Origin of the sequence: Nocardia cyriacigeorgica (genome assembly GCF_010858045.1) — a bacterium.
GTDB classification, from domain to species: Bacteria; Actinomycetota; Actinomycetes; order Mycobacteriales; family Mycobacteriaceae; genus Nocardia; species Nocardia cyriacigeorgica_E.
On the sequence record NZ_JAAGVC010000028.1, the window covers coordinates 1 to 57,329 of the forward strand.

The following is a 57,329-nucleotide window of genomic DNA, read 5'->3' on the forward strand; positions in this document are numbered from 1 at the left end:
GGCGCGCACCGAACGGTGCCGGTCCTCGGCGCGGGAGCCGCCCGAGAGCATGCGCAGCTGATCGGAGAGTCCGGCTTCGAGACCGTCCAGGCCGAGGGTGGTCCAGCGGGCGGCGGCCAGCTCGATCGCCAGTGCCACACCGTCCAACCGTTCGCAGAACGCCGAAACCTGGTCGCGCAGTGCGTTGTTCGGCGGCCAGCCGCTGGCCGCCGCCCGATCCATGAACAGCTCCACCGCATCCGAATCGCCCGCACCGGCCAGCGACATCGGCGCCACCGGATACACCCGCTCGAACGGAACCATCAGCCGGGCGCGGCTCGTCGCCAGCACCGTCATCCGGGGGCATGCCGCGAGGAGGCGCTCGATGAACGGCGCGACCCCGTCCAGGACGTGCTCGCAATTATCGAGAATCAGCAGCGCCTGCCGGTCGGCGAGCGCGGCGAGCACCGACTCGTCCATGCCGCGGCCGGGCTGCTCACCGAGACCGAGCGCGAACGCGACCGTTCCGGCGACGACGCAGATATCGGGGCTGGTGATCGGCACCAGATCGACAAACCACACACCGTCGGGAAAGGCGGCGGCCGCATCGGCGGCGACGGCCAGCGCGAGCCGGGTCTTACCCACCCCGCCGGGGCCGACGGCGCTCACCTGCCGGTGCTCGGTGATCAGCTCGCTCAGCTCGGCGCGCTCACGGGCCCGGCCGATGAACGAGGTCAGCGGCGTGGGCAGGGCCGGGGCCGGCTGCGGTTGCGCGGCGGCCGCCGGCGGCGCGGCGTGCTGGGCCAGCGCTCGCCGATCCGGCACCTCCAGCTTGCGCAGCAGCGAGGACACATGGCTTTCTACCGTGCGCACCGAGATGAACAAGCGCGCACCGATCTCGGCATTGCTCAGATGCTGCCCCACCAGCGAGAGCACCTCGGCTTCGCGCGCCGAGATCTCCATCGTCGCCGCCATGACTCCCATCCTGCTCGTGATCGCGTGATCATACTTCGCGGTCCGATACGGGCTCGGTACGCAGACGTCCGTGCAGCCACGCAGACGCTGCGTGCGCGCGATCCGTGGTCGGTTCCGTGGTCGCCACGGATGTGGTGGGTGCCCCTCCGGCGAGAAGCTGTGCACACAGCCGGTTCAACGCAACAGGCACACCGGGCCCGCCGGGCCCCACGACCACAGGAGTGATCATGACCAGCACCGCCGCCATCCAGTCCGTCATCCTCGAAGCCACCGACGCCGCGGCCACCGAAGCCTTCTACGACGCCGCGTTCGGTCTCGGCGACAAGCTGCGGGTGCGCGGCTCGCAGGCCCTGACCAGCGGGTTCCGTGGTTACGTGTTGTCGCTGGTGGTCTCGCAGCCGAGCACGGTGGACAGCCTCATCGGCTCGGCCGTCGACGCAGGCGCGACCATCGTGAAGGCCGCCAAGAAGAGCTTCTGGGGCTACGGCGGCGTCGTCCAGGCGCCGGACGGTTCGATCTGGAAGATCGCGACCTCGGCGAAGAAGGACACCGGGCCCGCCACCAGGGAGATCGACGAATTCGTGGTGCTGCTCGGCGTCGACAACGTCAAGGCGACCAAACAGTTCTACGTCGAGCAGGGGCTGAGCGTGGGCAAGAGCTTCGGCAGCAAGTACGTCGAGTTCGAGGCGCCGTCGTCAGCGGTGAAGCTGGCGCTCTACGGCCGCAAGGCCGCCGCCAAGGACGCCGGTGTGCCGGCCGAGGGCAGCGGCTCGCACCGCATCGCCTTCGCCGCGGACATCGCGCCCTGCACCGATCCGGACGGGTTCGTGTGGGAGGCGGCGGCCAGCCTCAGCCCGTCTGCCTGACCCATCCAGCACGTTTCGAGTTCGAGGAGTGACCATGACCAGCTCGACCACCCAGGGAATCAAGACCGTCCTGCACCCGGTGACGGACCTGGAAGCCGCCAAGCAGCTCTACACCGCCCTGCTCGGCGTCGCGCCGCAGACCGACTCGCCCTACTACGTGGGCTTCGACGCCGAGGGCCAGCACATCGGGCTGGTACCCGACGGCGGACCCCAGAAGATGACCTCGCCGGTGGCGTACTGGCACGTGGACGATATCGACACCAAGCTCGGCGAGCTCGTCGCAGCGGGGGCGACGGTCAAGGAGCCGGCGCGCGAGGTGGGTGGGGGACGGGTGGTCGCCAGCGTCACCGACGTCGACGGCAACGTCCTCGGGCTCATCCAGGACCGCTGAATACTCGCTCACCGCCGGACGACGAGGGGTTCGCCCGGCGGTGAGCACGCGGGTCCGCTGTCGAAGGTGACGAGAGCAACGTCCGGGGACCCATCACATTGCCGCGGTGTGTTTCGTCCATCCAGCGACCACACCCGCATCCCGCCGGAGGAACGATGTCCATCGCAACGGCCAGCACTCTGATCGTCACCGCCCTCGCCACCTTCGTGGCCGCCGCCTCCGATCTCGCGAGAAACCGGTGGACGCTCGACAACATGACCAAGTACGGAGTGCCGCACTCCTGGATCGTCCCGCTGGGTCTGGTGAAACTCGCCGGGGCGCTCGGACTGCTCGCGGGCCTGGCGATCCCCGCGCTCGGCGCAGCCGCCGCGGCGGGCCTGGTGTTGTACTTCATCGGAGCGGTGGCCACGCTCGCCCGCGCACGCGGTTATTCCGATCTGGTGTACCCGGGTTTCTATCTCGTGCTCGCCACCGCATCGTTGGTGCTGACGCTCGTCGCGACCGGCAGCTAGCCGGCCCACCAGTAGGTCAAGACGGGACCTCGGTGGTCTCCGGTCGCACCATTGTGACCAGAATGTCGTGCAGGGCCTTGGCCTGCCTGCCCGCGTGGCGGTCGTGCAACACGACGTCGGTGAAGGCATCGATCAAGGCCTGGGCCGGATTCAACGGACTGAACGCGAGATCCGGTCCGCCGCGCAGCGACTCGGTGACCAGGAGCCGCTGGGCTTCCTGGCGGGCGCGAAAGTCGCCTGCGGCGTCGAGCGCGCAGCCGTACGCCCGGACCACTGCTGTATACACCGTGCGATCGGCAATGCGCCGCCTACGCAGCCACTTTCGGGATCGAGGGGCCGCCGCCGGCCGCGGCACCAGCGCGGTGCTGTCGACGATCAGCCAGAGCGGCGAGGGGTCCGTACGCGGCAGCGCGGCCGCACCGAGCGTGCGCGGCGGGGCGGTACCGGCCGGGTGGCGAATCTCGATGCCCTGCAAGGTGATCGGATACCGGGCGAGCATATCGCCGACCGCTTCGGCGAACTCGCGCAGGCTAGAGGGATCGAGCGGTGCATCGTCGAAGCCGATCAGCGTCAGCCCACGCTGCGCCGCCAGCTCGGCAAGAGGGTTCCGCAGGCCGGAGCCGGACGGATCGGGAGTCGGGGGTGGTGGGCTCGTCGCTGGGTGGGCGGTCCGTTGCATGGCAGCCGGGTGCGCGGTTGGCGGTTGGGCGGGATTCGCCTGCGCCACAGGGGGTGCAGCGCTCGCCGGGTGGTTATCTGCACCGGGCGGGTCCGCCGGGCGCGCAGCCGGCGCCGGGGCGGCCGCTACCTGCGGTCTTCCCACGGTGGGCACGCGAAGGGATCGCAGCGCTTCCGGCAGGGCGTCGAGCGCGGACGGGCTGGACGCTGCCCGCCCTGAGCTGGTGGACCTCGGGTGGGGCGCCGTGCCCGGAGCGTCACCGCTGCCGGTTGGGTGGTCTCCGCTGGGTGGAGCGCCTTGGCTGGTGGTCGGTACGCCGGGGGTGTCGCTGCTGTCGGTTGGGTGGTCTCCGCTGGGTGGAGTCCCTTGGCTGGTGGTCGGTCCGCCGGGGGTGTCGCTGCTGCCGGTTGGGTGGTCTCCGCTGGGTGGAGCGCCTTGGCTCGTGGTCGGTTCGGTCGGGAAGTCGCCGCTGCCGAACGCGCCGTCCCAGCTGCGCGAGAGCCCTTGGCTCCGGGGCGATCCGACTGGATCCGCAGGTGTCCTCAGGGTGCGGGTGTGGCCGTTCTGGTCATCCGCGGCAGCGCCCGGCGCGAAAGGCGAGGTCGGCGGTGGTGGCGCGGGCTGGGAGGCGTCGTCGGTCGCGGTCGGCCCGGCGTCGGTGGCTACGGCGTTGGGGTCGTGTGGCTCGGAAGCCGTCGGCTGATCGCGTTGTGGAATGCTGCCGTCTGGTTGGGTGGCAGTGGGTCGGTCGTTGCCCGGTTGGGCGGCAGTGGGTCGGTCGTTGCCCGGTTGGGTAGTAGTGGGTCGAGAATTGGCCAGTGAAGCATCGGTGGGCATAGGTGCCGGTCGCGCCACTGGAGCCGGGTGGGTCTCGGCCTGCGGTCGGCCTACTGTGGGCACGCGGAGGTAACGCAGGGGCTCCGGCAGGGCATCGAGCCCGGACGTTGTCCGCCCGGCGCGAGGGGACGTGGGTTGTGGCGCCCCATTCGAGCCCCCTTCGCTCGGCGACGCGCCGATCTCGCCGGGGGTGACCCCACGGTCGGGGGTCGATTCGCTGTGCGGGACGGGTGTCGGCTGCCTCCGAGGGCCGGCGGAGTTCTGGCCGCCTGCGGGAGTGTCGGGCGCGATGGCAGATATCGGAGGCGGCGGTGCGGGCCGGCGCTCGCGGTGGGGCGCTGTGTCGTCCGACCCGTCGCCAGGGGCGGCGGTACTGCGTGCCCGGCGCTCGGCTGCGATGGCTGCTGGGGCATCGGCATTCTGCGGCCGCGGCCCATTGGTGCGGGTGCTGCCGGGATGCCGTCCCGCGCCGGGGTCGGGGCTAGGCAATGCGACGGTGGCTTGCGGCGCGGGTGTGGCGGCCTCGACGGTCGAGGGGAGCGAGGCAGCCGCGCGCGTGCTGTCCGCCCGGAGTGCGGGCGGAGCTGCTGTCCGATATCCGGCGCGTCCGGCTTCTGGCGCAGCGGATCTTCGCTTGGACCAGGGGGTCGGACCCGGCGCACGGCCCGCCGGTTGCCCGGTGGTGGGCGCGGCGGCGCCCACGATCGGATCCGCCGTCGAGGCACCGGCGACCTCGACGACGCTCGCCGACTGCGCTTCGGCGGCTGCGATGGCGGCCTTCAGCTCGGCCACGGTGTCGGTGGCTTCGGCGATCACGCGTTCCAAGCGGGCCACCGTGGCGCGCATTTCGGCGAGGTCGATGGGTGACGGCCGGCTCATCGCGCTGTCCTGCTCGCCATGACCGCCTATCGGGTGAGGCCGGGTGTGCTGACCGGTAACCACATCCGATCGCCGCGGGCGCGGCGACGGACTATGACGTATCCAGTTTCCCACTCGGGGCGCAGGGATTCCCGCAGATGGGGAGCGCCCGCTTGCGTCCGGTAGGGAGTGGACCGTGTTTTGCGGGGTTCAGGTGTGGAAGGCTGGCACTGTGAATCGATTGGCCACCGCGACTTCGCCGTATCTGCGTCAGCACGCCGACAATCCGGTGCACTGGCGGGAATGGGATGCCGAGGCGCTGGCGGAGGCGGCGGCGCGGGATGTGCCGATCCTGCTGTCCATCGGGTACGCCTCCTGCCACTGGTGCCATGTGATGGCGCACGAGTCGTTCGCCGATCCGGAGACGGCGGCGCTGATGAACGACAACTACGTCTGCATCAAGGTCGATCGCGAGGAGCGGCCCGACCTGGACGCCGTCTACATGAACGCCACGGTCGCCATGACGGGCCAGGGTGGTTGGCCGATGACCTGCTTCCTCACCCCGGCCGGCGAACCGTTCTACTGCGGCACCTACTACCCGAAGGTGCCGCGCGGTGGGATGCCGTCGTTCCAGCAGTTGCTCACCGCGGTCGCCGACACCTGGCGCAACCGGCGCGACGAGGTGAATCTGGCCTCCTCACAAGTGGTGGAGGCGCTGCGCGGGCAGGCCGGCGGGCTGCCCGACACCGAGCTGACCATCACGACCGAACTGCTCGATCACGCGGTCGCGGCGGTGCTGCGCGACGTCGACGAGCAGCACGGCGGCTTCGGCGGCGCACCGAAATTCCCGCCGTCGGCCCTGATGGAAGGGCTGCTGCGCAGCTGGGAACGCACCGGCGACGACACGATCCTCGACGTGCTGCGCCGCACCGGCGCGGCGATGGCGCGCGGCGGCATCTATGACCAGATCCGCGGCGGATTCGCGCGGTATTCGGTCGACGCCGCGTGGGTGGTACCGCATTTCGAGAAGATGCTCTACGACAACGCCCAGCTGCTGCGCGCCTACGCCCACCTGGCTCGACGGGTGCCCGACGACGATCTGCCGCACCGCGTCACCGGTGAGATCGTGGAATTCCTGTGCGACGACCTCGGCACCGAGCACGGCGGTTTCGCCTCCGCCCTCGACGCCGACACCCACATCGCGCCCGGAGAGCCGGGCATCGAGGGGGCGACGTACGTGTGGTCGCCCGCCGAGCTGGTCGCCGCGCTCGGCCCCATCGACGGCGCGTGGGCGGCCGAGGTCTTCGGCGTCACCACCGCTGGCACCTTCGAACAGGGCACCTCGGTGCTCACCCGCTACACCGACCCGGACGACACCGCCCGATTCGAGCGGATCCGCTCGGCCCTGCGTACCGAACGAGCCCGCAGGCCGCAACCGGATCGCGACGACAAGGTGGTCACCGCTTGGAACGGCATGGCGATCACCGCGCTCGTCGAAGCCGCCACCGCGCAAGACCGGGACGACTGGCTGGCAGCTGCGGCGCGCTGCGCCCGGTATTTGCTGGCCGAACACGTCGTCGGCGACCGGGTGCTGCGTGCCTCGCTCGGCGGTCAGGCAGGCGCTGCGCCCGGCGTGCTGGAGGATTACGCCTGGCTCGCCACCGGCCTGCTCGCGCTGCACCAGGCCACCGGTGAGCGCGAATGGCTCGAGCACGCGCAGCGGCTGCTCGACGCGGCCATCGAGCACTTCGCCGATCCCGACGCTCCCGGCAGCTGGTTCGACACCGCCGATGACGCCGAAACACTCGTCGCACGCCCGCGCGACCCGATCGACGGCGCCACGCCGGCCGGCGCCTCCTCGCTGGCGGAGGCGCTGCTCACCGCATCGGCCTGTAGCGCCACCGACCGGGCCGTCCGCTACCGCGACCTCGCCGACCGCACCCTCGAGCGCGGGACAGTGGTGCTGGCGAAGGCCCCGCGCTCGGCCGGCCAATGGCTGACCGTGGCCGAGGCGGCGTTGCACGGGCCGATCGCGATCGCCATCGCAACCAACGACCGCGCCCTCGATCAGCGCGCCGAGCAGTCGGAAGCGGTGAGTACCCGCACCGTAGTTCGCGACGGCGGTGCGGGGACATCCGGCCAGTCGGACCTCGCTGCCGCCGAGCTGCGGAGAGCTGCCCGTTCCACCGCACCCGGCGGTGCGATCATCCTTGCCGCCGAACCGGATTCGGTACCGCTGCTCGCCGATCGCCCCACCGTGGGCGACGCGGCCGCGGCATACGTCTGCCGCGGGTCGGTCTGCGATCTACCGGTCACCACCGCCGAAGCGCTTCGGGAGTCGTTGAGCCGCTGATGGTCCGGCCCGGGCGGGGCCCGAACCGTCGGCCGTGGGCGATGCGGTCGCGGGCGGGCGTCCCGCCGGGGCGTCGATTGGGTGTCGGGATTTCGCCGCCGTGGTGATGAGCGTGATGGTCAGCGGCCGAAGCTGTGCCCGGTGGTCGAGGCTGTGCGCCGGTGCCGTGCGGTCACCGTGCCTGGGTTCGCCGCTGTTGCTCCCGCGCCCGATGATCGGCCGTCCACAACGGTTGCAGCATGTGCCAATCCGCCGGGTGCTCGGCGATTGCGGTGGCGAAGGAGTCGGCCAGCGCCTGAGTGGTCGACTGCACCCCGCCGGTGGTGTCGAGCGGTGCGCCGACGCTGAACCCCCAGCCGTCGGTGGTGAACCAGCAGTGCACCGGTAGCAGCGGCGCGCCGGTGTCGATCGCGAGGCGGGCCGGGCCCGCGGGCATCTGGGCCGGTTCGCCGAAGAAGGTGACCGGCACACCCCTGCCGGACAGGTCGCGCTCGCCGAGCAGGCACACCACGCGCCCCTGCCGGATCCGCTCGGTCAGCTGCGCGAACGGCGGCGTCGCACCGCCGGTGAGCGGGATGATCTCGAAACCGAGACCCTCACGGAAGCGCACGAACCTTCGGAACAGCGATTCCGGCTTCAGCCGCTCGGCGACCACGGTCGGCGCACCGATCCGCTGCACCACCCACAGCCCCGCCAGATCCCAGTTGCCGCTGTGCGGTAGCGCCAGCACCGCGCCGCTACCGCTGTCGACCGCGGCGCGCACGTGCTCGAGCCCGGTGGCCGAGGATTCGATGATGTCGGCCACCGCAACCGGATCCATGGACGGTAGCCGGAAGGCTTCGCACCAATAGCGCGCGTAGGAGCGCATGCTCGCGCGCATCAGTTCGTCGGGCACCTGCTCCGGCGCGGTGCCGAGCACCCGAGCCAGGTTGCGCCGCAACTGATCAGGGCCGCCGTCGCGGACCGCGCGATCGGCGGCACGGTCGAACATGCCGCGCGCCCACCGTTGCGGCAGCGCCCGCACCAGCCCCCAGCCCGCCGCGTACCCGAGGTCCACGGCCGTGGCTTTGAGATTCATCGATCACCGCCGGCTGTGCCGCCGGCCTCATCACTGGGTGCGGAGCCGGAACCCGCGCTGCTGAACACCGGCGGGACGGCGGCGCTGTCCTCGGCCGAGGCGGAGGTGGGTGTGGTTTCGTCGAGATGACTGAACAGGCTCGACGGCGAAGATTTTCGATTCATCCCTGAAGTGTCCTCTCGGTAGGTGAACCGTGGGCGTCCGGCTGTCGTTTTGCCCAGTTTTCCGGCCCGATTGGGCGGGTCCGGCGGCCTGAACACACGGGCCGGGTCCGCGTCTGGGGCCTGTCGGCCGGGCCCGGCTCCCGTTTCAGCCGGGGCCGACGGCCGGCCGCCGGTCGGGGTCGGGCGTGCGGCGCGACGGGTCGACGGGGGCTGCGGCATCGTCTGCGCCCGGGCCGGGGGCAGGCGTTTCGTCCTGCGGCAGATCGGTCCACGAGGGTGTCGGGTCGCTCATACCGCGCAGCGGCAGTTCACCATAGGGCTCCCATTTGGCGCGCTCGTGCGGCGCGGCCGCCTCGATGACCGACTCGCTCACCAGGATTCGCCGATGCACGGCCTTGGCGGCGGTGGTGAGTCGTGCGGCCTCGTTGACGGCGTCCCCGATGACGGTGAACTCGAGCCGGGTGTCGGTGCCCACGTCACCGGCGAACACCTGGCCGCGTCCCACTCCGATGCCGATATCGAGTTCGCCGGTGGCCAGCACCTCGTCGCGGATGCGGCGGGCCGCGCGCAGCGCCGGGGTGGCGTTGTCGCGCAGTGCGATCGGCGCACCGAAGATGCACAGCGCGGCATCGCCCTCGAACTTGTTGACCAGTCCGTTGTTGTCCTCGGTCGCGGCGACCACGATGGACAGCAGCCGGTTGAGCTTGGCCACGAACTCCTGCGGCGGCAGGCCGGTGGAGATCTCCACCGAGCCGGTCACGTCGACGAACAACGCCGACACCACGCGCACATCGCCGGTCAGGTCCACCCCGCCGGCCAGCGCCCGCTCGGCCACCTCGTCGCCGACGTGCCTGCCGAACACATCGCGCATCCTGGTCCGCTCCCGCAGCGCGGCGGCCAGTTGATTCACCGAATGCTCCAGCCTGCCGATCTCGCTGGCGCTGTTCACCGACACCCGGACGTCGAGATCGCCGTGGGTGATTCGGTCCAGGGCCAGCCGCAGCTTGCGCATCGGGGCGGCCACCGCGCGGGCCAGCGTCGCGGTGGCGAGCGCGCCGACGATGATGCCGAGCGCGGCCACGTAGATGCCGGTGCGAATGCGGTCGGACGGCCCGGACACCGGATCGGCCAGCACCACGATCAACATCGACAGCGGCATCGCCCCCGACACCGCCCAGGTGAGCACCACCCGGACGAAGACCGTGGAACTCCAGTGCATGGTCGCCCCGAGCACCCCGGCCACGATCGGAATGGTCGGGCGGATCAGCCGGTCCACGATCAAGAAGGTGAGCCCGGCCGATTCCAGGCCGCCGATGACGAACATCGACGCCATCACCGCCAGATCGTCCTGCTCGGTCACCCTGGCCAGCACGATCGCGGCGATGATCACCCCTGGCAGCCATAGCGCCAGGGCGCGGGTGGTGATGGCGATCGGCAGCCGCAGCAGCCGCCTGGCCTCGTCCGGCGTGGGTTTGCGGGTCTGGTCGAGCCAGGCGAAATAGACGGTGCGGTCGCGGATGGCCAAGGCGATGCCGACCAGGAAACCAATGGCCGGGTAGATCGCGACGACGGCGAGCGCGCGCAGGATGTCGGGTCCGAGCCGGTCGAAGAACCCGCCAAGCCACAGCTGGGTGACGATGACGGCGAGACCACTGAGATTGCAGGTGATCACCACCGCGGCCAGGCCCCAGCGCGCCCGGAGCGCCCAGACCACCAGACGGGCGATCATGGCGTGCGCTCGGGCTGCGCGATGCTCATTGCGGCAGCGACTGACACGAACGAGCAGCATAGAACGCCGGAGGCGGTCAGCGCAGCAGCACCAGCCAAACCGCAACGTAGTGCGCAAGGGCCGCGAGCACCGTCGCGGCGTGGAAGAACTCGTGGTGACCGAACACCTCCGGCCACGGATTCGGCCATTTGGTGGCGTAGAGGATGGCGCCGCCGCTGTAGATGAGGCCGCCGATCAGCAGCAGGATCAGCGGGGCGAGGCCGACATTGTCGTAGAGCTCGCCCGCCACCGGCACGATCGCCCAGCCGAGCAGCAGATACAGCGGAACGCCGACCCAGCGCGGCGCGGTCGGCCACAGCAGTTTCAACGCGACGCCGGCCAGCGCGCCGGCCCACACCACGATCAGCAGCGTGCGGCCGGTGGCGCCGGGCAGGCCGAGCAGCGCGAACGGGGTGTAGCTACCGGCGATGAACAGGAAGATCATCGAATGGTCGGCGCGTTTCATGCGGATGCGGGCGCGCACCGTCTGCCAGGTGACGCGGTGATACACCGCGCTGACGCCGAACAACAGGCACACGGTGAGGCCGTAGACCAGCGTCGACCACACCGCCGTCGCCGACACCGTGCTCGCCGCTCCGACCAGGGCGATGACCGCGATCGCCGCGATCCCCACGGCCCAGGTGTGGATCCAGCCGCGCATGCTCGGTTTGACCAGTGCGGCGAGCGCCTCGGCGGGATTGATGGCGTCGTCGGCGGCGTCGTCGGCCGCGGTGCTGTCGTGCAGGCGGGGCGTGCCGGTGGCATCGACCGGGTCGGTCACGAACTACCTCCTGAGTTAACTCGCGAGTAACCTACGGAACCGTAGGTTGCCGGTCCGATCGTCACTGTACCGGGAAACGCGGCCGATGCCGCCGACAACGTGACGAGGCGTACTGTTGGACGCCGTGGAGTTTCCGAGTCGGGTGCGTGGCTTTCCGTATCGCGTCTACGAGGCCCGGCTGGCCAAGCAGCTGGCAGGCAAGCAGCATCCCCGCCACGTTGCGGTGATGTGCGACGGCAATCGGCGCTGGGCCAGGGAAAACGGCTTCACCGACGTCAGCCACGGGCACCGGGTGGGTGCGCTCAAGATCGCCGAACTGGTGGGCTGGTGCGAGGCCGCGGGCATCGAGATGGTCACCGTCTACCTGCTGTCCACCGAGAACCTGCGCCGCGATCCCGAAGAGCTGGAGACGCTGTTCGAAGTGATCACCGACGTGGTCGAGGAACTGTCGGCGCCGGACCAGAACTGGAGTGTGCGACTGGTCGGCTCGCTCGACGGATTCCCCGAGCTGATCGCCAAGCGCCTGCGCACCGCCGCCGAACGCACCAGCGGGCGTAACGGGGTGCACGTCAACGTGGCCGTCGGCTACGGCGGCAGGCAGGAGATCACCGACGCGGTGCGCTCGCTGGTCCGCCAGGAGATCGCGGCGGGGGAGACCGGCGAGGATCTGGTGCAGTCGATCACCGTCAACGCCATCGGCCAGCACCTCTACACCTCCGGCCAGCCCGACCCGGATCTCGTCATCCGCACCTCCGGTGAGCAACGGTTGTCCGGGTTTCTGCTGTGGCAGAGCGCGTATTCGGAGATCTGGTTCACCGAGGCGTACTGGCCGGAGTTCCGGCGGGTGGATTTCCTGCGGGCACTGCGTGATTTCGCGGCGCGGCACCGGCGATTCGGAGTCTGAGCAGCGCCGGTTCCGCGCTGCGGCACCGCTCACAATTTCCGCAACCGCAGCCGATTGATCGTGTGGTCGGAGTCTTTGCGTAACACCAGCGTCGCGCGCGGGCGGGTGGGCAGGATGTTCTCCACCAGATTCGGCCGGTTGGTCGAGTTCCAGATGTCCTTGGCCGCCGCCGTCGCCTCCTCGTCGGTGAAGCGTGCGTAATGGTGGAAATGCGCCTTCGGATCGGCGAACCCGGTCTTGCGCAGGCTGAGAAACCTTTGCACATACCAGTTCTCGATGTCCTCGATGCGGGCGTCGACATAGATGGAGAAGTCGAACAGATCCGACACCATCAACCGCGGCCCGGTCTGCAGGACATTGAGGCCCTCGACGATGAGGATGTCGGGTTGACGCACGCAATGGAACTCGCCGGGCACGATGTCGTAGGAGATATGCGAATACATCGGCGCGCACACTTCCGGCGCACCGGATTTCACCTCGGTGACGAAACGCAGCAGTTTGCGGCGGTCGTAGCTCTCCGGGAATCCCTTGCGATGCATGATGCCGCGGCGGGTGAGTTCGGCAGTGGGGTAGAGGAACCCGTCGGTTGTGACCAAATCCACTCGCGGATGGTGATCCCAGCGCGCCAGCAAGGCCTGCAGCACGCGCGCGGTGGTGGATTTACCCACCGCGACACTGCCAGCCACACCGATCACGAATGGCACCTGCTGGTCCGGGTGCTTTTCCCCGAGGAAGGTCGCGGTGGCCGCGAACAGCCGCTGACGTGCGGCGACCTGCAAATGAATGAGCCGGGCGAGCGGAAGATAGACCTCGGCGACCTCTTCCAGATCGATCTGTTCACCGAGACCGCGCAGGCCGCGTAGTTCTTCCTCGGTGAGCACCAGTGGAGTCGATTTCCGCAGTGTGCGCCACTGTTTCCGATCGAATTCCACATAGGGACTCGGCTCGCTCATCCGTGCCACTTACCCGACGCTCCATTCCGGCAAACACGCACACATATCGCACCGGCGCTGTGAGATTCGGACTATCTGTGGCCGCATGGCTGAATTCTGCGCCTCGCCGCCGCACACCGGGAAAAGGGGGTCACCTACCGGCCGGTAACTCTCGGCGTCGCGCTGGTGGACCGGCTATCGTCGGCTGCCATGGAAGCGCATCCGCTCGTGACCGATTACCTGCGGCTCGGCCTGGCCTTCGACCGGCTCGAAGCGGGTTTCGTCGACGCGTTCACCGGCGATCCCGCACTGCGCCGGGAGGTCGAGAACGCGCCCGCGCCGCAGCCGCGCGAACTCGCGCGACGAGCCGCGGCCCTGCGCGCCGAACTGCCGGGGGCGGGGCTGGCGCCCGAACGTACCGAGTTCCTCGATGTGCACCTGCGCGCACTGGAATGCTCGGCGCGCAAGTTCGCCGGTGACGACATCGGTTTCATCGACGAGGTACGCGCCTACTTCGATGTCGACATCGCGCCCGGCGATGAGGCCGACTACCGCGACGCACACCGCAAGATGGACGAGGTGCTGGCCGGCGACGGACCGCTGGCCGAACGCGTCGCCGCGCACCGCCAAGCCGACGAGATCCCGCCGGAGCGGCTGGCCGCCTGCGTGGAGGCGTTCTCCAGCGCGCTGCGCGAGCTGGTGCGTGAGCGCTATCCGCTGCCCGACCATGAGCACGTCACCTACGAGATCGTCGGCGACAAGCCGTGGTCCGGCTTCAACTACTACCTCGGCAATTTCCACTCCACGGTCGCGATCAACTCCGACCTGCGCCAGCACATGGCCAACCTGCCACGGCTCATCGCGCACGAGGCCTACCCGGGCCATCACACCGAGCACTGCCGCAAGGAGGCCGGGCTGGTGGCCGCCGGGCAGGCCGAGCAGACGCTGTTCCTGGTCAACACCCCGCAGTGCCTGATGGCCGAGGGTCTGGCGGATCTGGCGCTGGAGGCCATCGTCGGGCCGGGCTGGGGCCGCTGGGCGCAGGAGATCTACGCCGATCTCGGCCTGCGCTTCGATGGCGAACGCGCCGAACGGCTGTCGCAGGCCTCGGCGCAGCTGCTCGGGGTGCGCCAGGACGCGGCGCTGCTGCTGCACGATCGCGGCCGCGACGCCGACGAGGTGGCCGAGTTCCTGCAACGCTGGAACCTGACGACGCCGGAACGGGCTCGCCAGTCACTGCGCTTCCTGTCCTCGCCGCTGTGGCGGGCCTACATCAGCACCTACGTCGAGGGCTACCGGCTGCTCGGCGGCTGGCTGGACGGCGCAGCGGGCGCCGATGAGCGCGCCGACCGGTTCCGCCGGTTGCTCGACGAACCGCTCACGCCGGGGGCGGTGCGGGCGATGCAGCCGGCCTGAACTGCCGAAGTTGCGCGCCCACGGCCGGGCATGCGGTGATCTGCCGAACCACCGAGCGCACGTCGCTGGGCCCGCCTGATCCGGCCAGGCGCCATCAGATCGAAGGCGGCCGGGCGGAGTTCCGATGAAACCGGTCCCGATGTTCCGCGGCGGAATCGGCGCGGAAGGGCGCGCGATGTGCTATCAGACCCCGTGCCCGTCCGGGCCGCGGGAGCCAATAGACTGTCCGGGTGACGCAGACGACCGCTTCTGTCAATACCCAGTCTCTCGGTGAACTCGATCCCGAGGTCGCTGCCGCGATGGCAGGAGAGCTCGCCCGCGAGCGCGACACCCTCGAGATGATCGCCTCGGAGAACTTCGTGCCGCGCGCGGTTCTGCAGGCGCAGGGCAGCGTGCTCACCAACAAGTACGCCGAGGGCTACCCGGGCCGTCGCTACTACGGCGGCTGCGAGCACGTCGACGTCGTGGAGAACCTGGCCCGCGAACGCGCCAAGGAACTGTTCGGCGCCGAGTTCGCCAACGTCCAGCCGCATTCGGGCGCCCAGGCCAACGCCGCGGTGCTGATGTCGCTGATGAACCCCGGCGAGAAGCTGCTCGGGCTGGACCTGGCCCACGGCGGCCATCTCACCCACGGCATGCGGTTGAACTTCTCCGGCAAGCTGTACGAGGTCCACTCCTACGGCGTCAGCAAGGAAGATCACCGCGTCGACATGGACGAGGTGCGCAAGATCGCCCTGGAGGCGCGGCCGAAGGTGATCGTCGCGGGCTGGTCGGCCTACCCGCGGCATCAGGATTTCGCTGCCTTCCGGGAGATCGCCGATGAGGTCGGCGCCTACCTGTGGGTCGATATGGCGCACTTCGCCGGTCTGGTCGCGGCCGGGCTGCACCCCTCGCCGGTGCCCTACGCCGACGTGGTCTCCTCCACCGTGCACAAGACCCTCGGCGGTCCGCGCTCCGGCCTGATCCTGGCCAAGCAGGAGTTCGCCAAGAAGCTCAACAGCTCGGTGTTCCCGGGCCAGCAGGGCGGGCCGCTGATGCATGCCATCGCCGCCAAGGCCGTCGCGTTCAAGATCGCGGCCACCGCCGAGTTCGCCGAGCGGCAGCAGCGCACCCTGTCCGGCGCCAAGATCCTGGCCGAGCGCCTGAGTGCCGCCGACGTCGCGGGCAAGGGCATCAGCGTGCTCACCGGCGGCACCGACGTGCACCTGGTGCTGGTGGACCTGCGCAACTCCCAGCTCGACGGTCAGCAGGGCGAGGATCTGCTGCACGAGATCGGTATCACGGTCAACCGCAACGCCGTTCCGTTCGATCCGCGCCCGCCGATGGTCACCTCCGGTCTGCGCATCGGCACCGCCGCCCTGGCCACCCGTGGCTTCGGCGATACCGAGTTCACGGAGGTCGCCGACATCATCGGCACCGCGCTGGCCGGTGGTTCGGATGTCGAGACGCTGCGCGGCCGGGTCCGCAAGCTGGCCAACGACCTGCCGCTGTACCAGGGTCTCGAGGACTGGCGCCTGCTGGGCTGAGATCCCGCCACGTTTTCCGGACGCCGCGCCCGCGATCGGCACCTGCCGAATCGTGGGCGCGGCGCCGTTTCCGGGCGGCGATGTGCCCACGGGTTCCTGCGCCCGCGCGGACCATCGGGTGCTCATCCCGCTCGTGGCCCGGGCGCGTCCGATCGACCGCATCCGCACTACCGCTCGGCCGAATCCGCACCGGCGGCGACCAGGGCCGGGTAATCGCGCAGTTCGATATCGTTGGCGCCCTTGTCGCCGAGCTTCACCATCAGCCCGAACAGCGGCGAGTTCAGGAACCAGTCGCGCGCCCGGATGCCGAAGGCGGTCTTGGGGGCCAGGAAGCGGCCAGGATTGCTGGAACCCGCGATCTTGTTGTAGCGCCGCATGATCTCGTCGTAGCGCGGGAAGGCCGCGGTGTGATCGCCGCCGGCGACGGCGAGTTCGCCCGCGAGCACATAGGCGCCGACGACGGCGAGCCCGGTCCCGAACCCCGCGAGGGTGTTGCCGTAGCCGGCGTCACCGACCAGCGCGATCCGCCCGCGCACACACGAGGTCATCTCGACCACGCTCAGCGAATCCAGGTAGACGTTCGCCGCCTCGTCCAGTTCGGCGAGCATCCGCGGCACCTCCCAGCCGACGCCGGCGAAGGCCTGCTTCAGGATCCGGCGCTGCGCCTGCTCGTCGTCGCGGGCGTAATCGAGTTCGGGGGAGGCGAACATGTACATCTGCTCGGCCTTCGGTCCGCCGCTGACAGCGAGTTTGCCCGGCGCGTTATGGGCGTAGGCGACCTCGCGGCGCGGCTCGCCGGTGCGCCGGGACCCGGTGCCCGAATTGGCGAGGGCGTAGTAGTAGCCGCGGTGACGGACGTAGTCGCGTTCGGGTCCGAAGGTGAGCGCGCGGACCCGTGAGTGCACACCGTCGGCCCCGAAGACCAGATCGAAGGTGCGGGCCGGTGCGTGTTCGAACTCCACCCGCACACCGTCGGCGGTCTCGGTGAGTGCGCTGATCGAATCGCCGAAGAGGTAGGTGCACCGCTGACTGGTGCGCTCGTACATGAGCTCGGCCAGATCGCCGCGCAGAATCTCGAGGTCACCGCCGGTGAAATCGCCGGAGATGACCGAGCGACGCTTGCCCGCCGCGTCCACCAGCACCATGTCGGCGCCGCCGGTGCGGCGTGCACGCACGGCGTCGAGCAGGCCCATGCGCTCGAGCACCGTCAGATGGGTGGCGCCCTTGAAATCGACGGCCTGGCCGCCGGGGCGCAGCTCGGCAGCGCGTTCGACCACGGTGACGTCGAAACCGTAGCGATCCAGCCAGTAGGCGAGGGCCGGCCCGGCGATGCTCGCGCCGGAGATGAGGACGGTCTTGTTACGCATGATGGCTCCTTCAACGAATAGCGTCCATCGGAAACTGTTTCCTGCGGACGCGGATTAGCGTATGGTAGACACAGTTTCTGGTCAACTCCTTTCCGGAAAGGACATCGCGATGCCGGCTCCGACCGTGGTCGAACTGCTCTGGGGTACCGGGCGGCAGGCCAAGCGCGGCCCGAAACCGTCGCTGTCGCTGGAGGCCATCGTCGGCGCGGCCATCGAACTGGCCGACGCCGAAGGGATGGCGGGGGTCTCCATGCAGCGGGTCGCCGAACGGCTCGGCTACACGAAGATGTCGCTGTACCGCTATGTTCCGGGCAAGGCCGAACTGGCGGCGTTGATGCTCGAGCAGGCCCTCGGCGCACCCCCGGATATCGCTGCGGCCCAGGCGCTTTCCGAGGAGGCGCCGTGGCGGGCCGGGCTACGCCGCTGGACCGAGGAGATCTTCCGGCGTTACCGGGCGCACCCGTGGTCGCTGGAGTTGTCCGCCGGGATCCGGCCGATGGGGCCGAACGAACTCGGCTGGCTCGAGGCCGCCCTATCGGTGATGGCCGGAATCGGCCTGACCGGCCCGGAGCGGCTGGACACCGTCGTCGTGCTCAACGGTCATGTGCGCAGCCTCGCCCTGCAGAACGGTGGCACCGCCGCCGACGGGATGGAGGAGCAGTTGATGCGGCAGATGGCGGAGGTGATGGAGGCGGCGGGAGACCGATATCCCGCGGTCGCCGCGGCCATGGGTGAGCAAGCGGGCGGCGCGTCGGCGCGCGACGACGCCTTGAACTTCGGCATCGACCGCATCCTCGACGGACTGCAAGCGCTCATCGACCGCCGAGCGGATCGGGTTTCCGGCCACGAGAGTCGGCCGAGCCGCCGTCCGGATCGAACGCGGCCTTCGTGACGAGCCTGCCCCTCACGTCCCGGGCAGCTGAATGCCCTTCTCCGCGGCCAGCTTGGTCAGCTTCTCCATCTCGTCGATCGCCACCGCGACATAAGCGTGCGGGCCGTCGTCGTCGCGGCGCAGCAGGTATTCGTAGTCGCCGTCGGTGAGCAGCTCGTCGGCGTCGTCGTAGAAATGCCAGCGCACGTGCACACGGGCGATGCTCGCCGTCAGATCGACGTGGTCGAGCAGCGTGTGGCCGACGCGCGCCAGGCCGAGCTGCTGGTAGAAGGGATAGGCCTGGGACAGCGCCTGTGCCAGCTCCGCGCGCGAATGCAGCGCGCCGACGAAGCCGTCGCTGACGATGGTGGCGGGCATGCCCCACAGCGCGGCCGACCGTTCGGCATCGTAGGCCGACAGCGCGGCCTGATACTCATCCAGAAACGACTCGATCTCATCCCGAGTGGTCATAGCCCCAACGTATCGCCGGCGGGCCGAATCCGGAGGCGGAATGGGCCGCCTCCGGCGCGGGCACCGCCTACCCTCGATCCATGAGCGAAATCGAGCTGGAGCAGGACTCGATCACCACGGTGCGCGAATTCTTCGCCGCGCTGGAAATCGGCGCGGTGAGCGAGGCGCTGGAACTGCTGCATCCCGACATCGTCTGGAAGAACACCTCGCTACCGGATGTGCGTGGCGAACGCCGGGTGGCGCAGGTGCTGGGGGGGCTGAGCCGGGATCAGTTCGGTTTCGCCGCCGTCATGCACCACATCGCCGCCGACGGCCCTATCGTGCTCACCGACCGCACCGACATCTTGCGCTTCGGTCCGGTGCGGATCTCCTTCTGGGTGGCGGGTACCTTCGAACTGCGCGACGGGCGAATCATCCTGTGGCACGACCACTTCAGCTGGGAGAACTTCCTGCGCGGAGTGGTCGCGGGGGTGTTCAAGGCCGTGTTCTCGCGCGGTTGAGACAGGGCACCGGGCGGGGTGTGGCGCCGGCGAAATCACCTCGTAGCGCCGCTGCCGAGGGCGAGGAAGCCGGTGCCCGGCGAGCGGCCGGCTTCGACAGCCTGTCAGCCGAGGCCGGTTCCCGCCGCGGCCAGCGCCCGAACGCCCGGGCTGGTGGAGCGCCGGACGAAGGCGCACTCGGCCAGCCGGTCGACGTCACCGAGGGTCAGGGTGAGCGTCACCGACGGCTCGAGCCGGTAAGGCCTGCTCTCGATGATCGAGCCGAGCACCCGCCGCAGCCGCGACAGTTCCGCCCGCACGGCCACCGCATGATCGGGATCGCCGTAGAGGGCGTGACTCAGATCGGCGACCGACATCCCGCGCCGCCCACGCAGATGCAGCAGCAGCAGGATCTCCGCGTGCCGCACCGATAATGAACTGCGCCAATCGGATTCGCCGCCCACCGCGCTGACGACCGGCGTACCGGACAGGTCGAGGTTCATCCGGATCCCGGCGTGCGCACCCGCCCCGAGCGGCCGCACCAGCCAACCGCCGCGCAACGGCTCCGCCGAGCAGACGCCGAGCCCCGGGACCTGCACCGCGCGTTCGGCATTCGGGATGGCGATGCGCTGCGGAGTGGCGATGCCGGTGGCGTGGGCCACCCAGCCGTGCTCGTCTACCAGCAGGGCGGGACCGTTCAGCGTGGACAGTGTGGGCATCGCGGTGCTGCGCAACCGTTCCAGCCGATCCTGCTGCAGCCGCGCGATCTGGCCCTCCGCCAGCCGTGCGCCCGCGCCGACCAGTGCGGTGAGTGCGGGATGCAGGGTCAGCGCGGGCCCGCTGACGTCGACCACACCCAGCAGTTCGCCGGTGCGCGGATCATGAATCGGCGCCGCTGTGCAGTACCACGGATGCTGGGACTGCTCGAAATGCTCACCCGAGAACAGTTGCACCGGACTGGCTTCGGCGAGTGCGGTGCCGATGGCATTGGTGCCGACCACCGATTCGGTCCAGGTGGCGCCCTCCTGGAAACCCAGACCATCGGCACGGTTGCGGACCCGCGGTGAGCCGGCGCGCCACAACACCACGCCGTCGGCATCGGTGACCACCATGATCAGCTGCGACGCATCCGCGACCCCGGCGATCACCTGCATCAACTCAGTGATCACGCCCGCCAGCGGCGACATCCGGCGGCGTCGCTCGACCTCGTCGAGCCCGAGCACGGTGCGGGCATTGGGTTGGTCGGGTACCAGCCCCGCGGCCAGGACGCGCGACCACGAGCGCGCCACCAGGGTGCGCGGCCGCAACGGCGAACGTCCGCCGCTGATCACCGCGTCGTGCATGCGCACCAGGTCGCGGGCGTACCGGGGCAGGTCCGTCCCCGGTTCGATCGCGCCGAATTCGCCCACGACATCCATCCTGATCTGCTCGGTGCGCGCGGCCGGGCGAGGCTCGCGCGCCTCGCCGCGTGCGCACACCGATGTTGCAACGCCTTGCAACGATTGTGACACCGGATCCGGTGACGTGTGCTGTAGCTCACAGATCCGCTGGAGAAGGAGAATCCGATGACCCGGACACTGGAGCCGACGCCCGATACGCAGACACCGCAGCAGCGGGTGGATGCCTGGCTGCGGGACTTCGAGATGGCGCTGGCGGACCGCGATGTGGAGGCCGCGGCCGCGATGTTCGCCCTCGACGGTTTCTGGCGCGACCTGGTGGCCTTCACCTGGAACATCAAGACCCTCGAGGGCCGCGAGGATATCGCCGACATGCTGCGCGCGCGGCTGAACGGCACCGATCCGGGCAACTTCCACACCACCGAAGAGCCCACCGAGGACGGTGGGGTGATCACGGCGTGGATCGGCTTCGAGACCGCCGCCGGCCGCGCGGTCGGGCATTTGCGGCTCAAGGATGAAGGCGCGTGGACGCTGCTCACCAGCCTGCGCGAACTCAAAGGGCACGAGGAGAGCAAGGGCCCGCGCCGGCCGCGTGGTGTGGTGCACGGCGCCGACCCGGACCGGGTGACCTGGTCCGAGCGCCGCGCCGAGGAGGAACGTGAACTCGGCCGCAGCCGTCAGCCCTATGTGCTGGTTGTCGGCGGTGGGCAGGGCGGGATCGCGCTGGGCGCGCGGTTACGTCAGCTCGGGGTGCCCGCGCTCGTCGTCGACAAGCACGAACGTCCCGGCGACCAGTGGCGCAAACGGTACAAGTCGCTGTGCCTGCACGATCCGGTCTGGTACGACCACCTGCCGTATCTGCCGTTCCCGGACAACTGGCCGGTGTTCACCCCCAAGGACAAGATCGGCGACTGGCTCGAGATGTACACCCGGGTGATGGAGGTGCCGTACTGGTCGAAGACCACCTGCACCTCGGCCACCTACGACGAGATCGCGGGTGAATGGGAAGTCGACGTCCTGCGCGACGGCGAGGCCATCGAACTGCGGCCGACCCAGCTGGTGCTCGCCACCGGCATGTCGGGTAAGCCGAACATCCCGAGTTTCCCTGGGATGGACCGTTTCCGGGGCGAACAGCATCATTCGAGCAAGCATCCGGGCCCGGACGCCTACGCGGGCAAGCGCGCGGTGGTCATCGGCTCCAACAACTCCGCCCACGACATCTGCGCGGCGCTGTGGGAGGTGGGCGCCGAGGTGACGATGGTGCAGCGCAGCTCGACCCACATCGTGCGCTCGGATTCGCTGATGGAGCTCGGCCTCGGCGATCTGTACTCCGAACGCGCCCTCGCGGCGGGCATGACCACCGACAAGGCCGATCTGACCTTCGCCTCGCTGCCGTACCGGATCATGCCGCAGTTCCAGATCCCGGTGTACCAGGCCATCCGGGAGCGCGACGCCGAGTTCTACGACCGGCTCGAACGCGCCGGTTTCCAACTCGACTGGGGCGACGACGGTTCGGGCCTGTTCATGAAGTATCTGCGCCGCGGCTCCGGGTACTACATCGACGTCGGCGCCTCGGAATTGATCGCCGACGGCAAGATCGCACTGGCCCATGGCGAGGTCCGCGAGCTCACCGAGGACGCCGTCGTCCTCGAGGACGGCACCGAACTGCCCGCCGATCTGGTCGTCTACGCCACCGGCTACGGCTCGATGAACGGCTGGGCCGCCGATCTGATCGGCCAGGACGTCGCCGACAAGGTGGGCAAATGCTGGGGCTATGGTTCCGGCACCACCAAGGACCCGGGCCCGTGGGAAGGCGAGCTGCGCAATATGTGGAAGCCGACCAGGCAGGAGGGGCTGTGGTTCCACGGCGGCAACCTGCACCAATCCCGGCACTACTCGCTGTATCTGGCGCTGCAACTCAAAGCGCGCTACGAGGGCATCCCGACACCGGTCTATGGGATGGGCCCGGTGCACCATCTGAGCTGATTTTCCATCGACTGCCGCACCGATCCCCGGATCGGTGCGGCATGATGGAAGTAGTCGAAGATGTGACCAGGAAGACATAGATGGCGGCACACAGCACGCTCGCCGAGCAGCGGGCCGCGCTGGAAAAGGAATGGTCCCGCTGGGTTCCCGGCAGGTCGCATCCCGTGCTGCCCCGAGTCGCCGGATCCGGTCTGCGCAGCGAGGTCGCGCAATCCTGGATGCGTTCGGTGCGCACCGTCGACCCGGCCACCGCGAGCGCACCCGCCGTGGATTCCGCCGACGTCGGTGCCCGCTGGGCCGAGTCCCCGCTACGCGAACCGGTCACCCAGCTCGCCGACCAGCTGCACAATGTCGCCCACGACGCCGGCTATGTCGCCGCGGTCACCGACGAGAGCGGCACCATCCTGTGGTCCTTCGGCGGGCCGGTGATGCGCCGCCGCGCCGAACAGGTCAATTTCGCGCCCGGTGGTCGCTGGGACGAAGAACATATGGGCACCAACGCACTGTCGCTGGCCATGCAGACCGGCAAACCCAGCACCGTGTTCTCCGCCGAACATCTGGTCGCGGCCCTGCACGGCTGGGTGTGTTACTGCGCGCCGATCCACGCCCCCGACGGGCGCAGGCTCGGCGTGCTCGATCTCTCCTCGACGTGGGACCGTTCGCATCCGCTGGCCATGTCGACGGTGCAGTCGCTGGTCACCGCGGTGGAGGCGCGGCTGCACGCGGCGGCCGCCACCCGGCCGGGCGTCCGGCTGACCTGCCTCGGCGGCTCCCGCCTGATGCGCGACGGACACCCGGTGCGGTTGCGGCCGCGCCAACTTGAGATCCTCACCCTGCTCGCGCTCGAACCCGACGGCTTCACCCCGGAACGATTGCACTACGCCATCTACGGCGACCGGCCCGCCACCTCGAGCACGCTCAAGGCCGATGTCTCACACCTGCGCCGGGCCACCGGCGGTGAGATCGCCAACCGCGTCTACCAGCTCACCACCCCGCTGTCCTGCGACGCCGTGGATCTGCTCGGCGCACTCGAAGCCGGTGACACGGCCACCGCGGTGCGGATGTATCGCGGGCCGCTGCTGCCCGGTTCGCAGACGCCGGGGATCGTGGAGTGGCGCGATCACCTCGAGGTCGCGGTGCGCACGGCGGTGCTGTCCGACGACGAGCCCGACAACGCGCTGCGCTACGGCGAGCGGGCGCCCGACGATATCGAGATCCACGAGCACGCACTGCGATTGCTGCCGCCCAACGATGGGCGCCGGGCCGTCGCCGCGGCCAGGCTGCATACCGCCCTCCGTTCCTGATCCACCCCGGATGACCTGCGGGTTCGGCGTGTCACCTCGGTAGTCAACCTTCTGCCAACCCAAGATCGCGATAGTGGTCTGCGTCACGAACGGTTGCTCGTGCTATCCGCCGACTCGATGAGGAGCATGCGACATGACCTACGCGAAACCAGGTGCCGAGGGCAGCATCGTCAGCTACGCCGCCCGCTACGACAATTTCATCGGCGGCGACTGGACGGCTCCGGTCGAGGGGCAGTACTTCGAGAATCCGTCACCGGTGGACGGGCAGACCTTCACCGAGGTAGCGCGCTCGACCGCCGCCGACGTCGAACTGGCCCTCGATGCCGCGCACACCGCCGCCGACGGCTGGGGCGCCACCTCCGTCGCCGAACGCGCCAATATCCTCAACAAGATCGCCGATCGGATCGAGGAGAATCTCGAAGCCCTCGCGGTCGCCGAGACCTGGGAGAACGGCAAACCGGTCCGCGAAACCAAGGCCGCCGACCTGCCGCTGGCCATCGACCACTTCCGCTACTTCGCCGGCGCCATCCGCGCCCAGGAGGGCGGGATCAGCGAAATCGACGGCGACACCATCGCCTACCACTTCCACGAACCGCTGGGCGTGGTCGGTCAGATCATCCCGTGGAACTTCCCGATCCTGATGGCCACCTGGAAGCTGGCGCCCGCGCTGGCGGCGGGTAACGCGGTGGTGCTCAAGCCCGCCGAGCAGACCCCGGCCTCGATCCTGAAGGTGGTCGAGCTGATCGCGGATCTGCTGCCGCCGGGAGTTCTCAACGTGGTCAACGGTTTCGGTGTGGAAACCGGCAAGCCGCTGGCGTCGAGCCCGCGGGTGGCCAAGGTGGCGTTCACCGGTGAGACCACCACCGGACGGCTCATCATGCAGTACGCCAGCGAGAACATCATCCCGGTGACGCTGGAGCTCGGCGGCAAGAGCCCCAACATCTTCCTGCCCGACATCATGGCCGCCGACGACGAGTTCCTGGACAAGGCCGTCGAGGGTTTCGTGATGTTCGCGCTGAACCAGGGCGAGGTGTGCACCTGTCCCTCGCGTGCGCTGATCCACTCCTCGATCTATGACGAGTTCATGGCGCGGTGCGTGGAACGCACCAAGGCCATCGTCAGCGGCAACCCGCTCGACGACGCCACCATGATCGGCGCGCAGGCCAGCAACGACCAGTACGAGAAGATCCTGTCCTACATCGACATCGGCCGTCAGGAAGGCGCCGAGGTGCTCACCGGCGGCGGGCCGCGCAAGGTCGAGGAGTTCCCCGGCGGCTATTACATCGAGCCGACGGTGTTCAAGGGCAGCAACGATATGCGGATCTTCCAGGAGGAGATCTTCGGCCCGGTCGTCTCGGTGACCACCTTCGACTCCACCGATGAGGCGTTGAAGCTGGCCAACGACACCCTCTACGGTCTCGGCGCGGGCGTGTGGACCCGGGATATGAACACCGCCTACCGGCTCGGTCGCGGGATCAAGGCGGGCCGGGTGTGGACCAACTGCTACCACGCCTACCCGGCGCACGCGGCGTTCGGCGGATACAAGAAGTCCGGCATCGGGCGCGAGAACCACTCGATGATGCTCGATCACTACCAGCAGACCAAGAACCTGCTGGTCAGCTACGCGCCGAATAAGCTCGGATTCTTCTGATGGCCGAGGACGTGACCCGCGTCGAGATCACCGAACAGGCCGAGCAGCTGCTCGAGGGTCTGATCCGGCGGCACGGCGCGGTCATGTTCCACCAGTCCGGCGGATGCTGCGACGGCAGCTCGCCGATGTGTTACCCGCGCGGGGAGTTCCGTGTGGGTGCCTCGGATGTGCTGCTCGGGACGGTCGCCGCGGATACGCCGTTCTGGATGAGCGCCGATCAGTACGAGTACTGGAAGCACACCCACCTCACCGTGGATGTGGTTCCCGGCCGTGGCAGCGGATTCTCGTTGGAAGCGCCCGAAGGCGTGCGCTTCCTCATCCGCTCCCGGCTGCTCACCGATGACGAGTTCACCCGGCTCGAGGCCGCGCCTGCGCCCCGCACCGGCGCCGAACTCGAATAGCCCTGCGCGGCAGTGGGGTTCGCCCGCCCCGCCCGCGCATCGGAAAGATCTGCCCACCGGCTGTGCCGCGCCGGTGGGCAGATCTGCTTTCTGTCGCAGCCGTTCAGTACGGGATCGGCGCGTTTGCCTGCGCCCACGCCTTCTCGGCATCGCTGCCTGCCTGCGGTGGGAACTGGCCGGCGATCTTCCACAGATCGCGCGGGGATTCGTAGGTGTGGAATTCCCAGTGCAAGCCGCGGTCGCGGGTGTAGGGGACCATGATCGAATCGAGTCTGTCGGTGGAGCGGCGACGCATATCGGGATCGTCCAGATGACGGGCGAGGTGTTCCACCACGATCCGGACGGTGTCGGCCGCCGGTTTACCGCCGACATAGAAGTCCGGTTCGGCGGTTTCCTTGAACAGCACGACCACGTAGAACGCCGGCAGGCCGAAGCTGGTGTACAGGTCGGTGATGTCCCGGGCGAAATCCTGTTTGTCCTTGTCGGAGTAGGTGTTCGCGGGGTGATAGATGTGCCACAGCGGCATGGCTGGTCCTTTCGGGTTCGGCGGTCTCAGCGGCCGATGGCCACGGCGAGATCTTCGACGGGGCCGGACAGCGCTGCCTTCATCCGGCGCGAGACCTCATCGACGAGCACTTCGATCTCACCTTTCTCGACGCCGTCGAAAACCGCCGCCGCCACTGCGGCGGGGGCGATCTTGTCGACCGGGAGATGGGCGACCATCTCGGTATCGGCGAAGCCCAGATGCACCCCGACGACCTGGGTGCGCTGTGCGGCGAGCTCGAGCCGCAGGGAGTTGGTCATCGACCAGAACGCGGCCTTCGAGGCGCCATAGGCCGCGGCGCCGGAGCCCCACGACAGCACCGAATGGATATCGACCAGCGCGCCACCACCGTGGGCCGCCAGAATCGGCGCGAAGGCCTGCGCGACCCGGAGTGGGCCGAACACATTCGTATCGAAAGTGGCCTGCACATCGGTTATTTCGGCTGTCAGCAGGGGTGCGGGGAGTAGCGCGCCCGCATTGTTGACGACGATGTCGACATCTCCCGCAGCGAGCGCCGCAGCGGTGACGGAATCGGGATCGGTCACATCCAGCGCGAGCGGTACCACGCGCGGATCGTCGCTCGGAGCCGGTGTCCGGGCCGTCGCGTAGACCTTCGCGGCCCCGCGCCGCAGCAGTTCGTCCACGAACGCGCGCCCGAGTCCGCGCTGCCCGCCGGTCACCAGCGCGACCGAGCCTTCGATTCTGGTCATCTTCGCCTCTTTCGAGTCATCCCCGCCGATCCGGACGTCCCTGGTCGGCTCGGGGAGGGAGCGTCACCACTCGACCGATTTAGATTATGATCATCATCTATACGGATGCGCAAGACTGTCCTGACCGACCGCGCCCTCCGTGCGCGCCGACCGATGGAAAGGAGCCGATGTGCCGCGAGCATCCCGCGAACAGGCGCAAGCGCACCGCAGGCAGGTCCTCGACGCGGCCGCCGCGCAGGTCCGCGAACATGGGGCGGCCGCGATGACCGTCCCCGAGCTGATGGCCGCCGCCGGACTGACCCACGGCGGTTTCTACCGGCACTTCCGGTCCAAGGAAGACCTGGTCACGCAGGCCTGCACGGCTGCGTACGCGGAGAAGATCGACGAAATGGACCGTATCCGCGCCGCGAGCGCGGACGGCGCGGCGGCCCGGCGCACCTTCATCCAGCGCTATCTGTCCACCGCCCACCGCGACACCCCCGCCAACGGGTGCGGCATCGCGGCGACCGCGGCCGACGTCGCCAGAGCGCCCGCCGACAGTCCGCTGCGCCAGGCCTACCTCGACGGCATCCAGAACATGATCGGCAAACTCGCCGAGTTCGACGACCGCTCGACCACCGACCCGGACCTGCTGGTCGAACTGTCGACCATGGCCGGAGCGCTGATGCTTGCGCGCGCCACCGGCGACGCCGAGCTCTCCCGCCGGATCCTCGAAGCCGCGCGCGATCACCTGGTCGGCGACCCCGAGTAGCGGCCGGTGCCGCGCCCTTTTCGGCCCGGTCGAAAAAATTCTCCGAAATTCTTCGCCGGGGATGTCGAGAATGTAGGGCGGGCTCCGTCCCAGGGGTACGAGCAGCCGATAACGGCTCGCTCGACGGCACCGACACAGGAGCGCATCGATGGAACAGCACCAGATCACCGACATTCTCGAACGCCCGCTCAGCCGGGAGCTGCTCGCTCGCGATCTGACCAGGCTGGCCTACGTGGCACTCGACGGCACCCCGCGCAATATCCCGATCGGGTTCACCTGGAACGGCACGCAGGTCGTGCTGTGCACCACCACGAACGCTCCGAAACTGCCCGCCCTGCGGCGCAACCCGCAGGTGGCGCTGACCATCGACACCGAGGTGCATCCGCCCAAGCTGCTGCTGATCCGGGGCCGGGCCGAGCTGGACGAGGTCGAGGGCATCCCGGAGGAGTATCTGCAGATGAACGGCAGCTACCAGATGACTCCGGAGCAGCGGACGGTGTGGGAAGCCGAGGTGCGTTCGCTCTACGAGCGGATGGTCCGCATCGTCATCACCCCGACCTGGGTGAAGCTCATCGACTTCGAGACCACCCTGCCCTCGCCGGTCGAGGAGTTGATCCGGCAACGCGACGAACGTCAGCGCGCCTGACCCCAGACCGACATCCCGAGGAGAAGACAATGGCCAAGTACCTGCTGCTCAAGCACTACCGCGGCGCCCCGGCGCCCACCAACGACGTGCCGATGGACCAGTGGACCCCGGACGAAGTCACCGCCCACATTCAGTACATGGAAGATTTCGCCGCCCGGCTCCGATCCACCGGCGAATACGTCGACAGTCAGGCGCTCGCACCCCAGGGCACCTTCGTCCGCTCCGACGGCGAGGGCCGCCCGCCGGTCACCGACGGTCCCTTCGCCGAGACCAAGGACCTGATCGCCGGCTGGATGATGATCGACGTCGACACCTACGAGCGCGCTCTCGAGCTGGCGGCGGAACTGTCGGCGGCGCCCGGCGCCGGCGGCAAGCCGATCCAGGAATGGCTCGAGCTGCGGCCGTTGTTCGCCGCGGCGCCCACCGTCACCGAGTGAACGAGTCGCTGCTGCGGGAGCTGGTGCCCGCGGTGATCGGCGTCCTCGTCCGGCGCGGAGCGGATTTCGGCTCGGCCGAGGACGCCGTGCAGGAGGCGTTGATCCGCGCGCTGGAGAGCTGGCCGCAGGACCCACCGCGCGATCCGAAGGGCTGGCTGGTCGCCGCGGCGTGGCGCAAGTTCCTCGACGCCGCCCGCGCCGAATCCGCGCGGCGGGGAAGGGAACTCGCGGTCGAGTCGGAGCCGCCGCGCGGGCCGGTGCCCGATGCCGACGACTCGCTGTGGCTGTATTTCCTGTGCGCGCACCCGTCGTTGTCGCCGAGTTCGGCCGTCGCGTTGACGTTGCGCGCGGTCGGCGGCCTGACCACCAGGCAGATCGCGAACGCGTATCTGGTGCCCGAAGCGACCATGGCGCAACGGATCAGCCGCGCCAAACGGCGCATCGCCGAGCTGCCGTTGGACCGGCCGGGCGATCCGGCGACCGTGCTGCGGGTGCTGTACCTGGTCTTCAACGAGGGCTACAGCGGTGAACTCGACCTGGCGGCCGAAGCGATCCGCCTCACCCGTCAGCTGGCGGCCACGACCGACGACCCGGAAGTCGCCGGCCTGCTCGCGCTGATGCTGCTGCACCAGGCCCGCCGGGCCTCACGCACCGGGCCGGGCGGGCGGCTGATCCCGCTGGCCGAGCAGGACCGGACCCGTTGGGACACCGGCCTTATCGCCGAAGGCGTGGCGATCCTGCAGGCGGCGCTGGCCCGCGACCGGCTCGGTGAATACCAAGCGCAAGCCGCGATCGCCGCCCTGCACGCGGATGCCCCGAGCGCCGCCGAGACCGACTGGGTGCAGATCGTGGAGTGGTACGACGAGTTGCTGAAGCTCACCGGCAGCCCGGTGGTGCGGCTCAACCGCGCGGTCGCGGTCGGCGAGGCCGACGGAGCGCGCGCCGGGCTTGCGGAATTGCAGCAGGTGGATCCGGACCTGCCCCGCTACCGCGCGGTTCGCGCCTATCTGCTCGAGCGGGCCGGCGATCTCGAGCAGGCCGCCGAGCTGTACGCGGCAGCCGCCCTGGTGGCCTCCAGCGCGCCCGAGCGCGACCATCTGACCCGCGAGGCGGCGCGGGTGCGGCAGTCGCTGCGCTCGTAACCCCGCAGCGCTGGGCGGGTGTGTCCGCTCGACCGTCTCCGTGCCGACTTCGCTGGCGGCCGGTCCCCGGCGTCGTTGGCGGGGCGGGAAAGTTCGGTGGTCTTCCACACGGGCGGGTCGAGTGTTCAGTTATCGATGGCCCATCGTGTGGACGTCGACATCGAGTATCGACCGGGAGGGTTGGCGCCAGGTTGGGTGCGTCCCGGTGAGTGGTATGCGAGCCGCGCGCAGGTCAGGAATGCTTGGCGAGGTAATCGAGGTAGAACGGGCGCAGCGCCTCGGCCAGCTCGCCGTCGCCTGCGTGCACGTAGTCATCGATCAACGGCAGCACCCAGGTGATGTCTGCTTCGCTCTCGCCTGCCTTGCCCGCGGTGGCCTCGGCGGCGGGGATGCGGGTGAGCAGGTTCCACAAGAATTTGATGTCGCCGCGGCGCACGGCCAGCTTGACCGCGCGGTCGTGCAGTTCCTTGGACGACAGCTGCTGGAGATCGTCGGTACCGGCCATAACGCGACTCTAATCCGCCGGCGCGGGAGTGGGGACCCGCGTGTCGAATCCGGCGATCGAGCAACCAGCCCGCAGCCGGCCGCCGAGATCGTGCCGAGGGCGGCGCCACCACCGGAAACGCAGTCTGACCAGCGGTGATAGCTGCCATCGGCGGTGCGTTAACGACGAATTCACCGACACGCCTGCCGTTCCCCGAGCGCGCAACCACCGACAGCCGGTAGCGTCGTGGATGCGAGTCGCGTCGTTGTGGCTCGCGCGGGAGGTCCTGACCGTGACTGAGCCATTCAGTACGAGGGGGCCGGCACCCGGCCCTCGTGGCATCTGACGCCAGCGTCGGATCCCTCAGGACGGACCGGTCCAGCGAGATTGTCTGATGCGGGTGCCGCGCAGACACAAAGGAGCCCACCGTGACTACAACACGCTCCGTTTCCGCCCCATCGGCGAACTCTCGCACCGTGAAGAAAGGCACCAAAACCTTTGTCGTCGACACCTCGGTTCTGCTATCGGATCCCTGGTCGGTCACCCGTTTCGGCGAGCACCACGTGGTGCTCCCGCTGGTGGTGATCAGCGAACTCGAAGGCAAACGGCATCACCATGAGCTCGGCTGGTTCGCCCGTGAGGCGTTGCGCATGCTCGACGATCTGCGGGTGCAGCACGGCAGGCTCGACGAGCCGCTGCCGATCGGCACCGAGGGCGGAACGCTACAGGTGGAGCTGAACCACACCGACCCGACGGTGCTGCCGGTCGGATTCCGCACCGACACCAACGATTCCCGCATCCTGGCCTGCGCGCTCAATCTCGCCGCCGACGGCCACTCCGTGGTGCTGGTTTCGAAGGACATCCCGTTGCGGGTCAAGGCGAGTTCGGTGGGTTTGCGGGCCGATGAGTACCACGCACAGGATGTGGTCACCTCGGGCTGGACCGGCATGGTGGAACTCGATGTCACCACCGACCGGGTGGACGAGCTCTACAGCGAAGGCTCCATCGACCTCGACGAGGCGCGGGAACTGCCCTGCCACACCGGGATCCGGCTGCTCGGTTCCAGCTCCAGCGCACTCGGCCGGGTCACGCCGGACAAGCGGGTGCAGCTGGTGCGTGAGCGTGAGGCGTTCGGCTTGCACGGGCGCTCGGCCGAACAGCGCATCGCCCTGGACCTGCTGCTGGACGAGAGCGTCGGGATCGTCTCGCTCGGTGGGCGAGCGGGCACCGGCAAGTCGGCGCTGGCGCTGACGGCCGGACTGGAAGCGGTGCTGGAGCGGCGCACCCAGCGCAAGGTGGTGGTGTTCCGTCCGCTGTACGCGGTCGGCGGCCAGGATCTGGGCTATCTGCCCGGCACCGAGAGCGAGAAGATGGGGCCGTGGGCCCAGGCCGTCTTCGACACTCTCGACGGGCTGGCCAGCCGCGAGGTCATGGAGGAGGTGCTCAGCCGCGACATGCTGGAAGTGTTGCCGCTCACCCACATTCGTGGGCGCTCGCTGCACGATTCGTTCGTGATCGTCGACGAGGCGCAATCGCTGGAACGCAATGTGCTGCTGACGGTGCTGAGCCGGCTCGGCACCGGGTCGCGGGTGGTGCTCACCCACGACGTCGCCCAGCGCGACAATCTGCGCGTCGGCCGCCACGACGGCGTCGCCGCGGTGATCGAGAAGCTGAAGGGGCATCCGCTGTTCGCGCACGTCACGCTCACCCGCAGTGAGCGGTCGCCGATCGCGGCACTGGTGACGGAGATGCTGGAGGAATACGGGCCCAACGCCTGACGGAGATAGCGACAGACCCCCGGGCCCGCGTGGTCCGGGGGTCTGCCATTTCCGGCCGCGGCTATTCCCGTCCCCCGGGCGTCGAGCCCTGTGAGATAAGCGTCAGGCGTGGCGTCCCCACGTGCGGCGGGTGCGGCATATGGTCGGACTATGAGTGAGCGAAGCGACCAGACCGAGTACCGCATCGAACACGACACCATGGGTGAGGTCCGCGTTCCGGTGGACGCCCTGTGGCGGGCGCAGACCCAGCGGGCCGTGCAGAACTTCCCGATCAGCGGCCGCGGCCTGGAGCGCGCGCAGATCCGGGCGCTGGGGCTGCTCAAGGCCGCGTGCGCGAAGGTGAACCGGGACCTCGGCCTGCTCGAGGCCACCAAGGCCGACGCCATCATCGCCGCCGCCACCGAGATCGCCGAGGGCCGTCACGACGATCAGTTCCCGATCGACGTGTTCCAGACCGGCTCGGGCACCAGCTCCAATATGAACGCCAACGAGGTCATCGCCTCCATCGCCAAGGCGCGCGGGGTCGAGGTGCATCCCAACGACGACGTGAACATGTCGCAGTCGTCCAACGACACCTTCCCGACCGCAACCCATCTGGCCGCGACCGAGGCCGTCATCGCCGATCTGGTGCCCGCCCTGGACCACCTGCGGCTGGCGCTGCTCGACAAGTCCACCGCGTGGAAGACGGTGGTCAAATCGGGCCGCACCCATCTGATGGACGCCGTCCCGGTGACCCTCGGCCAGGAGTTCGGCGGCTACACCCGCCAGGTCGCGGCCGGTATCGACCGGATCATGGCGACGCTGCCCCGGCTGGGTGAGCTGCCCATCGGCGGTACCGCCGTCGGCACCGGGCTCAACGCACCGCAGGGATTCGGCGGGCTGGTCGTCGCGGAACTGGTGCGCAGCACCGGCATCGACGCGTTGCGCGAAGCCGAGGACCACTTCGAGGCACAGGCCGCGCGGGACGGTCTGGTGGAGGCCTCGGGCGCGCTGCGCACCATCGCCGTCAGCTTGACCAAGATCGCCAACGATATCCGCTGGATGGGGTCGGGCCCGCTCACCGGCCTGGCCGAGCTGCAACTGCCCGACCTGCAGCCGGGCAGTTCGATCATGCCTGGCAAGGTGAATCCGGTACTGCCCGAAGCGGTGACCCAGGTCGCCGCGCAGGTGATCGGCAACGATGCCGCCGTCGCGTTCAGCGGGGCGAACGGGCACTTCGAGTTGAACGTCTACATCCCGGTGATGGCCCGCAATCTGCTCGAGTCGATTCGCTTGCTGGCCAACGTGTCCCGGCTGTTCGCCGATCGCTGTGTGAGCGGACTGGTCGCCAACGAGGAGCATCTGCGCACGCTGGCCGAATCCTCGCCATCGATCGTCACGCCGTTGAATTCGGCGATCGGCTACGAGGAGGCGGCCGCGGTCGCCAAGGAAGCGCTGAAGGAGAAGAAGACGATCCGGCAGACGGTGATCGATCGCGGACTCATCGGCGACGAACTCACCGTGGAGGAACTGGATCGCCGCCTGGATGTGCTGGCGATGGCGAAGGTCGACGAGAAGAAGTAGCGCGAGCAGATCCGAAAACGGCCCGTTCGATGACATCGAACGGGCCGTTGCCGTCAATCGGCGGAGATCGTGATGACGTCGCTGACGAAGCTGAGAATTGCTGCTACCAGATCGAGGATCACTGCTCTCACCTTCTTCCGGTTGTGCGGATGTGCGTCGAACCGGTCAACGATATCCGGAATTACCGCTGATCAGCGGGCGAAACGCAGATCGTCAGCCGCGCAGGTGAGCGAGCTCGGCGCGGGCCGCCTCGCCGGCTTCGCCCAGATCGGTGCGGGTGAAGACATTCCAGCGCCGCAGCAGGGGAGCGAAGACCAGCTCGCCCTCCTTGGCCGGGTCGTAGATGCCCGCCTCGGCCAGCACCTCGTCGCTGCTGCGACCGTCGGGCAGGGTGACCGTGGGCACGTGGAAGGCGGCGATGCGATCGGCGACGGCGCGCATGGTCTGATCGGGCACCTGGTTGAAGGCGGCGTCGATCAGGTTGGCGAAGAACACCGACTGCAGTTCGTCATCGACGGCGATGCGCTCGCTGATGGCGGTGACGATCGGGTTCTCGTTCAACGCGGCGGTATTGCGGTGCCGCACCGCCGACGCGGCTTCCTCGAAGGCGCCGTTGGCCAGCACGTCCAGCAGATGCAGCGGCTCACGGCGGAAGCCCTTGGTCATGTGATCCATGCGCAGCCGCTCCAGTTCCACCGGATCGACGGCACGGGTGACCATCAGGTAGTTGCGGATCATGATCTCGTGCCGGTTCTCCTCGGCCGTCCACCGGCCGACCCAGCGCCACCACGCACCCGTGCGCAGGTACTTACCGATCTCCCGGTGGTAGGAGGGCAGATTGTCGGCGATGAGCACGCTGACGGTGAGCGCCAGCTTGGCCACCTCGCTGAGCTCGGACTGGTCCGGCTCCCAGTCGGTGCCGCCGAGGAAGCCGAAGTTGCGCCCGTCGTCCCACGGCACGTAATCGTGCGGCTGCCAGCCGTCGGCCGCCTCGATGTGGCGGCGAAGGTTCAGTTCCACCTCCACCGCGAGCGACTCGAGCAGTTCGCGATCGGTCAAGAGAGTTTGCACCGCACCAACCTAGCCGTTGTGTGGATCACGTGGGGCACTGTGGGGGTATCGCAGTGCGGCCGATCGACGCATTGGTCGAAAAACGTCCCGGCCGGGCGCGCCCGGACAATGCCTGCGCACCCGGCCGAGGTCGATGACTACTTCTCGGTGACGGTGGTCTCGCCGTTCATCCAGGTGATGGTGCCGCCGGTGAACTCGCTCTTCTTGCTGCCGTCGGGCAGGGTTTCCTCATCGGTGACGGGGTAGCCGAGTTTGCCGTTGGCGCCGCCGTTCTCCTCCCAGGTCTCCCGGATGTCGCCCCACACGATGTGGGCGCCGGAATCCTGGCTCCAGTAGATGGTGCCGCCCTCGAAGTCCTGGTAGCGGCCGCCGTTCGGGCCGGTCTCCTCGGGGTCTTCCGGCATGCCGAGCGGGCTGTTCTGGCCGCCGGATTCGAGGTACTTGGAGTAGATGACGCCGGAGACGGTGACCTCGCCGTCCGGGGTGTTGAACTTCGTCTCGCCCGCCGCGCCCGGGGTCTCGGCGCCGGTGGCGGTGGCGGTGCCGCCGGGGGTTTCGCCCGCGGTGCCACCGGGAGTTCCGGTGGCGTCGTGCTCACCGGGGGCATGGGTGGCGGTCGCGGTGCCCTCGCCCATCTGGGCGGTGACACTGCCGATCTTGCTGCCGATCTGATCACTGGTATCGGAATCGTCGCCGCAGCCGGCCACGAGCAGGCCCGATGCGGCGATCGCCATGGTGAATCCGGCGGTACGTCGAGCGAAGTGGTGCATGTCCATCCTCTCGAGAGTGGCCACGCGGGCTCCCGCAACGCTGCGGTGAAGCCACACGCGAACCGGAGCCGACGCTCAGCAAGGACTCGGCGAACGTGGCAACTGTTCGCTTGACCATTACTGAGCTGGTGTCCGCGTGAATATTACCCGGGAGAATGTGAACCAAACGACATGCTGAACAATTGCTGGGCAATGAGTTTCAGGCACGGCAGTGCCAGAACAATGCCGCGGCGCCGCCTTCGGGCGGCGTCGCGGCATCTGTTTCAGGGCGTCATCACGGCAGGGGCGGGTTGGCGTCGTCGTCGCCGTGGAAGTCGACCGAGGAGTACTCGCGCAGCTTCGTCAGGCGGTGGTAGGCGTCGATCATGCGGACGGTGCCGGACTTCGACCGCATGACGATCGACTGGGTGGAGGCGCCGCCGCCGTAGTAGCGCACGCCGCGCAGCAGATCGCCGTCGGTGACGCCGGTGGCGCAGAAGAAGACGTTCTCGCCGGAGACGAGGTCTTCGGTGCTGAGCACGCGGTCCAGATCGTGGCCCGCGTCGATGGCCTTCTGGCGCTCTTCGTCGTCCTTGGGGGCGAGCATGCCCTGCAGTTCGCCGCCCATACAACGCATGGCGGCGGCGGCGATGATGCCTTCGGGGGTGCCGCCGATGCCGACCAGGATGTCGGTGCCCGAATCGGGACGGGCAGCCGCGATGGCGCCGGCGACGTCACCGTCGGAGATGAGGCGGATGCGGGCGCCGGCATCGCGCACCTGCTGGATGAGCTCGGCGTGACGCGGGCGATCCAGGATGCACACGGTGAGGTCGGAGACCGACGAGCTCTTGGCCTTGGCGACCTTGCGGATGTTGTCGGCGATGGGGGCGGTGATGTCGATCACGCCCGCGGCATCGGGGCCGACGGCGATCTTGTGCATGTAGAACACCGCTGACGGGTCGAACATCGCGCCGCGTTCGGCCACCGCGAGCACCGAGATGGCGCCGGGGGAGCCCTTCGACATCAGCGTGGTGCCGTCGATGGGGTCGACGGCGAAGTCGACCTCGGGGCCGTCGCCGTTGCCGACCAGCTCACCGTTGTAGAGCATGGGCGCTTCGTCCTTCTCGCCCTCGCCGATGACCACTGTGCCCTTCATCGACACCGAGCTGACCAGCTGGCGCATGGCATCGACGGCCGCGCCGTCGCCGCCTTCCTTGTCACCGCGGCCGACCCAGCGGCCCGCGGCCATGGCACCTGCCTCGGTGACCCGGACCAGTTCCAGTGCGAGGTTGCGGTCGGGCGCCTCGCGGCGGCTCGGGGCGGGCGAAGATGCCGTCATAGCGGTGTGCCTCCTTGGCTCGTACTTACGCGGGCAATTGTCTCATTCCGCAGGCAGGCGTCCGTGCACACCTGGGCAGGGGCGGGGCCGTACCGGTGTGATCGGCGTCGCGAGTGGATACTGGGAACGTGCCGAACCAAAAGCCACGCATCATGAACGACTACCGGGATCTGGTCTGGTCGCTGATCCCGTTGGCGTTGATCGCCGTGGTTTTCGCCGGGCTGACCAGTCAGTGCAGCTTCGCCGGCGACGGCCCGACGCAGGGCCAGATCCCCAGCTTCGACGCCAAGGCGGCCCTGCAGTCCGACGCCGACAACCTGACCTTCCCGATCCGTGAACCGGCCCTGCCACAGGGCTGGACGCCGAATTCGGGCAGCCGCGACACCATCACCGAGGAGGGCGGCGGCACCGTCAGCACCATCGGCTACATCACGCCCGAGGGCACCTACATGGAGCTGAACCAGAGCAACGCCACCGAGGTCGCGCTCGCCCGGCACATCCTCGGCTCCCGGTACGCCAGCGGCACCCGGGATATCGGCGCCCAGAAATGGGTGGTCTACGACGAGCCCGGCGAGGAGTCGGCCTGGATCGCCGATTTCGGCCAGAGCAGGGTGCTGATCCGCGGGGCGGGTGACGACGCCGCGTTCACCACGTTGGCCGAAGCGGTCAGCACGGCGCAGCCGATGCCGAAAAAGCGGTAACCGGCCGCACCGAGCCACACGCGTCGGCCGAAGGGCAGCGCGCCCGCGCGGCGATCAGCTGTCCTCGCGATGCGTGACGACGTTGACGACGGTGCCGCTGGGATCGCGCACGAAGAACCGGCGCACACCCCACGGTTCGTCGCGCAGCGCGTAGACGATGTCCGCGCCCGCGGCGAGCAGCTGCGCGTGCACGGCGTCGACATCGTCCACCTCGACGCTCATATCCGGTTGTGGCCCTTCGGCTTCCGGGCCCACGAGCACGACCTGCGTGGTCGGATTCGACGGCGAGGCCATGATCACGGCCCAGCCGAGGTCCATCGCCTCGGTGAAGCCGAGTCCCCGGTAGAACGCCCGGCTCGCCGCCATGTCTGCGGTGCGGATATCGGGGGTGGCGCGGCGGATGCTCACTGCTGTTCGCCGTCCACTTCGGCCCGCGAGAGGGCGTCCTCGACGCGTTTGCGGGCACCGGCCAGGTGCTCTTCGCAGCGGTTGGCCAGCGCCTCGCCGCGCTCCCACAGGGCCAGGGATTCGTCGAGGTCCAGGCCGCCCTGTTCGAGCATCTTGACGACGTTGACCAGCTCGTCGCGGGCGCGTTCGTAGCCGAAGGTGGCGATCTCGGCCAGATCGTCGGTCGGCTGATCGGCGGCGGAGTCGGGCAAGGTCGGTCCTCTCGGTGGGTCGGTGGTTCGCGGTGGGCGGGGCCGGGTCCGGCGGTTCGGTCAGCGACCCGGTCCGGACTCGGTGTCCGCGCTGCGGCCGGACTCGGGCGGGACAGCCCTGGTGCCGAGCGCGGTGGTGCCGAGGGCGGCGGCCGAGATGGCGCCGTCGGCGACGCGGATGCGCAGCTGGGTGCCGGCCGGCGCGTCGTCGATGCTGTGCACCACATGCCGTTCGCGGCCGGTGACGCGCTGGACGACGGCGTAGCCGCGGGCCATGGTCGCGGCCGGGCCGACCGCGGTCAGCTTCTCGCGCAGGTGCCGGGTGGCGGTGGATTCCGTGCTGATGAGGTGTTCGGCGCAGCGCCGGGCGGAGGTGCGCAGCCGCTCCACCTCGTCGACCCGATGGCGCAGTTCGCGCAGCGGATCGGCCAGCACGGGCCGGGAACGCAGTTGATCGAGGGCGCGGGTTTCGCGGTCCACCCAGCCCCGAAGGGCGGCGGCCGAGCGGGCGCGCAGCTCACGCACCCCGGCCAGTTCGGCGGCGGCGTCGGGCACGATCCGTTTGGCGGCGTCGGTGGGGGTGGCGGCGCGCACGTCGGCGACCAGGTCGCTGAGTGGGTTGTCCGGTTCGTGCCCGATCGCGCTGACGATCGGCGTGGTCGCGGCGACGATGGCCCGGCACAGCGCCTCGTCGGAGAACGGCAGCAGATCCTCCACGCTGCCGCCGCCACGGGCGAGCACGATCACCTCGACCGCGGGATCACGGTCCAGGTCGCTGAGCGCGGCCATGATCTGCGGCACCGCCGTCGGCCCCTGCACCGCGGTATTGCGGATCTCGAATCGCACGGCGGGCCACCGGGTGCGCGCGACGGTCAGCACATCGTGTTCGGCGGCGCTTGCGCGGCCGGTGATGAGCCCGACGGTGCTGGGCAGGAACGGAATCGGGCGTTTCAGCCGCGGATCGAACAGGCCCTCGGCGGCCAGCAGCGCCTTCAACCGTTCGATCCTGGCCAGCAGTTCGCCCACCCCGACCGCGCGGATCTCGGTGACCCGCAACGACAGCGTGCCGCGGCCGGTGAAGAAGGAGAGCTTGCCGTACACCACCACCCGGCTGCCCTCGTGCAGCGGCACCGGGGAGTTACGGATCAGTGCCGGATCGCAGGTCACCGACAACGACATGTCGGCCGACGGATCGCGCAGCACCAGGAAGGCGGTCCGGGTACCCGGCCGCAGCGAGATCTGGGTGATCTGGCCCTCCACCCAGACGCTGCCGAGCCGCTCGATCCACTGCGCGACCTTGATCGAGACCGAACGCACCGGCCACGGGTTGTCGGCGGAATTGGCGGGCGCGGCGCGTTCGGGCCGGCCGGTGGTGTCCCGGCCGGCCGTCGTCGGCGAGGAGGGTTCGGTCACTGGGCCCGCACGGTGGCGATCCGGTTCGTCAGCATGGTGACGAACGGCGCCCGGGCGCGGGTGCGCTGCTCGTAGTCGAGCAGGGCGGTCAGATCGTCGATGGTCAGCATGCGCAGCCGGGCCCGCAGCTGGGCCAGCGTCATGGTGTCGTAGTCGTAGCGGGTGGCGACCTCCGGTGCGACGACCTCGGCCTGCTCGGTCTCCGGCTGGGTGCTCTCCGCGACCGCCGTGGTCTCACCGGTGGCTTCGGTCTCACCGGCGGGCGCTTCGGCCTCGCGCGGTTCCTCGGCTTCGCGCTGCGCCCCGGTGGCCGACTCGCGCAGCGGGCTGACCGTGGCCGCATGTCCGTTGCGTCCGGCCTTCGCACCCGCCAGCGTCTCGGTGATGAGGAACTCGGCCAGCTCGGCATCGCTGCCGAAGCTGTCGAAACTGCTGGTCCTGGCCCGGCCGAAGGCGGTGCCGGAGGGCTGGGCCTCGTCCTCGTCGAAGGTGGCCCAGGCGGGCTGTTCGACGGCGCGGTTGGACAGGCGATCGAAGACGACGTCGCCCTTGAGCGCCAGACTGGTGACGAACTGCTGGACGTGCATGGTGGTCTGCAGCAGCTGACTTATCGCGGTGATCGGGAAATTCACCGCCGCCGTCGGCAGCCGTCGAGTCTCCTCGATGGCGTAGACGGCGGCACCAGCGGCTACGCGGGCCAGAAACGGTGGTCGGAACATGGTCCTAGCCTGCCCGAAATGGCGGGATGTGCAAAAGGGGGCCGGGTGTTCGCGTGTTATCTCGCTCGCATCCGAGCGGGTGATCGCCATAGCGCGCACGTATCCTGTGGGCATGTCCTCGGCAATACCGTTGAATGTCGGAATCGCCCGCTCTGTCCGCTCCGACGGCGTGGGAGGTGCCGACGGCGACAAGCGCGTGCTGCTGGCCGAGCCCCGCGGTTACTGCGCCGGTGTGGATCGCGCGGTGGAAACCGTGGAAAAGGCGCTCGACAAGCATGGCGCCCCCATTTACGTCCGCAAGGAGATCGTGCACAACCGGCACGTGGTGGAGACCCTGCGCGAGCGCGGAGTCATCTTCGTCGACGAGACCGACGAAGTGCCCGAAGGCGCGCTGCTGGTGTTCTCCGCGCACGGCGTCTCCCCGGCGGTGCACAGCTCCGCCGCCGCCCGCAATCTGCGCACCATCGACGCCACCTGCCCGCTGGTCACCAAGGTGCATCAGGAAGCCAAGCGCTTCGCCCGCGACGACTACGACATCCTGCTGATCGGTCACGAAGGCCACGAAGAGGTCGAGGGCACCGCCGGTGAGGCGCCCGACCACGTGCAGCTGGTCGACGGGCCCGACGCGGTCGACAAGGTCAGCGTGCGCGACGAGTCCAAGGTGATCTGGCTGTCGCAGACCACGCTGAGCGTCGACGAGACCATGGAGACGGTGTCGCGGCTGCGTGAGCGTTTCCCCGGCTTGCAGGATCCGCCCAGCGACGACATCTGCTACGCCACCCAGAACCGTCAGGTGGCGGTCAAGGCGATGGCCCCGGAATGCGATCTGGTGATCGTGGTCGGCTCCCGCAATTCGTCGAACTCGGTGCGGCTGGTCGAGGTCGCGCTCGGCGCCGGCGCCAAGGCCGCCTACCTGGTGGATTACGCGCGTGAGGTGGATCCGGCCTGGCTGGAGGGTGTGCGGACGATCGGCATCACCTCCGGCGCCTCGGTGCCCGAGATCCTGGTGCGCGGGGTGCTCGACATGCTGGAAGAGCACGGCTTCGCCGATGTGCAGCCGGTGACCACGGCCAACGAGACGCTGGTGTTCGCCCTGCCGCGGGAGTTGCGCGAGTCGCGTCGCTGAATCAGGGCGAGAGCGTCGCTGTCAGCCGTGCAAGTTGACACTTACCCGGGGTAAGTGAGGAAGCTCTTTCGGTGAGAGGAGCTCCACCCGTGGCGGGGTGGTCGCCGCGCTGGGCCTTGCCTGCGGGGCTTGGCCTGCCGTCGGGGCTCAGCGGCTGTCTGGTCCCCGGCGTTCGATACGGCCCGATTCCCGATCCCGGTAGCGCACCGTCGGCTGGGGCAGCGGTGGGGGTTCGGTGCGCCGCCGGGCGGCACCGCGGACGGGTTCCATATCCGGACGCGGCGCCGGTGCAGGCCGGGCCGCGTCACGCGGGCGGCCTTCCCGCGAGCGGGCGGCGGCCGCGAGCCGGGGCGGGTTCTCGGCCACCGGCGGCGGACGGCGCTTGCCCTGCCGCCGCGGACGCGAGGCGGGCTCGGGGGCATCGTTGTAGTCGTCGGTGGCGCGCCTGCCGCGATTGCGCGCCGCGCCCGCCAGTGACTGCGAACCCTTCTTCGGCTGCGCGCTCTTCCTGCCGCCGCGCGGCCGCTCCTGCACGGCGCTGCGTCCCCAACTGGTGCCACGCCGGGCCTGCGACTCGGCCGCCGTGGCGCGTTCGGCGCGATTCAGCGCGATCCGCGCGCCGCCGACACACAGCACGATCACCGTGGCCAGCACCATGGTGGGGAAGCGGTGCACCAGCGGCATGGCCAGGTTGAGCAGGATGTCCTTGATCGAGGTCGAGGGCTTTCCGAGTAGCTGCTGATAGGCCAGCGGCACCGCGACGAACAGCAGCAGCGGTGGCAGCACCATGGTGGTGAACAGGCCGCGGAACCGCACCGCGAGCACGGCCGCGACGCAACCGATGACGTAGAACACGGTGAACGAGCCGGTCAGCTCGGTGCCGTCACCGAGGGCATCGATCAGGAAGCCCAGAAACGTGCAGGCAACCGCGATCAGGACCGCCGCACCGGCCGGGACGCCCGGCACCGACGGCAGGATCGAACGTTGCGGCGCGGGCACCCGGGTACGCACTCGTTGGGAAGCAGCCACGTAGAGAACACTATCTGCCGACGCGCCGGTCGGTGTCATGGCAGGGCCGGTCGGGTGATGCCGGTTGCACCCGTCGCCGCCCGCCCGGGCCGCCGTCTTCGTGGCGACCGTCACATTCGCGCCGGTCGCGCGCCCGGCGGGTATCCGACACTCGGCGCCCTCTGATTGAAGTGTGTCGGTGGGTTGCCATACGGTTCGCGGCATGCGAATCCTGCACACGTCGGACTGGCATATCGGCCGTACCTTTCACGGGGTCGATCTGCTCGGCGACCAGGAGTACGCGCTGAGCGCCGTCGCGGAGCTGGTGGCGGAGGAATCGGTCGATGTCGTCGTGGTCCCCGGTGACGTCTACGACCGCTCCATTCCCAGCGCGGACGCGATCGCGGTGTGCAATCGCGGATTCGAAGCCATCCGGGCCGCGGGCGCGCGCATCGTCGCCACCTCGGGCAATCACGATTCCCCGGCCCGGCTCGGTGCCGGTGCCAGTTTCGCGGCGGCCGGCGGGCTGTACCTGCGCACCACCGTCGCCGACGCGCACCGGCCGGTGCTGTTGCCGGATGAGCACGGCGAGGTCGCCTTCTACGGCATCCCGTATCTGGAGCCGGAGATCACTCGCGCCGAACTGGGTGTGCCGCAGGCGCGTTCGCATGCCGAGATCCTGGCTGCGGCGATGGGGCGCATCCGCGACGATATCGCGGCCAGGCCGGCAGCACGCACGGTCGTGCTCGCGCACGCGTTCGTCGTCGGCGGCGAGGCCACCGGGTCGGAGCGGTCGATTTCGGTGGGCGGGGTGGAGACGGTGCCGCTGGGCGAGTTCGACGGCATCGACTATGTGGCGCTCGGTCATCTGCATTCGCCGCAGACGCTGTCGGAGTCGGTGCGCTATTCCGGTTCGCCGCTGCCGTACTCGTTCGGGGAGAGCTCGCATCGTAAAGCGGTCTGGATCGTCGACCTGGACGCGCACGGGCTCAGTGCGGTGCGCCGGCGGGAGATGCCGGTGGTGCGCGGGCTGAGCCGGCTGGTCGGCACTCTCGACGAATTGCTGAACGGCGCCGAATTCGGCCGGGCCCGCGAGGACTACGTGTCGGCCACCCTCACCGATCACGCGCGCCCCATCGACGCCATGCGCAAGCTGCGCGAGCGGTTCCCGTACGCAGTGCACGTGGAATGGGAGCGCCCACAGGGCGATCCGCAACTGCGTTACCGCGAACGCGTGCACGGCCGTCGCGACACCGAGGTGGCGCGCAGTTTCCTCACCGATGTACGTGGCGAACCCACCGACTCCGAGATGCGGTGGCTGGAACGGGCCATCGCGGCGGCCACCAGGGAACCGGAGGCGGAGACGGCCGTTGCCGCGGGCATGCAGGGCGCCACGGAACTCACGGCATGAGGCTGCACCGGCTCGAGATCACCGCGTTCGGCCCGTTCGCCGACACCACCGTCGTCGACTTCGACACTCTCGGCGCGGACGGCCTGTTCCTGTTGCACGGGCATACCGGTGCCGGAAAAACCACCGTGCTGGACGCCATCGCCTTCGCGCTCTACGGCCGGGTGCCGGGCGCCCGCAATGACAGCAAACGCCTGCATTCCGATCACGCCTCACCGCAGACCCCGCCGAAGGTGTTGCTGGAAGCCACGCTGGGCGGGCGGCGGGTGCGGCTGATCCGCAGCCCCGAATTCGAGCGGCCCAAACGGCGCGGCACCGGAACCTCGATCGAGAAGGCCAAGGCCACCCTGGAATGGCTGGACGGCCACGGCGCCAACCTGTCCCGCATCCCCGATATCGGCGAGGAGGTCAAACGGCTGCTCGGGATGAGCGCCGAACAGTTCTTCCAGGTGGTGCTGCTGCCGCAGGGTGACTTCGCGCGGTTCCTGCGCGCGGAGAACGAAGAGCGGGAAAAGCTGCTCGAGAAGCTCTTCGACACCGAACGATTCGGCACCGCCGAACACTGGCTGGCCGAACGCCGACGCGCCTCCGACGCCGAACTCGCCGCCCGCACCCGCGGGGTGGACAACCTGATCGTGCAGGTCGGCGTCACCGCCGGGATCAGTGCCACCGAAACCGTCGGCCCGCTCGAGGCCGTCGACTGGGCCGAGGATCTGCTCGACACCGCCCGCGCCGAACTGGCCACCGCCACCACCGAACTCGAACGCAGGCGCGAGGAACACGCGCACGCCGATGCGGCCGCCCAACACCAACGCAGGCTCGCCGACACCCACCGCCGCCTGCTGGCCGCTCGCCGCCAACTCGACGCCTACGCCGCCACCGCCGAAGACCGCGCCGCCCGCCGCGCCGAGCTGGAAGCCGCGCGCCGCGCCGAACCCGTCGCCGCGGCGTTGGACGATGCGCGCACGGCCGTGACGCGCGCACGGCGATATGACGATGAAACCGACCGGGCCGCAATGCGATTGGCGCAGTTGCTCGGTGAGCCGGGTAGTGCTGATCTGCCAGGTCGGGAGCTGCTTGGCGGGTCGGGTAGTACGGGCCTACCGGATGCGGAGCTGCGCGGCGACGGTGGAACAGGCGCTTCGGGGATCGCGGCCGACTCGGCCGTGGCAGGGCCGGACCGCCTCGGCGACGTCGATGGTGCGATTCGGCAGTGGAGTGCGCGGATCGGTGTGCTGGACGAGGTGGGGTCGGCTGCGGCGGCGGCCGAGCAGCTGACGGGGGAGATCGCCGCGCTGCGAGCCGAGGAGGCCGAACTGGCGCGGCGGCTCGTGCGGATCACCGAGCGGCGGGAAGCGATTCCGGGGGCGATCACGGCGGCGCAGGCGCGGGCCAGAAAGTCTGCCGACGCGGCCGCCATGCTGCCCGCGCTGGCCGCCGACTGTGAGCGGTTGCAGGGCGCCGCGACCGCCGCGGTCGCGCTGGCCGAGCGGCGGCGGGATCTCGATCGCGCGCGGGTGGATGCCGAGACCGCCCGCGCCGCGCACAATGACGCCAAGGAACGCGTCCTGGATCTGCGCGAACGGCGGCTCGCGGGGATGGCGGCCGAACTGGCCGGGCAGCTCACCGACGGACACCCGTGCGCGGTCTGCGGTTCGGCCGAACATCCGGACCCGGCGCAACCGGCCGAGAGCGCGGTATCCAAGGACGCAGAAGAGGCGGCGAGCGCCGAGGAACGCGCGGCCGAAGCGGCCCGGGACAAGGTGCTGGCCCGGATCGCCGAGCTGGAACGTGAGATCGAGGGCCTGACCGCCCGCGGCGGTGACGCCGACCCGGTCGAGCTCGCCGCCGCCCTGCGCACCGCCGCCCTGCGCTACGAAGATGCCGGCGAACTCGCCGACCAGAGCGCCACTGCCACCGCGGAACTCGACCGGCTGCGCGCGGAGGAAGCCGACCTGCACGATCAACTCCGGGCGGCCGAAACCCGCCGCGGCACCATCACCTCGACCATCGCCGCCGCCGAAGCCCGCCTCTCCGAACTCAGCGCACGCGTGCGCGAGGCCGCGGGCGCCGATACCACCATCGACCGCCGCCGCGCCCGGCTCGACTCCCTGATCGCCGCGGCCACCGCCTACCGCGCCGCCGAAACGGCGGCCGCCAGCGCCTGGCAACAGGTCCGGGCGATCGCGGAGCGGGTGGAAAACCTGGCGCGGTCGGCAGGATTCGCGCTCGAGCCGGGCGAGACACCGGGCGAAGCTACGGCCACCGCGACGCCTACGCCCGCCGTGCGTGATTCCGGCAGTTCCGAGCTGCCGCCGAACCCGGTACCCGATGCGCCGCTGCGGACTCGGCGCTCCGACCCTGATGGAGTCGACTTCGATCCCGAGCCGGTACCGCCACCGGCATCGTGGGTTCCACAGGTGGTCGGCAGCGCCCCGACAGGTGCAGGGCCCGATGCCGAGCCCGCATTGTTCGACCTTCCAGCAGCTGCCGCAGTGGTTCCGGACGCATCCGAGCCGACCTTGTTCGATCTGCCGCCCGTTGCTGCGGAAACCGGTGGCGCCGTAAATTCGAGCGGCAGCGACGGCCAGCGCACGGGCGGCGACAGTGATCCGCAGACCACCGCACCGGAACCTGCTCCCGAACCGATGACGCCGGCGCAGCTCATCGCACTGCTCACCGCGTACGCGCGCCGAATCGAACACGTGATTCTCCAGCCGCGCCGCCAACAGGAGATCGAGCAGCAGCTCGAATCCGCCGAGCGGGCGAAGGCAGCGGCCGAGGCGGTGCTGGCCGAACCCGAAGTGCGCGCCGCAGCCGATACCGAACCCGGCGATCCGACCGCACTGGACGCGGCGGTGGCCGAGGCGCGCCGCGCGCTCGATATCGCTGTCGCCGCACACTCCGCGGCGAGCACCCGCGTCGCCAAGCTCGAGGAACTCAGCGGCCAGCTCTGGGCGGCGGTCGACCACATCGCTCCCGCCCAGCGCGCGCACGAGGAACTGTCCGCGCTCGCCGATGTGGTGGCCGGGCGCGGCGCCAACAACCGGCGAATGTCGTTGCGCTCCTATGTACTCGCCGCACGGCTGGAGGAGGTGGCGCTGGCGGGTTCGGCCCGTTTGCGCCGGATGTCGGGCGGCCGTTACGAATTCGTGCACACCGACCGGGCCGGCACGCACGGTCGCCGCGGCGGTCTCGGCCTCGATATCCGTGACGACTACACCGGCGCCATCCGCCCGGCCAAAACCCTCTCCGGCGGTGAAACCTTCATGGCCTCACTCGCCCTCGCCCTCGGCCTGGCCGACACCGTAGCGGCCGAAACCGGCGGCATCGTCTTGGACACCCTGTTCATCGACGAAGGTTTCGGCAGCCTGGACGCCGACACCCTGGATGCGGTGATGGGCGTCCTCGACGATCTGCGCGCGGGCGGCCGAGTGGTCGGCCTGGTCAGCCACGTCGACGAGATGCGCCAGCGCATCCCCAGCCGCCTGCACGTCATCCGCGGCCGCGCGGGTTCCCGATTGCAGGCGACGGTGGCGTGAGCCGCTCATCCGTCCCGAAGCCCGAGCCGATCGTGCAGTCGGCGTAACGGTCGTGGCGCCCACCAATTCCACCGGCCGAGCAAGCGCATGACCGCCGGCGTGAGCAGCCCGCGGACCAGTGTGGCGTCGACGAGAGCAGCCAGCGCGAGACCTGCTCCGAGCAGTTTGAGCAGGCTCAGCTGCGAGGTGGCCATCGCCGCCAGCACCACCGCCACGATGAGGGCGGCGGTGGAGATCAGCGCGCCGGTGCGCTGCATCCCGAACGCGACCGCCTCGGTGTTGTCGCCGGTGCGCAGGAATTCTTCGCGGATTCGGGAGAGCAGGAACAGGCTGTAATCCATCGCGAGCCCGAACGCGATGCAGAACATCAGGATCGGGACGGTCACTTCCAGCCGTCCGGTGTGGACGAAATCGCCGACCAGCCATTTCAGATGCCCGTCCTGGAACACGTACACCATGGCGCCGAAGGACGCGGTCAAGCTGAGTGCGTTCAGCACGATCTGCTTCACCGGCAGCACCACGCTGCCGGTGAACAGGAACACCAGCACCAGCATGCTCGCCACGATGACCAATGCCGCGCGGGGGATTCGGCTGATCAGCATGTCCTGCGTATCGGCAAGCATGGCGGCATCACCGCCGATCAGCGCGGTGCCCGGCGCGTCGACGGCCCGCAGGGCCCGGACATGGTCGGCGCCGGCCGAGGAGTTCGGCTCGACACCGGCCGTCACCGACAACCAGTTCGCGCCCTCGGACCGATAGATCGCCGACAATGGTCCTGGCCCCGCGATCGCGGCGCCATCGGCGAACGATCCCACCGCGCTGTCGACGCGGGCAGAACCGGGTACCGCCGATAGTGTGCGTGCGTACTCGGCCACGGCGTGTGCTTCGCCGGTGGCGTCCACCTCGGGCAGCACGATCGAGATCGGCGCCGAGGTCGTCGCCGCGAAGTGCTGACGCACTGTCTCGCCCGCCAGCACGACCGGGTTCTCCGGCGGCAGGACGCGATCGTCGAGCAGCGCGAAACTCGCTCCTGCGAACGGAAACGCGGCCACCAGAAGCGCGGCCGTCACCGCGGTCGCGACCGAGATCGGCCGCCGCATCACCCGATGCGAAAGCCGATGCCAGACCCGCGACCCGGCTGCCTTCGCGCGCAGCCCGCGCAGCGGATCCCAGCGGTCGATGCGCGGGCCGAGCACCGTGAGCAGCGGCGGCACCAGCAGCAGTGAGGTCAGCGCCGACAGGCCGACGACCGCCATCCCCGCGTAGGCCAGCGAACGCAGGAAATAGATCGGGAACACCAGTAGCGCGGCGAACGACAGCAACACCGTCACCGCGGAGAACACGACGGTGCGGCCCGCCGAGCGCACCATGGCGACGATCGCCGCCGACGGTGTCCGGCCTGCGCGCAGTTCCTCGCGGAACCGGGTCACCAGGAACAGGCTGTAGTCGACCGCGAGCCCGAAGCCCAATGCCGTGGTGATGTTCAACGCGAAAATCGATACCGGCGTCGCTTCGGCGATCAGCCGCAGCACCGCCAGGCTCGTCACCACCGCGACCCCGCCGACGAGCACCGGCAGCACGGCCGCGGTGAACGATCCGAACGCGAACAGCAGGATCAACAGCGTCAGGGGAGCCGCGATGAGCTCGGCGCGGGTGAGGTCGGCCGCGGATTGTCGCTCGACCGCGTCGTTGACCGGCGCCAGGCCGGTGGCGCGCACGCGCAGTGGTTCCCAGTCGGTGACGAATTCCGGTATGAGCTGGTGCGCGGTCCGGTTGACGGTGTCCTCATCGCCCGCCAGCCGCACCAGCACCAGGGCGACGCTGCCGTCGGGGGAGCGCAGCGGCGGCTCCGCCGCGTCGCCGAGCGTCCAATAGGACAGGGCGTAGACGACTTCCGGTCGTTCGGCGAGCCGCTGGGTCAGCGCGCGACCGGCCGCGGTCGCCGCGGCGCTGCCTACCCCGCCCTCGGCCTCGGCTACCAGTATCAGGTTGGGCGATCCGGCGCCGAAGCGATCGGCGAGTATCGCGTCGGCGCGCACCGATTCGAAGCTGTCGTCGACATAGCCGCCGGTGGAGAGCCGATCGGTGACGCCGGCCCCGGCGAGCGCGGCGAGCAGGGTGATCAGCCCGACCGCGGCCAGGGTGAGCCGATGCCTGGCGATCAGAGTTCGGGCCAGCGCGGCGAGCGGGCCGCGCGGGGAGTCGTCCTCGGCGGCAGGTGAGCGTTCTGTCCGTGCGGTTGTGGTCACGGTGGTCCTCGGGACGTAGTGGTGGTTGGGGTGCCCGGCGGATCTCAGGACGCCGAGACCGCGGTGCCGGTGTGTTGCGCGAGCCGTGGTTTCGCCCGCAACAGCGCGACGGTGAGCACCGCGCCGAATGCCGCCAGTGCCGCCGCGACGGTGAAGGCGGCGGCCAGGCCGGTGCGGTAGGCGTGTTCGGGCCCGGCCGCCGACTGCTCGGTCACCACCTGGCCGAGCAGGAGCAGCACCGTGACGCCGAGCCCGGAACCGACCCGCTGCGCGGTGTTGACGATGCCGGCGGTGATGCCGGCGTCGACCTGGTCGACCGAGGTCACGGCGGGTGCGGTGACGCCGACAAATGCGGCGGGCAGGCCGATACCCAGCAGAATCGCGCCGGGCAGGACATCGATCGGGTAGGTCGCATGTTCGGGTACGCGAGCGAACAACGCCATCGCCACGGCCTGTAAAGCCAAGCCTCCGGCCAGAACCCGCCAGGCGCCGAGGCGATCGAGCGCGATCGGGATGAGCGTGCGGGAGATGAGGATATTCACCACCGCCACCGGAAGCACCGCGAGTCCCGATGCGGTGGGGCTGTAGCCCTGGCTGTTCTGTAGGTACAGCGCGAGCAGCGCGAAGGTCGGCACATGCGACGCGCCGACGAGAACGTTCACCAGTGCCGAGCCACGCACTTGCCGAACCTCGAACAACCGCAACGGCATCAGCGGGTGCGGACTGCGCGCTTCGATCCAGAGGAAGCAGGCCAGCAGCACCGCACCGGCGACCAGCAGCCCGCAGGCCGAGACGCGAGCGCCGGGATCGGCGAGCGCCCCTATCGCATAGCCGATGAGCAGCAAGGCCGCCGTGCCGGTGACCGCTCCGGGAAGGTCCAGCCGTCGGCCGGTGCCGCCCGGTGCGGTGTCGGCAGGCAATACCGCGAGGAGCCCGAGGGCCAGCAGGCCGACCGGGAGGTTGATCAGGAAGATCGACGGCCAGCCGAACCAGTCGGTGAGTGGTCCACCGATGGCTGTCCCGAGGGCAGCGCCCGCGGCCCCCATCGCGCTCCAGACCCCGAATGCGCGATTACGGGCCGACGGCTCGGTGAACGTCGCGGTCAGCAAGGCCAATTGCGCGGGAATCACCACCGCCGCACCGATTCCCTGCAACGCGCGGGCGGCGATGAGCAGTGCCGGAGTGCCCGCGAACCCGGCCAGTGCCGAGGCGGCGGTGAACACCGCCAGGCCGCAGGCGAACATCCGGCGCGGCCCGAGCAGATCCGCGGCTCGCCCGCCGAGCAGCATGCATCCGCCGAAGGCGAGCAGATAGGCATTGGTCACCCAGCCGAGCCCGGCCTCGTCGAGGCCGAGGTCGTTGCCGATGCTCGGCAGCGCGACATTGAGGACCGTTGTGTCGAGGAAGACCACCAGTTCGACGGCGGTGATGAGCAGCAGGATCAGTCGATCTCGTGCGCCGAGCGCTGTCCGGGACATGAGCCCCTCCATTTCACTAGAGCGATACTCTAGTGAGAATCCACTGGAGTGCCGCTCTAGTCAAGTAGGATCGAGCGATGACCGCGAAAACGACACGTGCCGCGAAGACGACGGCGAACCGGGCGAAAATGCTCGACGCGGCGCGGGAGCTGTTCACCACGCGTGGCTACACGGCCACGACGATGAAGGCCATCGCCGAACAGGCGGGCATGGCGGTGCAGACGCTCTACTTCACCTTTGCCACCAAACGCGCGATTCTGTCCGAGTTGCTCGATCGCGAGATCGCCGGCGATGCCGAGCCGGTCGCCACACTCGATCGGCCCTGGTTCGCCGAGGCGGTCGCCGCCGAGCCCGCCGATCAGATACATCGTCAAGTAGCCGCGGCGGCAGCGATTTTCGAACGCGTCAGCCCGCTACTGGAGGTGATTCGCTCGGCCGCGGCGACCGATGCCGAACTGGCCGAACTCTGGCAGACCAATATCGACCAGCGGCATACGGTGCAGCTGCGCCTCGCCGAAGCGTTGGCAGCCAAAACTCCTCTGCGCAACGGTATTTCCGCTGAGCGGGCCGCCGATGTGGCGCTGGCCGTGCTGTCGCCGGAGACCTATCACCTGCTCGTTCACGAACGGTCATGGACCTCCGCCGAGTGGCGGACCTGGGCCACCGACGCCTTGATTCGACAGTTGCTCCCGTAACCGGGGCGGCGGGTGGCAGTGCAGCCTTCGAGCCGGTGCTCGACACCGCTGTCGACCGCTCGGCGCGGTTACCGTGCACCTCTGAACGCCCAGCGGTGCATCCCCGCGGTGGGCGGTTCAGAACCCCCGGCGCAGGACCCTGGTGCTGCGACGTAGGGCGGGCGACGGCGCCCGAGCCGTCGGCTCAGGCGTTCGCCTCGTGATCGAGCAACCAGCGCTTGGCGGGCAGTCCCCAGCGGAACCCGCCGAGCGTGCCGTCGGTGCGCAGGATGCGGTGGCAGGGGACGAACAGTGCCGCGGCGTTGCGGGCGCAGGCGTTGGCGGCGGCGCGGGTGGCGGCCGGGCGGCCGGAGCGGGCGGCGAAGGCGGTGTAGGTGAGCGGGTTTCCGGCGGGGACGGTGCGCAGGATCTGCCAGGCGTGCATGAGGAATTCGCCGGACCGCTGGCGGACCTCGACGGCGTCGATGACGGTGAGATCGCCACGGTGGTAGGCGATGACGGCGTCGGTGACGGCGCCTAATTCCGTGCGTTCGCGCAGTGCGGCGGGCCGCAGACCGGAGTGGACGAGGCCGCGCAGGTTCTCCGCGTCCGCGGTCCAGCCGGAGGCGAGCACGGCGCCGTCACTGTCGATCAGTGTGGTGAACGGGCCGATCGGTGTCGTGACGGTAGCGAAATCGGCTGTGGTTTCGGTGGTTTCGGTGGTTTCGGTGGTTTCGGGGGTGAGGACGGCTGCGGTCATGAGTCGGTACTCGCTTTCGTTCGGGCGGCGCGGGCCGCCGGTACAGTGCGGGCGGCCAGGGCGCTGTGCCACAACTGCATGCACAGGTAGGAGCGCCACGGGGCGAACCGCGCGGTGTCGGTGAGGTCGATGGCGTGCAGGGCGGCGCCTTGCCGCACCACCAGGTCGGTGTCGAGCAGGATGTCGGGATCGGCGAGCAGGCGCATGGTCACGTAGTCGGCGGTCCACGGGCCGATCCCTTCCAACGCCAGCAGATCGCGCCGCAGATCGGCGGCGGTGCGGCCCTGGTGCAGGGCCAGTTCGCCGGAGGCCAGCGCGGCAGCCGCGTTGACGATCGAGCGGATCCGCCGGGCCGGGCCTGTCAATACCTCGGCGCCGCGTTCGGCGATCACCGCGGAGTCGGGGAACAGCCGCGGTGTCGGCCCGTCGATGGGATCGCCGAGTGCGGAGACCAGCCGGGCGGTGTGCGTGGCCGCCGCCTGCACCGAGATCTGTTGCCCGATCATGGTGCGCAGCAGCAACTCCGCCCCATCGAGGCATCCGGGTACCCGGATGCCCGGGACGAACCGTGGTCGCCCCTCCGGACGTTGCGCGTGCTCGGCCACCCCGAGCGCCTCATCGATGCCGATCGGATCGGCGTCCAGGTCGAGTAGATGCCGCAGCCGCGCCACGGTCGGCGCGAGATCGCGCATATCGTGCAGGGCGAGTTCGGCGCGTACATGATCGCGCTGAAACCCGAGCCGGATCGAGGCGTGCCCGTGCGGGGTACGCAGATTGCGCAGGTAACTGCGGTCCTCCCATAGTTCCAGCCCCGGCACCGCGTGCGCGGACAAGAACCATTCCAACCAGCCGCGGTCCAGCGGTTCGCGGTAGGGCAACCGCAGGGTGAGCGTGCCGTTGGTGCTCGGCACGGCCCGTCCGTTGGCCCGCTGCGCTTCGGTGCGCATGGTGGTGGGGCTGACCGCGAACACTTCCCGCACGGTGTCGTTGAACTGCCGGATGCTGGCGAATCCGGCAGCGAACGCGATATCCGACATCGGCATGTTCGTGGTCTGGATCAGCAGCCGCGCGGTGTGCGCGCGGTGCGCCCTGGCCAACGCGAGCGGGCCCGCCCCCAGTTCGGTGGTGAGCACGCGGGTGAGCTGACGCTGCGAATAGCCGAGCGTCGCCGCCAGCGCGGGCACCCCGCCGCGCTCGATCACGCCGTCACCGATCAGCCGCATCGCCCGGGCCGCCAGGTCTGCCCTGGTGTTCCACAGCGGCGAACCGGGTGCGGCGTCGGGTAGGCAGCGACGGCAGGCGCGATAGCCCGCCTGCTGCGCGGCGGCCGCGGTCGGTAGGAAGCTGACATTGGCGCGTTTCGGAGTGATCGCCGGACATGATGGGCGGCAATAGATTCCGGTGGTCCGCACGGCGGTGAAGAACTGCCCGTCGAAGCGGGAGTCCCGGGTGGAGACCGCTCGGTAACAGCGTTCGAAGTCCAGAGCCGTGATCGTCACGTCAACCACAATGACAGCAACCGGCGACCGCTGCTAGCGGAAATCGGTCATTACCGCGGTGGGCCCGGCAGGCCGCGCGCGACACGCCACGCGACTCGCCGGGCGGAGCGTGCGGCCGGGTCAGCAGCAGCGGTTGGCCGGATTGCGATCGGCCTCGGCGTGCCGCTCCCGCCAATACTCCCGCTCGGACGGAATCCGGCACCCGGGATGCTTGCGCCGCAGGTGCGCGACATAGCGCTGATAATCCTGCCCGCCGAGCACCGAGTTGAACCACCACAGCACACCGCGAACGAGGCCGAGCACGGTACGACCAGGCCCATTCGCCGACCCGCCCCGGAGCCGCTCCCCGGCCGCCGCCTCGATCCTCAGTGCGCTTTCGAGTGCGCCGCGCCGGGCTCCTTCACCGCACCCTTCTCGATCAATTCGTCCCATTCGCGCTGCACCTCCTTCTCGGCCGCGGTCGGGATGAATCCGCTCGGAGCGAAGATGCGCGAGGGTTGCTCCGGCGATTCGGTGGTCTCGGCCGTACCTGCTCGCCACGCGCGGTAGCAGACGATGGCGCCGACCACCGTCACGATCAGCACCAGCACCGCGAACACGATGGACAGCGTGCCCTGGATGAAGGTGTTGCGCACCACCGCGTCCACGTCTTCCGGCGTCTTCGCGGTCAGGCACAGCTTGCCCGCCTGCTGCGCGTTCTGGCAGATCTCGTGCTGCTTCCAGTAGCCGACCTTCGGGTCCGCCGAGAAGATCTTCTGCCAGGACGCGGTCATGGTGACGATGAGGTCCCACACCAGCGGAATCCCTGGAATCCAGACCCATTTCGTCAGGCCCTTCTTCACCAGGATGGTGAGCACCACCATCAGCGCGATGGCGGCCAGCAGCTGGTTGGCGATACCGAACAGCGGGAACAGCGCGTTGATGCCGCCGAGCGGATCGGTGACGCCCATCAGCAGGATCGAACCCCATGCCGCGACCACGATCGCCGAGCACAGCCACGCGCCCACCCGCCAGGACGGATCCTTGAATTTGCGTGCGGGACCGGCGAAGTTGCCAAGCGCGTCGGAGAGCATGAAGCGCGCCACGCGGGTACCGGCGTCGATGGTGGTGAGGATGAACAGCGCCTCGAACATGATCGCGAAGTGGTACCAGAACGACTTCATGCTCGACCCGCCGAGGAACTGGTGGAACACCTCGGAGATGCCGATGGCCAGCGTCGGCGCGCCACCGGTGCGGGAGATGATCGATTCCTCACCGACCTCGCTCGCGGCATTGCTGAACGTCTCGGGTGTGGCCGGCGGGCCGGACAGTCCGAGCGAGTTGGTGTAGGCGGCCGCCGATTCGGGGGTGCCGCCGGTCGCGCCGAGCGGGGCGTTCATACCGAAGTAGATGTGCTGGTCGATGATCGAGGCGGTGATGATCGCCATCACCGCGACGAACGACTCCATCAGCATGCCGCCGTAGCCGATCATCCGGCTGTGCGATTCCTTCTCCAGCAGCTTCGGTGTGGTGCCCGAGGACACCAGCGCGTGGAATCCGGACAGCGCACCGCAGGCGATCGTGATGAACAGGAACGGGAACAGGCTGCCCGCGAAGGCCGGCCCGGCGCCGGTGTGCGCGAACTCCGAGACCGCGGGCGCCTTCAAGGTCGGCAGGGTGATCAGGATGCCGAGCGCGAGCAGGCCGATGGTGCCGATCTTCATGAACGTCGACAGGTAGTCGCGCGGCGCCAGCAGCAACCACACCGGCAGTACCGAGGCGAAGAAGCCGTAGCCGATAAGCATCCAGGAGATGGTCACCGGGTGGAAGGTGAACCAGCTCGCCCAGGTGTCGTTCTCCGAGACCCAGCCACCGGCGATGATCGCCAGGATCAGCAGCGCGAACCCGATCAGCGACACCTCACCGACCGCGCCCGGCCGCAGGAACCGCAGGTACACGCCCATGAACAGGGCGATCGGGATGGTCATGCTGATGGAGAACACACCCCACGGGCTGTGCGCGAGAGCATTGACGACGACCAGCGCCAGCACCGCGAGCAGGATCATCATGATGACGAGAATTCCGATGATGGCCGCCCAGCCGCCGAACCAGCCGAGCTCGTCGCGGGCCATCTGCCCGAGGCTGCGCCCGCGTCGCTTGGTCGACACCCACAGCACCAGGTAGTCCTGCACCGCGCCGGCGAACACCACGCCGACGATGATCCAGATGGTGCCGGGCAGATACCCCATCTGCGCCGCGAGCACCGGGCCCACCAGCGGGCCAGCACCGGCGATGGCGGCGAAGTGGTGGCCGAACAGCACCCGCCGGTCCATCGGCAGGTAGTCCTTGCCGTTTTCCAGGATCTCGGCCGGAGTCGCCACGTCGTCGCGCGGTGTGACGACCTTGTATTCGATCAGTCGCGCGTAGAAGCGGTAGGCGATGATGTAGGTGCTGACCGCCGCGATCACGATCCACACCGCGTTCACCGACTCGCCACGGGCGATGGCCAGGATCGTCCAGGCAGCGGCGCCGAGTATCGCGATGCCCGCGAATATCGCCTTCTTGGCCGGAGTCATCGGGGACCGGTCGATCACGCCGACGGGCGGCAGATCGGGGTCGGTCCGCAGATATTCGATGGTCGCCATCTGCCTACTCTCCTGTGAAACGCGCAGGATGATGCTGAAACACGTGCCAAGGTAGCCGATCGGCGCGGCGCGGCGCGGCGGTTCTATCGCGTCGTGATCGCGGTCGATCGGATCGTTGTCGTGTGTCGGCGGTCACCCTCTTCAGTTGCCGCCAGTATGCTGCCATGCGGTCTGATTTGCTCCACATCCGCCCTGAGGAGGCCGGAGCTGGCATCCGTCCTGTCGAGCACACCCGTGCGGCGGCGTACGCTGCTCGGCTCCGCGCTGGCCGCCCCGTTGCTGGCCGGTGGGTGCGGCGCCGACGACGAC

Annotated in this window: 53 protein-coding genes (1 of these 53 running past the window's edge); 26 read left to right on the forward strand and 27 right to left on the reverse strand. The window is 69.3% G+C overall.

From position 1 onward, the window contains the following. Positions 1-954, reverse strand: a 954-nt coding sequence (locus GV790_RS20720; RefSeq protein ID WP_218586447.1) for an ATP-binding protein, incomplete at its 3' end; no start/stop codon positions are given. Between the two features lie 227 nt (positions 955-1,181). On the opposite strand from GV790_RS20720, the gene GV790_RS20725 reads away from it, so the two are divergent. The 3 genes from GV790_RS20725 (at position 1,182) to GV790_RS20735 (ending at position 2,723) form a co-directional block, all read left to right on the forward strand. Beyond that, positions 1,182-1,820: a glyoxalase gene (locus GV790_RS20725; protein ID WP_163815084.1), complete on the forward strand. Its 639-nt coding sequence runs from the start codon at positions 1,182-1,184 to the stop codon at positions 1,818-1,820. A gap of 34 nt (positions 1,821-1,854) precedes the next feature. Continuing rightward, positions 1,855-2,211, forward strand: a complete 357-nt coding sequence (locus GV790_RS20730; protein ID WP_163815086.1) for a VOC family protein — start codon at positions 1,855-1,857, stop codon at positions 2,209-2,211. A 155-nt stretch (positions 2,212-2,366) separates the two neighbouring features. Beyond that, positions 2,367-2,723 carry a DoxX family protein gene (locus GV790_RS20735; protein WP_163815088.1) on the forward strand — a complete coding sequence of 119 codons (357 nt, stop codon included), beginning with the start codon at positions 2,367-2,369 and terminating at the stop codon, positions 2,721-2,723. 16 nt (positions 2,724-2,739) lie between these two features. On the opposite strand, the gene GV790_RS20740 is transcribed toward GV790_RS20735, so the two are convergent. Continuing rightward, a complete protein-coding gene (locus GV790_RS20740; RefSeq protein ID WP_163815089.1) occupies positions 2,740-3,402 on the reverse strand; it encodes a hypothetical protein in 663 nt (220 codons plus the stop codon). Positions 3,403-4,873: 1,471 nt separating this feature from the next. Between GV790_RS20740 and GV790_RS20745 the strand changes: the two genes are divergently transcribed. After that, positions 4,874-5,140 (forward strand): hypothetical protein, encoded by a 267-nt coding sequence (locus GV790_RS20745; protein WP_163815091.1) that lies wholly within the window; start codon positions 4,874-4,876, stop codon positions 5,138-5,140. A 189-nt stretch (positions 5,141-5,329) separates the two neighbouring features. After that, entirely contained in the window at positions 5,330-7,450 is a 2,121-nt protein-coding gene (locus GV790_RS20750; protein ID WP_280212920.1) for a thioredoxin domain-containing protein, read from the forward strand. Positions 7,451-7,622: 172 nt separating this feature from the next. On the opposite strand, the gene GV790_RS20755 is transcribed toward GV790_RS20750, so the two are convergent. The 4 genes from GV790_RS20755 to trhA form a co-directional block, all read right to left on the reverse strand. Then, the gene (locus GV790_RS20755; RefSeq protein ID WP_163815095.1) at positions 7,623-8,528 is read right to left on the reverse strand and encodes a phosphatidylinositol mannoside acyltransferase; all 906 of its coding nucleotides are present in this window, start codon (positions 8,526-8,528) and stop codon (positions 7,623-7,625) included. After that, a complete protein-coding gene (locus tag GV790_RS20760; RefSeq protein WP_163815097.1) occupies positions 8,525-8,692 on the reverse strand; it encodes a hypothetical protein in 168 nt (55 codons plus the stop codon). The genes GV790_RS20755 and GV790_RS20760 overlap by 4 nt, the downstream gene beginning before the upstream one ends. Positions 8,693-8,837: 145 nt before the next feature. Then, positions 8,838-10,421: an adenylate/guanylate cyclase domain-containing protein gene (locus GV790_RS20765; protein WP_228806577.1), complete on the reverse strand. Its 1,584-nt coding sequence runs from the start codon at positions 10,419-10,421 to the stop codon at positions 8,838-8,840. 76 nt (positions 10,422-10,497) lie between these two features. Further along, positions 10,498-11,121: a PAQR family membrane homeostasis protein TrhA gene (gene trhA / locus GV790_RS20770; protein ID WP_163815195.1), complete on the reverse strand. Its 624-nt coding sequence runs from the start codon at positions 11,119-11,121 to the stop codon at positions 10,498-10,500. Positions 11,122-11,356: 235 nt separating this feature from the next. Between trhA and GV790_RS20775 the strand changes: the two genes are divergently transcribed. Continuing rightward, complete coding sequence (locus GV790_RS20775; RefSeq protein ID WP_081597448.1) at positions 11,357-12,145, forward strand: isoprenyl transferase; 789 nt, start codon at positions 11,357-11,359, stop codon at positions 12,143-12,145. A gap of 29 nt (positions 12,146-12,174) precedes the next feature. Here GV790_RS20775 and coaA read toward each other — a convergent pair whose 3' ends face one another. After that, positions 12,175-13,107 carry a type I pantothenate kinase gene (coaA, locus tag GV790_RS20780; RefSeq protein ID WP_163815099.1) on the reverse strand — a complete coding sequence of 311 codons (933 nt, stop codon included), beginning with the start codon at positions 13,105-13,107 and terminating at the stop codon, positions 12,175-12,177. A gap of 180 nt (positions 13,108-13,287) precedes the next feature. On the opposite strand from coaA, the gene GV790_RS20785 reads away from it, so the two are divergent. Next, positions 13,288-14,493 (forward strand): DUF885 domain-containing protein, encoded by a 1,206-nt coding sequence (locus GV790_RS20785; RefSeq protein WP_163815100.1) that lies wholly within the window; start codon positions 13,288-13,290, stop codon positions 14,491-14,493. Positions 14,494-14,723: 230 nt separating this feature from the next. After that, positions 14,724-16,019: a serine hydroxymethyltransferase gene (glyA, locus tag GV790_RS20790; protein ID WP_163815102.1), complete on the forward strand. Its 1,296-nt coding sequence runs from the start codon at positions 14,724-14,726 to the stop codon at positions 16,017-16,019. Between the two features lie 167 nt (positions 16,020-16,186). On the opposite strand, the gene GV790_RS20795 is transcribed toward glyA, so the two are convergent. Further along, positions 16,187-17,386 (reverse strand): FAD-dependent monooxygenase, encoded by a 1,200-nt coding sequence (locus GV790_RS20795; RefSeq protein WP_163815104.1) that lies wholly within the window; start codon positions 17,384-17,386, stop codon positions 16,187-16,189. Between the two features lie 109 nt (positions 17,387-17,495). Between GV790_RS20795 and GV790_RS20800 the strand changes: the two genes are divergently transcribed. After that, the gene (locus GV790_RS20800; protein ID WP_163815106.1) at positions 17,496-18,278 is read left to right on the forward strand and encodes a TetR/AcrR family transcriptional regulator; all 783 of its coding nucleotides are present in this window, start codon (positions 17,496-17,498) and stop codon (positions 18,276-18,278) included. Between the two features lie 12 nt (positions 18,279-18,290). Here the strand turns inward: GV790_RS20800 and GV790_RS20805 are convergent, their stop codons facing one another. Beyond that, complete coding sequence (locus GV790_RS20805) at positions 18,291-18,728, reverse strand: hypothetical protein (RefSeq protein WP_163815108.1); 438 nt, start codon at positions 18,726-18,728, stop codon at positions 18,291-18,293. Between the two features lie 80 nt (positions 18,729-18,808). On the opposite strand from GV790_RS20805, the gene GV790_RS20810 reads away from it, so the two are divergent. Further along, a complete protein-coding gene (locus GV790_RS20810; RefSeq protein ID WP_163815110.1) occupies positions 18,809-19,228 on the forward strand; it encodes a limonene-1,2-epoxide hydrolase family protein in 420 nt (139 codons plus the stop codon). Between the two features lie 104 nt (positions 19,229-19,332). Here the strand turns inward: GV790_RS20810 and GV790_RS20815 are convergent, their stop codons facing one another. After that, on the reverse strand, positions 19,333-20,616 hold the full coding sequence (locus GV790_RS20815; RefSeq protein WP_163815197.1) for a GAF domain-containing protein: 1,284 nt from the start codon (positions 20,614-20,616) through the stop codon (positions 19,333-19,335). 156 nt (positions 20,617-20,772) lie between these two features. On the opposite strand from GV790_RS20815, the gene GV790_RS20820 reads away from it, so the two are divergent. From GV790_RS20820 to GV790_RS20835, 4 genes are all read left to right on the forward strand, one after another. Beyond that, positions 20,773-22,590, forward strand: a complete 1,818-nt coding sequence (locus GV790_RS20820) for an NAD(P)/FAD-dependent oxidoreductase (RefSeq protein ID WP_163815112.1) — start codon at positions 20,773-20,775, stop codon at positions 22,588-22,590. 80 nt (positions 22,591-22,670) lie between these two features. Next, positions 22,671-23,894 carry a helix-turn-helix domain-containing protein gene (locus GV790_RS20825; RefSeq protein ID WP_163815114.1) on the forward strand — a complete coding sequence of 408 codons (1,224 nt, stop codon included), beginning with the start codon at positions 22,671-22,673 and terminating at the stop codon, positions 23,892-23,894. Between the two features lie 133 nt (positions 23,895-24,027). Beyond that, positions 24,028-25,545: an aldehyde dehydrogenase gene (adh, locus tag GV790_RS20830; protein WP_163815116.1), complete on the forward strand. Its 1,518-nt coding sequence runs from the start codon at positions 24,028-24,030 to the stop codon at positions 25,543-25,545. Then, positions 25,545-25,946: a DUF779 domain-containing protein gene (locus tag GV790_RS20835; protein WP_163815119.1), complete on the forward strand. Its 402-nt coding sequence runs from the start codon at positions 25,545-25,547 to the stop codon at positions 25,944-25,946. The genes adh and GV790_RS20835 overlap by 1 nt, the downstream gene beginning before the upstream one ends. A gap of 103 nt (positions 25,947-26,049) precedes the next feature. Here GV790_RS20835 and GV790_RS20840 read toward each other — a convergent pair whose 3' ends face one another. Together GV790_RS20840 and GV790_RS20845 are read right to left on the reverse strand one after the other, a co-directional pair. Then, complete coding sequence (locus GV790_RS20840) at positions 26,050-26,472, reverse strand: tautomerase family protein (RefSeq protein ID WP_163815121.1); 423 nt, start codon at positions 26,470-26,472, stop codon at positions 26,050-26,052. A gap of 26 nt (positions 26,473-26,498) precedes the next feature. After that, positions 26,499-27,200, reverse strand: a complete 702-nt coding sequence (locus tag GV790_RS20845) for an SDR family oxidoreductase (protein ID WP_163815123.1) — start codon at positions 27,198-27,200, stop codon at positions 26,499-26,501. A gap of 169 nt (positions 27,201-27,369) precedes the next feature. On the opposite strand from GV790_RS20845, the gene GV790_RS20850 reads away from it, so the two are divergent. From GV790_RS20850 to GV790_RS20865, 4 genes are all read left to right on the forward strand, one after another. Further along, on the forward strand, positions 27,370-27,951 hold the full coding sequence (locus GV790_RS20850; protein WP_163815125.1) for a TetR family transcriptional regulator: 582 nt from the start codon (positions 27,370-27,372) through the stop codon (positions 27,949-27,951). A 148-nt stretch (positions 27,952-28,099) separates the two neighbouring features. Further along, positions 28,100-28,597 carry a pyridoxamine 5'-phosphate oxidase family protein gene (locus GV790_RS20855; RefSeq protein ID WP_163815134.1) on the forward strand — a complete coding sequence of 166 codons (498 nt, stop codon included), beginning with the start codon at positions 28,100-28,102 and terminating at the stop codon, positions 28,595-28,597. Between the two features lie 29 nt (positions 28,598-28,626). Next, positions 28,627-29,034 carry a YciI family protein gene (locus tag GV790_RS20860; protein ID WP_163815136.1) on the forward strand — a complete coding sequence of 136 codons (408 nt, stop codon included), beginning with the start codon at positions 28,627-28,629 and terminating at the stop codon, positions 29,032-29,034. Next, the gene (locus tag GV790_RS20865) at positions 29,031-30,176 is read left to right on the forward strand and encodes an RNA polymerase sigma factor (protein ID WP_163815138.1); all 1,146 of its coding nucleotides are present in this window, start codon (positions 29,031-29,033) and stop codon (positions 30,174-30,176) included. Before GV790_RS20860 ends, GV790_RS20865 begins: the two co-directional genes overlap by 4 nt. A gap of 232 nt (positions 30,177-30,408) precedes the next feature. Here GV790_RS20865 and GV790_RS20870 read toward each other — a convergent pair whose 3' ends face one another. Then, positions 30,409-30,681, reverse strand: a complete 273-nt coding sequence (locus GV790_RS20870; protein ID WP_163815140.1) for a hypothetical protein — start codon at positions 30,679-30,681, stop codon at positions 30,409-30,411. A 407-nt stretch (positions 30,682-31,088) separates the two neighbouring features. Between GV790_RS20870 and GV790_RS20875 the strand changes: the two genes are divergently transcribed. Together GV790_RS20875 and GV790_RS20880 are read left to right on the forward strand one after the other, a co-directional pair. After that, positions 31,089-32,438, forward strand: a complete 1,350-nt coding sequence (locus tag GV790_RS20875) for a PhoH family protein (RefSeq protein ID WP_163815142.1) — start codon at positions 31,089-31,091, stop codon at positions 32,436-32,438. 150 nt (positions 32,439-32,588) lie between these two features. After that, positions 32,589-34,001, forward strand: a complete 1,413-nt coding sequence (locus GV790_RS20880; RefSeq protein WP_163815144.1) for a class II fumarate hydratase — start codon at positions 32,589-32,591, stop codon at positions 33,999-34,001. Between the two features lie 213 nt (positions 34,002-34,214). Here GV790_RS20880 and GV790_RS20885 read toward each other — a convergent pair whose 3' ends face one another. From GV790_RS20885 to glpX, 3 genes are all read right to left on the reverse strand, one after another. After that, entirely contained in the window at positions 34,215-35,072 is an 858-nt protein-coding gene (locus tag GV790_RS20885; RefSeq protein ID WP_163815146.1) for an acyl-ACP desaturase, read from the reverse strand. 137 nt (positions 35,073-35,209) lie between these two features. Continuing rightward, a complete protein-coding gene (locus GV790_RS20890; RefSeq protein ID WP_280498794.1) occupies positions 35,210-35,866 on the reverse strand; it encodes an LGFP repeat-containing protein in 657 nt (218 codons plus the stop codon). A 250-nt stretch (positions 35,867-36,116) separates the two neighbouring features. Beyond that, positions 36,117-37,160: a class II fructose-bisphosphatase gene (glpX, locus tag GV790_RS20895; protein ID WP_163815148.1), complete on the reverse strand. Its 1,044-nt coding sequence runs from the start codon at positions 37,158-37,160 to the stop codon at positions 36,117-36,119. 128 nt (positions 37,161-37,288) lie between these two features. Here glpX and GV790_RS20900 point away from each other — a divergent pair, with 128 nt between their 5' ends. Then, positions 37,289-37,861, forward strand: a complete 573-nt coding sequence (locus GV790_RS20900; RefSeq protein WP_175585964.1) for a DUF4245 domain-containing protein — start codon at positions 37,289-37,291, stop codon at positions 37,859-37,861. Positions 37,862-37,915: 54 nt separating this feature from the next. Here the strand turns inward: GV790_RS20900 and GV790_RS20905 are convergent, their stop codons facing one another. From GV790_RS20905 to GV790_RS20920, 4 genes are read right to left on the reverse strand one after another with little or no spacing between them, the layout of a single operon-like run. Continuing rightward, positions 37,916-38,269, reverse strand: coding sequence for a VOC family protein (locus tag GV790_RS20905; RefSeq protein ID WP_163815150.1), 354 nt, complete (start codon positions 38,267-38,269; stop codon positions 37,916-37,918). Continuing rightward, positions 38,266-38,520, reverse strand: a complete 255-nt coding sequence (locus GV790_RS20910; RefSeq protein ID WP_138457264.1) for an exodeoxyribonuclease VII small subunit — start codon at positions 38,518-38,520, stop codon at positions 38,266-38,268. The genes GV790_RS20905 and GV790_RS20910 overlap by 4 nt, the downstream gene beginning before the upstream one ends. A gap of 60 nt (positions 38,521-38,580) precedes the next feature. Next, positions 38,581-39,933, reverse strand: a complete 1,353-nt coding sequence (xseA, locus tag GV790_RS20915) for an exodeoxyribonuclease VII large subunit (protein WP_163815152.1) — start codon at positions 39,931-39,933, stop codon at positions 38,581-38,583. Further along, positions 39,930-40,652, reverse strand: coding sequence for a lipid droplet-associated protein (locus GV790_RS20920; RefSeq protein WP_163815154.1), 723 nt, complete (start codon positions 40,650-40,652; stop codon positions 39,930-39,932). Before GV790_RS20920 ends, xseA begins: the two co-directional genes overlap by 4 nt. A 112-nt stretch (positions 40,653-40,764) precedes the next feature. Here GV790_RS20920 and GV790_RS20925 point away from each other — a divergent pair, with 112 nt between their 5' ends. After that, the gene (locus GV790_RS20925; protein WP_163815156.1) at positions 40,765-41,778 is read left to right on the forward strand and encodes a 4-hydroxy-3-methylbut-2-enyl diphosphate reductase; all 1,014 of its coding nucleotides are present in this window, start codon (positions 40,765-40,767) and stop codon (positions 41,776-41,778) included. A 147-nt stretch (positions 41,779-41,925) separates the two neighbouring features. Here the strand turns inward: GV790_RS20925 and GV790_RS20930 are convergent, their stop codons facing one another. After that, complete coding sequence (locus GV790_RS20930; protein ID WP_309139020.1) at positions 41,926-42,807, reverse strand: DUF6542 domain-containing protein; 882 nt, start codon at positions 42,805-42,807, stop codon at positions 41,926-41,928. 202 nt (positions 42,808-43,009) lie between these two features. Between GV790_RS20930 and GV790_RS20935 the strand changes: the two genes are divergently transcribed. Together GV790_RS20935 and GV790_RS20940 are read left to right on the forward strand one after the other, a co-directional pair. After that, on the forward strand, positions 43,010-44,197 hold the full coding sequence (locus GV790_RS20935; RefSeq protein ID WP_163815158.1) for an exonuclease SbcCD subunit D: 1,188 nt from the start codon (positions 43,010-43,012) through the stop codon (positions 44,195-44,197). Beyond that, the gene (locus tag GV790_RS20940; protein ID WP_163815161.1) at positions 44,194-47,736 is read left to right on the forward strand and encodes an AAA family ATPase; all 3,543 of its coding nucleotides are present in this window, start codon (positions 44,194-44,196) and stop codon (positions 47,734-47,736) included. Before GV790_RS20935 ends, GV790_RS20940 begins: the two co-directional genes overlap by 4 nt. 5 nt (positions 47,737-47,741) lie before the next feature. Here the strand turns inward: GV790_RS20940 and GV790_RS20945 are convergent, their stop codons facing one another. Next, positions 47,742-49,985, reverse strand: a complete 2,244-nt coding sequence (locus GV790_RS20945) for an MMPL family transporter (RefSeq protein WP_218586449.1) — start codon at positions 49,983-49,985, stop codon at positions 47,742-47,744. Between the two features lie 44 nt (positions 49,986-50,029). Beyond that, a complete protein-coding gene (locus GV790_RS20950) occupies positions 50,030-51,463 on the reverse strand; it encodes an MFS transporter (RefSeq protein ID WP_256673429.1) in 1,434 nt (477 codons plus the stop codon). A gap of 77 nt (positions 51,464-51,540) precedes the next feature. Between GV790_RS20950 and GV790_RS20955 the strand changes: the two genes are divergently transcribed. Then, entirely contained in the window at positions 51,541-52,158 is a 618-nt protein-coding gene (locus GV790_RS20955) for a TetR/AcrR family transcriptional regulator (RefSeq protein ID WP_163815165.1), read from the forward strand. A 184-nt stretch (positions 52,159-52,342) separates the two neighbouring features. Here the strand turns inward: GV790_RS20955 and GV790_RS20960 are convergent, their stop codons facing one another. The 4 genes from GV790_RS20960 to GV790_RS20975 form a co-directional block, all read right to left on the reverse strand. Further along, entirely contained in the window at positions 52,343-52,897 is a 555-nt protein-coding gene (locus GV790_RS20960; protein WP_163815167.1) for a methylated-DNA--[protein]-cysteine S-methyltransferase, read from the reverse strand. After that, the gene (locus GV790_RS20965) at positions 52,894-54,396 is read right to left on the reverse strand and encodes an Ada metal-binding domain-containing protein (protein WP_163815169.1); all 1,503 of its coding nucleotides are present in this window, start codon (positions 54,394-54,396) and stop codon (positions 52,894-52,896) included. The genes GV790_RS20960 and GV790_RS20965 overlap by 4 nt, the downstream gene beginning before the upstream one ends. A 120-nt stretch (positions 54,397-54,516) precedes the next feature. Next, positions 54,517-54,699, reverse strand: coding sequence for a YbdD/YjiX family protein (locus GV790_RS31260; protein WP_280213122.1), 183 nt, complete (start codon positions 54,697-54,699; stop codon positions 54,517-54,519). Between the two features lie 62 nt (positions 54,700-54,761). Continuing rightward, on the reverse strand, positions 54,762-57,020 hold the full coding sequence (locus GV790_RS20975) for a carbon starvation CstA family protein (RefSeq protein ID WP_163815173.1): 2,259 nt from the start codon (positions 57,018-57,020) through the stop codon (positions 54,762-54,764). A gap of 219 nt (positions 57,021-57,239) precedes the next feature. Here GV790_RS20975 and GV790_RS20980 point away from each other — a divergent pair, with 219 nt between their 5' ends. Next, positions 57,240-57,329 carry the beginning of an ABC transporter substrate-binding protein gene (locus GV790_RS20980; protein WP_163815207.1) on the forward strand. Its footprint extends 1,215 nt past the window's final position, so the window shows 90 of its 1,305 coding nt (coding positions 1-90); the start codon lies at positions 57,240-57,242; its stop codon lies off the right edge, out of view.

What these genes read in the sequence shown, in the direction of transcription:
- glpX (WP_163815148.1), bottom strand. Translation starts at nt 37,160, where the DNA reads ATGACGGCATCTTCGCCCGCCCCGAGCCGCCGCGAGGCGCCCGACCGC.
- trhA (WP_163815195.1), bottom strand. Translation starts at nt 11,121, where the DNA reads ATGCGCGGCTGGATCCACACCTGGGCCGTGGGGATCGCGGCGATCGCG.
- GV790_RS20765 (WP_228806577.1), bottom strand. Translation starts at nt 10,421, where the DNA reads ATGATCGCCCGTCTGGTGGTCTGGGCGCTCCGGGCGCGCTGGGGCCTG.
- GV790_RS20880 (WP_163815144.1), top strand. Translation starts at nt 32,589, where the DNA reads ATGAGTGAGCGAAGCGACCAGACCGAGTACCGCATCGAACACGACACC.
- GV790_RS20845 (WP_163815123.1), bottom strand. Translation starts at nt 27,200, where the DNA reads ATGACCAGAATCGAAGGCTCGGTCGCGCTGGTGACCGGCGGGCAGCGC.
- GV790_RS20735 (WP_163815088.1), top strand. Translation starts at nt 2,367, where the DNA reads ATGTCCATCGCAACGGCCAGCACTCTGATCGTCACCGCCCTCGCCACC.
- GV790_RS20725 (WP_163815084.1), top strand. Translation starts at nt 1,182, where the DNA reads ATGACCAGCACCGCCGCCATCCAGTCCGTCATCCTCGAAGCCACCGAC.
- GV790_RS20840 (WP_163815121.1), bottom strand. Translation starts at nt 26,472, where the DNA reads ATGCCGCTGTGGCACATCTATCACCCCGCGAACACCTACTCCGACAAG.
- GV790_RS20810 (WP_163815110.1), top strand. Translation starts at nt 18,809, where the DNA reads ATGAGCGAAATCGAGCTGGAGCAGGACTCGATCACCACGGTGCGCGAA.
- GV790_RS20760 (WP_163815097.1), bottom strand. Translation starts at nt 8,692, where the DNA reads ATGAATCGAAAATCTTCGCCGTCGAGCCTGTTCAGTCATCTCGACGAA.
- GV790_RS20955 (WP_163815165.1), top strand. Translation starts at nt 51,541, where the DNA reads ATGACCGCGAAAACGACACGTGCCGCGAAGACGACGGCGAACCGGGCG.
- GV790_RS20825 (WP_163815114.1), top strand. Translation starts at nt 22,671, where the DNA reads ATGGCGGCACACAGCACGCTCGCCGAGCAGCGGGCCGCGCTGGAAAAG.
- GV790_RS20975 (WP_163815173.1), bottom strand. Translation starts at nt 57,020, where the DNA reads ATGGCGACCATCGAATATCTGCGGACCGACCCCGATCTGCCGCCCGTC.
- GV790_RS20935 (WP_163815158.1), top strand. Translation starts at nt 43,010, where the DNA reads ATGCGAATCCTGCACACGTCGGACTGGCATATCGGCCGTACCTTTCAC.
- GV790_RS20755 (WP_163815095.1), bottom strand. Translation starts at nt 8,528, where the DNA reads ATGAATCTCAAAGCCACGGCCGTGGACCTCGGGTACGCGGCGGGCTGG.
- GV790_RS20730 (WP_163815086.1), top strand. Translation starts at nt 1,855, where the DNA reads ATGACCAGCTCGACCACCCAGGGAATCAAGACCGTCCTGCACCCGGTG.
- GV790_RS20870 (WP_163815140.1), bottom strand. Translation starts at nt 30,681, where the DNA reads ATGGCCGGTACCGACGATCTCCAGCAGCTGTCGTCCAAGGAACTGCAC.
- GV790_RS20925 (WP_163815156.1), top strand. Translation starts at nt 40,765, where the DNA reads ATGTCCTCGGCAATACCGTTGAATGTCGGAATCGCCCGCTCTGTCCGC.
- GV790_RS20855 (WP_163815134.1), top strand. Translation starts at nt 28,100, where the DNA reads ATGGAACAGCACCAGATCACCGACATTCTCGAACGCCCGCTCAGCCGG.
- GV790_RS20805 (WP_163815108.1), bottom strand. Translation starts at nt 18,728, where the DNA reads ATGACCACTCGGGATGAGATCGAGTCGTTTCTGGATGAGTATCAGGCC.
- GV790_RS20950 (WP_256673429.1), bottom strand. Translation starts at nt 51,463, where the DNA reads ATGTCCCGGACAGCGCTCGGCGCACGAGATCGACTGATCCTGCTGCTC.
- GV790_RS20820 (WP_163815112.1), top strand. Translation starts at nt 20,773, where the DNA reads ATGACCCGGACACTGGAGCCGACGCCCGATACGCAGACACCGCAGCAG.
- GV790_RS20835 (WP_163815119.1), top strand. Translation starts at nt 25,545, where the DNA reads ATGGCCGAGGACGTGACCCGCGTCGAGATCACCGAACAGGCCGAGCAG.
- GV790_RS20785 (WP_163815100.1), top strand. Translation starts at nt 13,288, where the DNA reads ATGGAAGCGCATCCGCTCGTGACCGATTACCTGCGGCTCGGCCTGGCC.
- GV790_RS20920 (WP_163815154.1), bottom strand. Translation starts at nt 40,652, where the DNA reads ATGTTCCGACCACCGTTTCTGGCCCGCGTAGCCGCTGGTGCCGCCGTC.
- GV790_RS20795 (WP_163815104.1), bottom strand. Translation starts at nt 17,386, where the DNA reads ATGCGTAACAAGACCGTCCTCATCTCCGGCGCGAGCATCGCCGGGCCG.
- GV790_RS20740 (WP_163815089.1), bottom strand. Translation starts at nt 3,402, where the DNA reads ATGCAACGGACCGCCCACCCAGCGACGAGCCCACCACCCCCGACTCCC.
- GV790_RS20860 (WP_163815136.1), top strand. Translation starts at nt 28,627, where the DNA reads ATGGCCAAGTACCTGCTGCTCAAGCACTACCGCGGCGCCCCGGCGCCC.
- GV790_RS20800 (WP_163815106.1), top strand. Translation starts at nt 17,496, where the DNA reads ATGCCGGCTCCGACCGTGGTCGAACTGCTCTGGGGTACCGGGCGGCAG.
- GV790_RS20940 (WP_163815161.1), top strand. Translation starts at nt 44,194, where the DNA reads ATGAGGCTGCACCGGCTCGAGATCACCGCGTTCGGCCCGTTCGCCGAC.
- adh (WP_163815116.1), top strand. Translation starts at nt 24,028, where the DNA reads ATGACCTACGCGAAACCAGGTGCCGAGGGCAGCATCGTCAGCTACGCC.
- GV790_RS20960 (WP_163815167.1), bottom strand. Translation starts at nt 52,897, where the DNA reads ATGACCGCAGCCGTCCTCACCCCCGAAACCACCGAAACCACCGAAACC.